Below are 57,671 nucleotides of genomic sequence, written 5' to 3' on the forward strand. Positions count from 1 at the left end.
TACTACTGGCTCGACGACGCCCGCGCGCCCGACTTCGCACAGCTGGTGGAGATCCACCGCAAACCCGGATACGACCCGGCCGAGCTGTTCATGGACCCGCTCGACCCGTATGTGAAGGTCAAGGCTGCCGGTGCGCTGGCCCGCAAGAAGCTCGGCCTGCGCTACCGCATGGCGGTGGTGCCGCTGGACCCCTCCCCGGTGCGCGGCAGTCACGGCAGGCTTCCGCAGCGTGCCGAGGACGGGCCCGTCCTGCTGTGCTCACGCCCCGGTGAGGTCGCCGGCCCTGTCGCCGCCACGGAGGTCAAGGCGTTGCTGCTGCGGCTGGCGGGCATCGCCTGACAGCGCGAACCCGGGGCCGCTCACGCCGAGCGGACCGTGACGAGACGGGTGAGGCCGGACACCGTCAGGACCCGTTCGAGCAGCGGGCCGGTGATGAGTTCGATGCGGTCGGCACGGGCGAACAGGACGTTGAGACCCGCGCTGTCGAGGTAATCCACCTCCGTCAGGTCGACGACGACCGGCCCCTGCACGTGGTCGATGGCGTCGGCGAGCGTGCCGCTGTTGCTCATGTCGATCTCGCCTGCGACGGTCAGCAGGGCGCCGCTGTCGGAGGCTCTGCCGTGCGTGAGAGTCAACTGGGTGTGCGTCACAGGATCCTCGTGTGCATCTCGACGGTGGTGCCCAGGGGGCCGGGAGTGATGGTCACATGGCTCGACAGAGCCTTCATGATGCTGATCCCCCGGCCGCGGTGGGGCGTGCCGGCCGGATCGCCGGGGATCCAGACCCCGCTGTCCGCCACGATCACCCGAACGGTGTCGGAGGACGCCTCGGCGTGCAGGCGGATGATGCCGTCGGGGGAGGCACGGTGGCCGTGTTCCACGGCGTTGGCACAGGCCTCACCGGCGGCGATCAGCACGTCCTGCGCGGTGCGCCGGGGCAGGTCGCAGCGGGCGAGCCACTCGCGCAGGGCGTGACGCGCGACGGCGAGCCGGCCGGACTCCGCGGGAAAGGCGAATCGCAGCGGGCCCGGATGCCGGTAGACAAGGAGGGCGACGTCGTCGTCGTAGCCGCCGGTGGGGACCAGCTCGGACATGAGGAGGTCGGCCAGCTCACGGGCTGCGAGGTCGCGGCCGTCCCGCAACACCTCGCCGGCCCGGGCGATACCCACGTCCAGTGACTGCCGTCGGCGTTCGACGAGGCCGTCGGTGTAGACCAGGAGCGAGGAGCGGGCGGGGAGCGGGCAGACGTGCTCGGGGCGATCGTGGGAGGGGCGAACGCCCAGCGGGAGCGCGTGTCCGCTTTCGAGCAGGCGGGTGCCGCCGTCCGGGAGAGCGAGCACGCCCGGCGGGTGGCCGGCGCTCGAGTAGGTCAGGCTTCCCGTTCGCGGATCTAGGACGCCGCAGAAGACGGTCGTGCACAGGGCGCCGGGGATGCCTTTGGCGAAGTGGTCGAGAGCCATGAGCGTGCTGGCGGGTCCGAGGTCCTGGAGGAACAGGGCACGGCAGGCACTGCGCAGCTGGCCCATCACGGTGGCTGCCTGCAGCCCGCGTCCGACGCAGTCGCCGACCACGATGCCGATCCGGTCGTCCGGCAGGGCGATGACGTCGTACCAGTCGCCGCCGATCTCCAGCGGCGGGGTGGCGGGCTCGTAGCGCGCGGCGAAGCCCTCGGGCAGTCGGGAGGGGCCGAGGATGGCGCGTTGGAGGGCGAGAGCGGTCTCGCGCTGCTGATCGATCTGGTGGGCACGGGTGAGTGCCTGGGCCAGGTGGCCGCCGAGCAGCGCCAGCAGCAGTTCGTCCTCGCGGCTGAAGCGGCGGGCGGGCTCCAGGGCGATCCACAACGCCATGGGGCCCTCGGGGTGTTCGAGGAGGATCCCCGCCCCGGTCTCGTCGACGACCGGGGTGAGCAGGGGGTGGTGCTGCAGCTCGCTGATGGCCCGCTGGCGCTCGGCCGGGATGTCCTGCCAGGTCAGCGGGCGGGTGGCGGTGAGGTCCGGGCGGCCGTCCGCGGCGAAGACCGCCGATAGCACGTGGTCGGCGTGCCACAGTTCCCGGAGCCGGTCCAGAGCCGCGGTGAGCGCCTGGTGGAGGCCCGCGGTCTCGGCGAGGCGGGTGCTGAGCGAGGCGAGGGCGCTCTCGCGTTGGATGGCATGGCGTTCGGCCGTGACGTCGCGGAACGTTCCCACGATCATCCGACGCCCGCTGTCGGGATCGCGGGCGTCGTTGAAGGCGGCTCTGACGTACAACCGGTGCCCGTCCCGATGGGTGAGGGGAAGCGTGTGGTTGCCGTGTCCCCGGGTGAGCAGGCGGCCGAAGGCGTCGGCCACCGTCCGGTGGGCCGCGGGGTCGCTCGTGGCATCCGGCCACCAGGGGTGGGCCGGCGCGTACGGCAACCCGTCGGGGCCGTGGCCGAGCATGGTGGCGAACGCGGCGTTGATCTCGAGGACGGTGCCGGTGTCGTCCATCACGAGCAGGGCTTCCTGGAGCGAGTCCACGAGCGCGGCGCGCCACCGCACGTGGTGGGTGCGCAGGCGTGCCAGTTCCACGTTGGCCCGTACCCGGGCCAGCAGTTCGGCGGCGGCGAAGGGTTTGACGAGGTAGTCGTCCGCGCCCGCCGACAGTCCCTCGATGGATGCCTCCTGGCCCGCGCGGGCGGAGAGCAGCAGTACGGGGACCGAAGCGGTCCGGGTGTCCGAACGCAGGGCGCCGACCAGGGTGAGGCCGTCCATCAGCGGCATCATCACATCGCTGACCATCAGGTCCGGAGCCTCGGCGCGGGCGGCGGACAGGGCCGCCAGGCCGTCGCTCACGGCATGGGCCCGGTAGCCGGCCTCGGTGAGGATGCGGACCAGGTACTCGCGCATGTCGGCGTTGTCGTCGGCGACCAGGACGCGTGCGCGTACGGCCGATCCGGCCACGGCGGAAGGGGACGAGGTGTCGTGCACGGCCTTGTCCCGCACCGCCGTGCCGCTGTCGGCGGGAAGCCAGCGCAGGGCTTCCTGCACGTAGGGGACGGCGGCGGCCGACGCGGGCCGGGTCCGGGACGACTCGTGGACGGCGTCCGCGGGCAGGTGCGCGGACCCGAACGGCAGCCGCACGGTGAAACGCGTACCCCGGTTCGGGGCGCTGTCCGCCGTGATGGTGCCGCCGTGCAGCAGGACCAGTTCCCGGACGAGGGCCAGGCCGATGCCGCTGCCCTCGTGGGAGCGGGCGCGGACGCCGCTGATGCGGTGGAAGCGTTCGAACAGGTGCGGCATCTCGTCCGCCGCGATGCCGACGCCGGTGTCGGAGACCGTCACCACCGCCCGGTCGTCCTCCTCACGCACCGTGACGCCCAGGGAGCCGTCGAAGGTGAACTTGAGCGCGTTGCTCAGCAGGTTCAGCATCACCTTCTCCCACATGTCCCGGTCGACGTGGACCGGCCGGTCGAGCGTGGGGCAGTCGACGACGAGGTCGAGGCCGGCCCTGTCGACGGCGGACCGGAAGACGCTGGTGAGTTCGGCGGTCAGCGCGGCCAGATCCACCGGCTCGTAGCACGCCTGGACACGGCCCGCTTCGATGCGCGAGAAGTCCAGGAGGGTGTTGACCAGCTTCCCCAGGCGCAGCGCGTTGCGCCGGATCATCTCCAGTTCCTGGCGGACCTGGACGTCGGAGTCCGCGAGGTGCCTGTGCAGCTCCTCGACCGGCCCGGAGATCAGCGCGAGGGGGGTGCGGAACTCGTGGCTGATGTTGGAGAAGAACGTGGTCTTGGCACGGTCGAGTTCGGCCAGTTCCTCCGCTCGCCGCTGCTGGGCGCGGTAGCTGCGGGCGGAGGCGATCCCCGCGGCGAGGTATCCGGCGACGAGCTCGACGAACCCGCGGTGCTCCTCGTCGAGGGCACGGTATCTGTTCAGCGCGGCGACGAGGAAGCCGTAGGGCGCGCCGCCCGGTTGCACCAGCGGTACGACCAGGGCCTGTTCGGGGGGCTGCGCCCAGGCGCCGGCGGGCAGGTCGCCGATGACGTCGGCGTCCAGCCCCACGCACACGGACGCGCCGTCCGCGAGGGCCGCCACCGGCCACGGGCCCGAGTCCTTCGGCGACAGCAGTTCCGGAGCCGCCGGACGGCCCGCCGGCCATCCCGTCGTGCAGGCCAGACGTGCGCCGTCCTCGTGCAGGAGGTAGGTGAGGGTGAACGGCAGGTCCGCGAGGTTGCGTTCGAGCTGACGGCCGAGGAAGGCGAGCGTCTCCGTCTCCGTGCGCACGACACTCGGGTCGGAGCCCAGATCGCGCAGAGTCGCCATCCGGCGCGCGCCCACGACGCGTTGGGTCTCCTCGCTGACGACGCACAGCATGCCCACCACGGCGCCGGCGTCGTCTCGCAGCGGGCTGTAGGAGAACGTGTGGTAGGTCTCCTCCCGATATCCGGACCGTTCCAGGAACAGCAACAGCGCCTCGTCCCACGTCGCTTCGCCCGAGGCGAGGACGTGGTCGATACGAGGGCCGACGTCGGACCAGATCTCCGACCAGACCTCGTGGGCCGGACGCCCCAGGGCCCACGGGTACTTGCGCCCCAGAGTGTTGCGGCGATAGGCGGCATTGCAGAAGAACGTGAGGTCAGGGCCCCAGGCCAGCCACATGGAGAAGCGCGACGACAGCAGGATGCGTACCGCCGTCAGCAGGCTCTGGGACCAGTCGGCCGGCGGCCCGAGCGAGGTGGACGCCCAGTCGACGGTGGCGAGGTCGCCGCCGATGTCGGGATCGGCGGCGAAGGCCTCGGCCCAGTCGGCTCTGCTCGGATCATTCACACCGCTCTCCGCGTACGCCACCGGATACCCGCTTCTCGTCGTGATCGATTCGCCGGCCGCACGTGACCCGTACCGACGTCGTGCCGGCTTCCCCCGCTGATCCTCTTTGCCCGTATCGAGCGTTTGTCCCCCTCGGACGGCGACAAATCTATTCCGCCAGGTCGGCGGATCCGGATGCATCGCGGTTTCCGGTCCGGGTCCGTTCGCTCCGCGGCCGGTGCGCCATGGCCGGGAGCGGCCTACGTGGCGAAGGTACGCCGACGCGCTCGCGTCGCGGCCAGCTCCGCGGCGGCCTGGCGGGCACTTTCGGCGAGATGGGGCGAGTCCCACGCGACGGCGGTGCGTTCGGCCAGGACGTAGTTCTCGGCCGCGGCCTGTTCCTCGTCGAGGAGCCGGTACAGGTCGGCCAGGGCGTGGGCGAGCGGACGGGTCGCGTAGACCGCGCCGGCCGCGCCGGCCAGTTGACGCCGGAGGGGCAGCAGATGCTCGATCAGCACGGAGGCGGTGTCCTGGTCGTGGTGGAGGACGGCGAGCTGGGAACGGAAGTCGAGCTCCACGCCGTAGAGGTGGTCGGTGACGGGTTCCGCGGGGAAGCTCACGGCGCGCGCCTCGTCGAGCCTGCCGAGGCGGGCCAGGACGAGCGAGAGCGCCACTCCGACGGGGGCGCCGACGGCGTCGTACACGCCGCGCATCACCGGCTCGATCTCGGCCGTACGGCCCTGGGCGAGCCGGATGGTGGTCAGTCCCAGCGTGCGCAGGCCCTGGGCATGGTGTGCCCCCACACGCTGCAACAGGACGTCGGCCTCGGCGTACCAGGACTCCGCCTCCTCGAAACGGCCCGCGACACTCGCCAGCATGGCCGAGGTCGCGGCGTTGATGCCCTGCGCCCACACCATCCGGTAGCGGTGCGCGAGCACCAGGCCCTGCGCGTTGTGCCGGCGTACCGCGGCCGGATCGTTGAGGGCGGCGGCCGTCATGGCGTCCAGGTTCTGACAGACCCAGCGGTAGGCGGGCAGGTCGTGCGCGCGGGCGAGCTCGCGCAGCTCGGCGACCAGCGGGGTCCGTGCGTCGTCCCGTGCCTCGTGCGGAAGCAGTTTGGCCGACGTCATCAAAGCGGCGGCCAGCAGCCGCGGTTCGCCGTTCGCGCGGGCCAGCCGTAGCTGCGTGCGCGCCGCCTCCAGGGCCCGGGCCGGGTCCTCGGCCGCCACCGCGTCGACGAGAGCCTGGAGCACCCCCGCACGGGCGGGATCGTCCAGGCCCGGATCGGATGCCAGCTCCTCGAGACGGGCCAGCAGCGCGGGGTCGTAGGAGCCTCCCAGCCTGCTGTGCCACGGGGAGGGTTCGATCCAGGCCCCGAAGACCGCCGCGACCAGATCGCCCCGGTCGGCCTGCTCGGCCAGTTCCACCGCCCGCTGCCGGGTGCGCCGGGCCGCGTCCGTCGATCCTGCCCGGACCTGCGCGCCGAGCAGCCGCACCAACAGGCCGACGGCGCGGTCGGGTTGCGCGTCGAGGCCACCCGAGACGGTGGCCTGCACCTCGATCGCCTGCTGGATCAGCCCTACGGCGATGTCATGGGCGTAGCGCCGCTCGGCGACCTCGGCCGCCCGCAGCGCGTAGCGGACGGCCAGGGGCGCGTCCGCCGGGCTGCCCGCATGCGTGAAATGGTGCGCCAGGGCGGCGAAGTCGTCGGGGCGATGGCGGCGCAGCACCTGGGCGATGCGCGCGTGCAGGCGTGAACGCCGTACGCCGGACAGGTCGGTGTACACGGTGTCGCGGACCAGGGCGTGCACGAAGCGGACGCGGCCGGGTCCGGGCGCGGTCAGCAGATCCGCGGCCAGGGCGGCGTCGAGCCCCTCCAACATCTCGTCCTCGGCCGTGTCGGCCGCGTCGAGCAGGAGGGCCACATCGGCCTCCAGCCCCACGGCGGCGGTCAGTTGCACAGCGGACCGGGCCGCTGCGGGCAGCAGGGCCAGACGTCTTCGCAGGACGTCGCGGACGCCCTGCGGGACTTCGGAGACCGCGACGAGGGCGCCCTCGCTCGCCAGCAGACGTGCGCTCTCCAGGACGTAGAACGGGTTGCCGCCGGTACGTTCGGCGAGCGCCGTCACCGTCGCCGCGTCCACGGATTCGCCGCAGACGGTGTCGACCATGGTGGCGACGTCCCGCGGCGACAGGCCGCGCAGCGCGATCCTGTGCGGGGCACCGGGGGCAAGGTGGGCGAGCGTCTTGACCAGGTGCTCACCCACCTCGGCCGGCCGGTAGCTGGCGACGGTGAGCAGCGGCACGTCGGTGACCGCGGCCGCCGCTTCGAGCAGGGCGAGCGTCTCACTGTCGGCGCGGTGCAGATCCTCCAGGACGACGGCCAGCGGCGACTCGGCGGCTGCGGCGCGCAGCCAGGCGGCGAGCGCGCGGTGCATGCGGAAGCGTCCCGCGGTCGCCTCGTCCGGGCTCGTGGCGGCCACACTCTCCGGCTTGCGCAGCAGAGCCGCCAGTTCCCCGGGCCGCGCCGGCGGCAGATCGCGGGCGAGCATGCCGAGCGCCTCCACCCATGCCCAGGCGGGCGGCGCACCCTCGTACTCCGGGCAGTGCCCGAGCACCACCCGCCAGCCGCAGGACCGCAGTCGGCCCTCGATCCGGCCGAGCAGGGCGGACTTCCCCGCCCCGGCCTCGCCGGTGACCAGCACCACGCCGCCACCTCGCCGAGCGGCCCGCGCGGCGGCGTCCACGGCGCGCAGCTCACCGCTCCTGCCGACGAACAGGTCCGTCCCGGGGCGTGGCGGTTCGGCGACGGCGAGGTCCGGCTCGGTCAAGGCCGGCGGCGCGGGGGCGAGCGCGGGCGCGGGAAGAGCGCGAAGGGGCCCGGACACGGACGCGCGCAGCACGTCGAGCCGCTGGGCGAGCACGGCGTCCTCCAGCTCCACCAGCATCGGACCCAGATCGCAGCCGAGCTCCTCACGCAGCGCCCTCGCGGCCCGGCGCAGCGAGGACAACGCGTCGGCCTGCCGACCACAGGCCCAGTGGGCGAGGGTGAGCAGCCGCCATCCCTCCTCCCGCAACGGGCTCTCCCTGACGAGGAGCTCGGCCGCCAGGGCCGCCTCGGACACCCGCCCGGTACGGAGATCGGCCGCGACGGCGAGTTCGCGGGCCTCGGTACGCAACTCGGTCAGGCGGGCCACCTCCGACACCGCCCACCCCTCGTCCGCGTGCTCCGCGAAGGCCGGCCCCTGCCACCATCCGAGCGCCTCGTCGAGCAGCCCTCGGGCCTCCTCGGCCGGGGCGCGACGGGCACGGTCCACCCGGTCCTCGAACCGCCAGGCGTCCACGGCGTGCCGGGGCAGCCGCAGCGCGTACCCCGGGGGAGCGGTCACCAGCACGGTCGCCGGGGCACGCGCGGGCCGCCCCGGCTCCAGCGATCGGCGCAGGTTCGACACATAGGCGTGCAGAGACACCGTGGCCTTCGCCGGCGGCGCTCCCCGCCACAGCTCCTCAACCATCCGGTCGACCGGCACGACGCTGCCGCGGGCAGCGATCAGCAGCGACAGGACAGCCCGCTGCCGCGGAGCACCCAGTTCGACCGGCCCACCCCCGACATCGGCGTCCAGCGAACCCAGGACTCGAATGCGTAGCACGGCGCGCGAATCTACCCGAGTTGCCGATCCGGCCCGTCAACAGACGATAAACGCGATGCTCACCAGCCCCGGGTGGCGCGCCAAGCAGACGCCAAGAGGGCACCAAGAAGGAGGCGGAACCCTAGGAGGCTGTTGCCGATACCTGATCGCTGGAGCCAGCAAGCGTGTCCCCCGACAGCACCATTGACGCGTCCCTTGACGAACTTCCCACGGCAGGGCGCCCGTACACCCACGAGATGATCGTGGTCCACCGGATCTTCCGCCGCGAGTCCGCGCTTCTTCCCCGGCTCGTGCGCGCCGTGCCCGACGGCGGGACGGCACGCGCGACGAAGGTGGCGCAGCACCTGCGCGAATACCTCGCGGGTCTGCACAGCCACCATTCCCTCGAGGACGAGCTCGTCTGGCCGCTGCTGCGTGACCGCGCCGTGGACGACGAACTCGTCGGCCGCATGGAGGAGCAGCACCGGCGGATCGACGAGAGCCTGGTGGCCGTCACCGAGTGGATACCCGCATGGGAGCAGGCGGCCGACCACATCGCCGGTGAGGAACTGGCGCTGGCCCTGGACGAGCACCGCACCGCGCTGCTCGAACACCTCGACGACGAGGAGCGGCTGGTTCTCCCGCTGATCGCCGAGCACCTGACCGTCGCCGAATGGGACCTGGTCGGACGGCGCGGACTGGAGCGGATTCCCAAGGACAAGCTCCTGCTCGCCCTCGGCGCGATCCTCGAGGAGGCCACACCACCGGAGCGCGCCTACTTCCTCGGCAGGGCCCCGCTGGTCGGTCGCCTGCTGTGGAAGGCCGTCGGGCGGCGCCGGTACGCCACCGCCTGCCGCGCCATGCGCGCCCCCCTGGACGGGGGAGCAGGACGGTGACCGTACTCGACTCCGCCCCTCCCGGCGTCCTCGACGCCTACCGCACCTGCGAGTTCGTCACGCTCGGCCGGGACGGCACACCGCTGGCCTGGCCCACGGCCGTGCGGCGCCGCGAGGACGGGACACTTCTGCTGACCACGTCCCTGGCCTTCGCGCAGAAGGCCCTGAACGTACGCCGGGACGGACGCGTCGCCCTGCTCTTCTCCGATCCCACCGGCAGCGGCCTCGATCACGCGCCGCAGATCTTCGTCGCCGGACGGGCCGACTGTCCCGACGAGATCATGACGGGACCTCAGGGCGCCGAGGACTACTGGCGGATGCTCTTCGAACGGCAGCCGCACAGCCGCTCGTACGTCGCTGCTCCGATGCGGCGACTGATGGACTGGTACTACCTGCGACTGCTGATCACCGTGACCCCCGAGCAGGTGATCGAACGGCCACCGCTGCCGCTGCTTCCCCTGCCCGAGCTCCCCGGCCCGCGCGCGCGGAACCCGCTGCCGGGAGCCGACCGGCTGGCCCGCTTTCCGAGCGCGGTCCTGGCCGCCCGCGACTCCTTCGGTGCGCCCGTCCTCGCCCGGACCCGGCCGGTTCCGACGGACGACGGGTTCGCGCTGGAGGTACCGGCCGACTGCGCCGCCACGCCAGGTCCCGCGTCCCTGCTGGTGCACCGGCACGACGACCGCCTCAACCACATGGACAACGCGCTCGTCCGCGGCGAGCTGCGGACGAACGGCGACGGCTGGCTGCTGACACCCACCAAGGTGGTGGAGCCGATGGGTTCGGGACGCCCGACCGACGCGGTGCGGCTCCTGCGCCGGACGAAGCGCACCACCAGCCGATATCTGGAACAGCGCGGCCTGCAACGGCCACGGGTGCAGTGGGACGAGTTCAGGGCCATCGCGGCATCGGTACGGCAGCGGCGCGGTGCCTGACTGCCGAGTCCGCACGAACACGAACACAGGCGCGCACACGGGCACGAGCACGAGCACGAACACAGGCACGAGTTCGGCATCCCTGCTCCATCCTGCCGGCTCGGCCCGGCCCGGCTCGTCGTCCGTCGGACCGCCTTCGACGCGGTACCCACCGCACCCTCGAATCCCTCGACGACTCCACCCTCGGAAGGACGCCATGACGGCAGACCCCGGCGACCGTACGGCCGACGTCGCCGACGCAGCTCAGGACGAGCACGCCTCATCACACTTCGGGACGGCCACAGAGCCCGGGGCTGCCCCTGAGGCCGACGCTTCCGCCGAGACGCCGGCCGCCGGGTCACACTCGCCCCTGCCCAGGCGGAGCATGTTCGCCGGACGCGCCGGAATACCCCGGCGCAGTGCGATGACCGAGGCGCGGATGGCCTCCGTGCGGATCGTCGAGGTCGATCCGGTGGTGCGGTTTGATGCCGGGTCGGAGCCGCCCCTCCGCGACCTCGTATCCGCGAGCGATCTTCTCGGCGCTCATACCGCGGCCACCGCTTCCGACGCTGCTTCCGACACCGACACCGACACCGACACCGGCACAGGCATGGGCACCGGCACTCGGGCCGCTTGGGGTCGTTCCAAGAAGGGTGTGGTGGCCGGAGCGGCCGTCGTAGGCGCGATCCTGATCGCCGTGCCCTTCCTGGTCGACGCCTTCGGCGACGACAGCGGCGAGCGAGGCTCCGCCTCCGGCGCCACCGCGGACAGCGACCTCGGGGGCCACGGAACCGGTGACGCCCCGGGCGCGTTCGGCTCGGGGTCCCCGTCGACCGACTCCACGTCACACCTGACGAGCGTCGACTCCACCGGGAACACCAGCGACGAGGGTGTCGAAGGAGAGGGAGCGGGGGAGGACGTCGGAGATAAGGGCGGTGACGGGGATTCGTCCTCGACGAAGTCGACGGACACGACGAAGTCGTCGACCACCGGAACGTCCTCGTCCGGCCAGGCCACGACCGGAACCGGCGGATCCACCACCGTCTCGGGGGTGTCGATCCGGAGCCACGCCTCTGGCAAGTGCATCGACGTGAGCGGCGGAGAGTCCAAGGACGGCGTGCCCCTGGACATCCTCGGCTGCGCGGGGGCCGCCCGGATGAGCTGGACCTTCGCGTCGGACGGCACCGTACGGGCGCTGGGCAGGTGCATGGACGTCGCCTGGGGGTCGACGGACAACGGCGCGCAGATCCAGCTCGCGGACTGCAACGGCGAGCCTGCCCAGCAGTTCCGGCTCAACGACGCCCACGACCTCGTCAACCAACAGGCCGACAAGTGCGTGGACGTCACGGACGCCAGGACCGCCAACGGAACCGGGCTCCAGATATGGGACTGCACCGGGGCCGACAACCAGAAGTGGAGCAAGGGCTGAGGGCCGCCGCCGGACACGGAAGTTGGCGGTGAACTCCTTTACCCCCAGGCAGGTACCGCTTCATCGCCCGCCCTGAGCCGCGAAAGCGTCCCGGCACGGCTCAGGGCGCCAGTACAACCCTGCCGAACACCGCGCCCGCGTCCATCGCGCGGTGGGCCAGTACCGCCTGGTCCAGCGGCAACGTCTCGTGCACCACCGTGCGCAGGTCCCCGCGCGCGGCATCGGCGAACTGCGACGACCGCACGGCCTGTCTGTCGGGGCCGGGCACGGTGTCGGAGCTGAAGGTGGCGAACGACAGGGACCTGCGGAAGGCGTCCATCAGCCGCATACCGAAGTCCGCCGGTGGCTGCCCACCGACCACACCGACTGCCACATACCTGCCGTTGGAATTCAACTTGTCGAGGAACACGGGTAGTTGGTGGCCTCCCACGACATCGATCACCACGTCGAAGCCCGCCGGTGCGTCCGAGCCGCCGCCCTCGCCGCGACGGTCGAGGACATGGGTCGCGCCCAGGTCCCGGAGGCGGGCGCCACGCTCCGCCGACGAGGTGGTGACCGCCACCGCGCCCGCGCCGCCCCTGGCTGCCAGCTGGACCGCCGTGATCCCGATGCTGCCCGCCGCACCGCGCACGAGCACCGTCTCGCCCGGCGCGAAACGGGCCCGGTCCAGGGCGAAGTGGGCGACCACGCCGGAGCCGCCGAGGGTCACCGCGTCGGCGCCGGTCAGGCCGTCGGGCAGCGGAAGGACATCGTCGACCGAGGCGACGGCCTGTTCGGCATACCCACCGGACAGGCCGGTGAACGCCCACACCCGCCGCCCGATCCACGAGGCCTCCACCCCCTCTCCCACTGCGGTGACCCTCCCCGCGACCTCGCTGCCCAGGAGATGGCCCTCCCGGAAGCCGTAGGCGGCGAGCGTCCCCCGCCGAATCACGACGTCCACACCGCCCACACCGATCGCCTCCGTGTCGACCCGCACCTGACCCGGGGCAGGAACGGGCACGGGCAGGTCGACGACCTCCAGACCGTCGGGGTTTCCGAACGTCCTGATGACGACGGCTTTCATCTCTGCTCCTCGGGTCAGTGCATGGTCGGGTCACGGTCGCCGCGGCCGTGTGCGTCGAGTCGCTCCCACGGTCGAGGCGTCGCCGGCCGAGTGTCGGGACGAAGGGGCGGCACCGCCATCGGACCGTAACGGACGCCCCCGTCCGTTTGGCTAAAGTGAGACACCATGACCGGCCAATTGCCTCAGACCGTGCGCTGCGACGCCCGCGACAACCGGGCCCGCATCCTGGACGCCGCCCGCACGGTGTTCGGCGACGAGGGCCTGAGTGCGCCCATGCGTGAGGTCGCCCGGCATGCGGACGTCGGCCCCGCCACGCTGTACCGGCACTTCCCGACGAAGCAGGCCCTGATCGCGGAGACCTTCGCCGAGCAGCGTCGAGCCTGCCTGGCCGCCGTCCATGACGCCCTCGCGGACACGGACCCGTGGCGCGGATTCCAACGCCTGATCGAGCGGATCTGCGAACTCCACGCACACAGCCGGGGATTCGCCGACGCGTTCATGACGGCCTTTCCCGAGGCCATGGACTTCGCCGCCGACCAAGAACGGACTCTGCGCGCGGTCGCCGAACTGGCCCGTCGTGCCCAGGAGACCGGCCGACTCCGTCCCGGCTTCGTCGTCGACGACCTGATCCTCATGCTCATGGCCCACCGGGGTCTCCACGACACACCACGTGCCGCCCGGGTCACTGCCTCGCGTCGCTTCGCCGCCTACGTGATCGAGGCGTTCCGCGCCGCGCCGGAGATGGGAGCGCCTACGCCGCTGCCGCCGGCACCACGCCTACCGTTCGCGCACGCGCTCCACACGCGGTAGGCACGTCCGTCACCACGGCGTCTTCCCCGAGTCAGGGCGCCCTCCTTTTCGACCTCGGAGGGGTGCCGCGGGTGGGCAGCACGCGCGGCCTGCCCCTCACCGCTCACCCGCCTCGGCGGGTGTCATGCGCCGGCCGCCGCGGGCTGCTCCTCGACCTGTGCGTCGGACGTGGACGCGTCGGCGGCGGTGTAGAAGACGGATGAGCCTTGCTTGGAGCGCTGAGCCTGGGCTTTGGCGACGAGGCCTTCGAGGGTGGTGCGTACCACGGTGGTCTTGATCGTACGTTCGGAGTGGGCCTGGCCGAGAGCGTTGGCGATCTCGGCTGCCGAACGGGGTTCGCTCTGCTCGGTGAGGTGGCGGCGGACCAGGTCGACGAGTGTCGGCTGCGCCGACTGCGCGGGCTCGGTCTTTTCCGCGGGCTTCGGGCTCGACGCCTTTGCGGCCGGGCGGGTGGGCTTGGAGGCGTTCTTCTTCGGCTGGGCCCGCTTGCTCGTGCCGGACGTGGCGGCCTTCTTGCGCGGCGCGGGCACCGCGACGCTGTCGGACGGCCGGGTCGCCGTGTCGGGCGCCGGCGCAGGCGCCGAGTCGATGGCCTGCTGGATGCTGACGAGCACGGTGTGATTCCGCTGAAGGGCAGCCAACTGCTCCTGCAGGGCGGCGATTTCCGCGCCGACACGTTCCTGCTCCTTGGCGTTGCGTTCCAGGTCGGCGGTCACCTGAGCGGTGTACTGCGAGGTGAGTTCGGTGGCGGAAGTGTTGTCGGACATGAAACGCACGACCTTTCCTCGGTGCGAGGCGGCAGTTGACGGACCTGCCGTGCCCGCCGTATGGGCGGGTTGATGTCTGCCGGGCACGCGGCGACGGTGCCCGTGCAGAACTCTGATGGAGAGATAGTACGGACAAGCGGAGCGGATGGTTCTCCTCGAGTGCGCCACTGAATGTATCCCGGTACCTACTAGGTCCGTGAGAACTGCTCGCTTTCAACGCCACTCCGCAGGGATGTTCCGTAGTTGTTCGAGAAGATCCCGGTCCTTCGGCCGAACCCCACGAGAGAACCACTCAGCACCCTGCCCGGACCGACAGCCGCGGTATTCCCGGGGTGCCCGCAGGTCCGAGCGCCTGCGTGCCGGACCCCCATTCCGCAGCAGTCGCAGATGAGGCGGGTCGGCCAGGCGCCGTCGAAGAAGTTCTGCGCTCAGGTCTTGGCCGCCGGGCGGTCATCACTCGGCGGAGTGCGGGCCCGTCTTACCCGTGAAGGGAAAGAGTGGGTAGCCCTCCACGCACTGGCTTCCGTGCGGATGGTACGGCCAGCCCATCCCGAATCGGTACAGCAAAGTCAGTGCGATGCCCATCGCGAGCGGCGCGAACCACATGACTGCCTGCCCGCCCCCAAGGGGCCACCGCCGCAAGGCGCATTGGAAGAGAAGCAGCAACAGAGTCATGCAGAGCCATACGACAGGCATCAACATCCATAGCCCGATGTTGTTGCCGGCGTCGTTCCCGAGCGGGCAACTCGCCCACGACCGAACGGTCCACATCGTGCCGCCATACACACCGAAGGCGGCGAGAGCGGGAGCCGACAAGTACCAGCCGCCCGCCGGAGCGGAAGCGGGCGAACTGCTTTCAGTCCCCGAGTCGTGCATCCCCGCGCCTCCCCAGAAGACCGTGCTGCAGGGTGGGCGAGCAAGCGGACTTGCCGGCATCCCCGTGGCGACCGAACTGCTTCACTCACACTGACCCAAGAACGATCAAGTCGGTTCCCGCTTGCGCCGCCTTACCTCGATCGGCCGGGCAGTCACTGGTTGACATCGACGCGGAAGGTGGACGTGCTGCCATCGAGGTCGGGCTCGCCGCCGAGCGGTCGAACTCGTTGGAGAACTTCGCCTCGTAGGACCGTCTCGACCGAGAGGATGGGGGTGATACGCGATACAAGGATGGTGACCATGGGCTGGATCGAGAACGAGGCCCCGGCGATCGGTCTCTCCAGGATGCAGGCTCGGGCCCCGGATTTGGTGAGCCTCTACAAGTCGGCTGGGTCCAGCGTGCGCGCGCATGGCCTGGAGGGAGTGCGTGCTGCTGTCTACCTCGTGCTGGACCGCTCCGGTTCGATGCGGCCCTACTACAAGGACGGCACCATGCAGCATCTTGGTGAGCAGGTCCTCTCCTTGTCGGCTCACCTCGATGACGACGGCACGGTGCCGGTGGTGTTCTTCTCCACCGATGTCGACGGTTCCACCGACCTCAGGCTCGGAGGCCATCGTGGCCGTATCAACAAGCTGCACGAGAACCTCGGTCACATGGGGCGGACGAACTACCACTGGGCCATGGACGAGGTCATCGACCACTACACGGATTCCGGCAGCGACGCCCCAGCCCTGGTGGTCTTCCAGACCGATGGTGGCCCCACCAGCAAGTTCGCCGCCGAACGATATCTGTGCAAAGCCGCCCGCCTGCCGCTGTTCTGGCAGTTCATCGGGTTCGGCGACCCGGAGGACAACGAGTTCGCCTTTCTCCGCAGGCTCGACGACCTGGCCGTACCCAGGCATCGCCTCGTCGACAACGCAGGCTTCTTCCACGCCGGCCGTGATCCGCGCGCCGTACCCGACGATCTTCTCTACGACCGGCTTCTGCAGGAGTTCCCCAGCTGGCTGTCGTCGGCTCGCGCCGCTCAGGTCCTGCACCGGGCGCACGAGTCGCTCCCCAGCAGGCGAATTCCCCCGCCCACTGCTCGGGCCCGGACCGGCTGAGCCCCGACAGATGCGGCCTGCCGTGGCCGAAGGATTTGAGCGGTGGGGCGAGACCAGGGATGCTGACCGGCATGAGTGGGGTGCCGGTCTCCGATGATGTGTTCAATGCCGTGTCCGGGGCTACCGGGTGGGCGGTCGTGGATGTGGAGACGTCGGGCCTGAGGCCGTATGAGCACCGGGTGCTGTCGGTGGCGGTGCTGACGCTGGACACGGCGGGGGAGTTGGTGGAGGAGTTCTCCACACTGCTGGATCCAGGGTGTGATCCAGGTCCGGTGCACATTCACGGCCTCACGCCGGAGCGCCTGCGTGGCGCACCGGCGTTCGAGCAGGTCGCCGAGCACCTGGCCGCACTGCTGAACGGCCGGGTCATGGTGGCGCACAACGCTCAGTTCGACTACGAATTCCTCGCGCGGGAGTTCGCCCGGGCCCGTTCCTGGCTCCCGGTCTCGCAGCGGATGTGCACGCTCGCGCTGAACCGGCGGGTCGCGCCGCCCACCGATGATCTGAAGCTGGCCTCGCTGGCCGCCCACTACGGAGTTCCCCAACAGCGGGCGCATGACGCCCTGGACGACGCCCGGGTGCTTGCAGGCATCCTGCGCGGCTCTCTGCGCGCGGCGGGAGAGCTGGGTCTTTCCCTGCCACTGGTGGCGTGCCCGCCCAAGCAGGGCTCGGGGTATCCGCCTCGGGTGCCGAAGACCCCCTGCGCACACCGCAACCCCGGTCGGCTCGCCCCCGGCGCCCCGCTGGTGCAGGGCATGAAGGTCGCCTTCACCGGTGACACCGGCAGTGCACGGGAGGAGCTCATCGCACGCTCTGTCGCGGTGGGACTGAACGTGATGAGCTCGGTCAGCCGTCACACCAGTGTGCTGGTCAGCAACGAAACCGCATCCGACAACGCCAAGTATCTCGCCGCCCGGACTGCGGGCGTGCCCGTGATCACCGAGGAGGCCTTCCTGAGCCTGCTCATCGACGTGCAGCCCGGTACCGCTCACGCGAACCCCGCCCCGCCGACGCCGTCCGTGCCCGCCCAGCGGCGCACCGACCGCCCGGCTTCCACAGCTCCGCTATCGGGGCGCCGGATCCTGGTGCTGGGCGGCCCCCACGACCACGCGTCGGCGCTGCGCACCCGCATCGCGGAGCTGGGCGGAGCAGCCGCAGTCAATCTCTCCGCCGGTGTCACGGACGTGGTCCTCCTGGCCGACGGGACCGGGGACCGCCGCATGCCCCACATCACGGCCCGCGGGCTGCCGGTGCACGACGCCGACTGGCTCACCACGCTCACGTCGCCGCCGACAGCAGCTCCAGCGGCGGAGCCGGCCGACCCGATTGATGTCCAGGTCCAGGTCCTTCCTCGCGGCGGCGTCATCGACCTGCCGACCGCACACGGCCGGCCCGGAACCTGGACGGTGACCGCGACCTGGGGCCATCGAAGCGGCTGTGAGGTCGACGTGGTCGCCTTCGCTCTCGACGAGGACGAGCAAGTCGCCTGCGACGAGGACTTCGTCTTCTACGGGGCACCCGAACGACCCGACGCGACCGTGCGGCTGACCACCGACGGCCCCTGCGAACAAGCCATCACGGCGGACCTTGCCTCCCTTCCGCATGCGGTCCGCAAGGTCGTGATCGCTGCCGCCGTCGACGGAACCGCCACGTTCGCCGACGCGGGAGCCATCGAGATCACCGTCGCTCAGGGAAGCGGCGCGCGAGCCGTGGTCCAGGCCACCTTGGACGCCGCGACCACCGAGCGCACGCTGCTGCTCGCCGAGCTCTACCGGCGCGGCCCGGGATGGCGCGTTCGCGCGGTCGGCCAGGGATACGACCACCGCCTGGCCGACCTGGCCCGCGGCTTCGGAGTCGACCTCACCGGCTGATGCCTCATCCGAGCGGGAACCGCACCTGTGGCAGCGGGGGCCGTACCGCACCATCAGGGCGATGCGGGGGGCTGGGGGCGTCTGGAGAGGGTGACGTCGTCGGCCCGCCAGTGGTGCTGAAGGGCCACGACTCGCGCCGATGTCACGAACGGTCCTGCTCGGCGGTCGGCCGCCTGGCCATACGGCGAACCCCTTCGCGCGGCTCGCGACGCGCGCAAGCGCCGCCCGATGTTCGCGGGCGGCGCTTGTCGGCGTCGGGCTACTCGACCTTGGCCCAGTCGAGCGTGCGCTCCACCGCCTTCTTCCAGCCGGCGTAGCCTTCCGTGCGCTGGTCGTCGGACCACTGGGGCTCCCAGCGCTTGGACTCCTGCCAGTGGGTGCGCAGTTCGTCGGTGTCGCGCCAGAAACCGGTGGCCAGGCCCGCCGCGTAGGCGGCGCCGAGCGCGGTCGTCTCGGCGACGACCGGACGGCTGACCGGTACGCCGAGGACGTCGGCCTGGATCTGCATGCACAGGTCGTTGGCCGTGACGCCGCCGTCGACCTTGAGCACGTCGAGGTGGACTCCGGAGTCCTGCTCCATGGCCTCGACCACGTCGCGGCTCTGGTAGCAGATGGACTCCAGTGTCGCCCGGGCCAGGTGGCCGTTGTCGTTGTAGCGGGCCAGGCCGACGATCGCGCCGCGGGCGTCGGAGCGCCAGTACGGAGCGAACAGGCCCGAGAAGGCGGGCACGAAGTACATCCCGCCGTTGTCCTCCACGGTGCGCGCCAGCGTCTCGCTCTCCGCCGCATCGTTGATGATCTTCATTTGGTCGCGCAGCCACTGCACCGCGGAGCCGGTGACGGCGATGGAGCCCTCCAGGGCGTAGATCGCCGGGCTGTCGCCGAACTGGTACGCCACGGTGGTGAGCAGACCGTGCTGCGAACGGACGAGCTCCGTACCGGTGTTGAGGACCAGGAAGTTGCCCGTGCCGTAGGTGTTCTTGGCCTCGCCCGGCGCGTAGCAGACCTGTCCGACCGTGGCAGCCTGCTGGTCGCCGAGCACCCCGCAGATGGGGATGGCGGCGCGCAACGGCCGGGAGGTGCGGGTCACGCCGAACGCCTCGCGGTGGGAGGACGGATTGATGGTGGGCAGCATCTGCCGGGGGATGTTGAAGAAGCCCAGCAGCTCGTCGTCCCAGTCGAGGGTCTCCAGGTCCATCAGCATGGTGCGGCTGGCGTTGGTCACGTCGGTGGCGTGGACACCGCCGTCGGGGCCGCCGGTCAGGTTCCACAGAACCCAGGCGTCCGTGTTGCCGAAGACGGCGTGACCCTGTTCCGCCGCCTCGCGGACCCCGTCGACGTTCTCCAGAATCCACTGGATCTTGCCGCCGGAGAAGTAGGTCGCCGGTGGCAGGCCCGCCTTGCGGCGGATCACGTCGCCCTGGCCCGAGCGTTCCAGAGCCGCCGCGATGGAGTCGGTACGGGTGTCCTGCCAGACGATGGCGTTGTAGTAAGGCCGTCCGTTGCGCGGGTCCCACACGACGGTGGTCTCCCGCTGGTTGGTGATGCCGATCGCGGCCAGATCCTCGGGGGAGAGGTTGCCGTGCCGGAGCGCGTTCTGCATCACCGAGTTGGTGCGCTCCCAGATCTCCACCGGGTCGTGCTCGACCCACCCCGAGCGCGGAAGGATCTGGGCGTGCTCCAGCTGGTGCTTCGCCACTTCGTTGCCGGAGTGGTCGAAGATCATGAATCGGGTGCTGGTGGTGCCTTGGTCCACCGCGCCCACGAAGTCAGCCATGGGTTGCCGCCTCTGCTGTGGGTGTCATTCCTCGGGGGACGGGACCCGGCCGGGAGGCTCGGGCTCCGCCGTCGGCAGGAACCGACCGACGAAGACCTTGTAGATGCCGGCGCCGAGCAGCCCGCCGATCAGGGGACCGACGATCGGCACCCAGAAGTAGAGGTTCCCGTACTGATCTCGCCATGCTGTGCCGTAGCCCGTGAAGAAGCTGGCCAGTCTGGGCCCGAAGTCACGGGCCGGGTTGATCGCGTAACCCGCGTTGGTGCCCCACGCCATGCCGATGGCCACGACGATCAGACCGACGATGAACGGGGCCAGGTTGGCGCCCGGCGGCGTGTTCAGCAGGTCCGTGACGGCCAGGATCAGCAGGAGCAGGATGGCGGTACCGATGACCTGGTCACGGAACGCGCCCCACTCGTGGACGGGCAGGTTCGGATTGCCGTTTGCGGGGAGTGTGGAGAACACGCCCTGCGTCTTGATGGTGTGTCCGGGGTCGGCCTTCGCCAGTGCTTCGGTGTAGTTCCACCGCACGATGAGGGCCGCCGCGAAGGCGCCGGCGGTCTGGGCCAGCGCGTAGGGCGCCACCTTGCTCCACGGGAAGCCCTTGAACGTGGCCAGGGCGACCGTCACCGCCGGATTGAGATGGGCGCCGCTCAGTCGCGCCGCGACGTAGACACCCAGAGTGACGCCAAGGCCCCAGGCCCAGGCGATGCTGTCGTGGTTTCCGAGCCCTCCGGGCGGCGTCGTGAGCGCTCCACCGGCGACCACCTGGGCCACCACGCCACAGCCGAAGAGGATGAGAATCATGGTGCCGGCGAATTCGGCCGACACCTCGCCGATCAATCCCCGACTTTTGAATCGCTCAGCCATGGAAGCCCGCTTCCCGCCGGCACGGAGCCGGCACGTCGACTGCTCGAGCTCTCCCGTACAACAGCATAGGGCGATCATGGACTATGCGCACAAATGGGATATTCGGCCAGGTGGGGCCGGTGCCGCCGGGGTGTCCGGCGGCCGGGTCCGATCCACGGCGCTCCGTGACGAAGCGCGAAGACGCATTCTCGCCGGGCGGATCGCGCATCATGCGCCTCAGACGCCCCACACACCCCACGCGCACCATCGCCTTGAGCGACCTGGCGGCCACCCCCTGGCCATCCCTGGCGTCGCCCAGGGGCCGCCCCGAGGCCGCCCGAGGGGGGTCGCGGGTTCGACATCAGGGAATCAATATCGATCACCTCTGGACTCGAGATGATCTCTTGGATGATTAACTTCAGCGAGGGGTGACGAAAAGGCTCCGAACGTGACCATCCGACTTGTCGGCGGCGGCTCCTGCCTAGCGTTGACCGGATGGTCAAAACCTTCCTGGTCAACGTCCTTCCGGTGGTCATCGCGGTGATCGCCATCGCCGTGCCCACCTGGCTCGGCGTGCTGCAAACCCGCGTCAGTCGGCATGCGAACAACATTCAACCCATGCTCGGACTGCTCGCCGAGTTCCGGTCGGCCTCGTTCCACGACCAGCACGATTACGTGTGTGGGCGACTCCAGCAGGAGCACGCCCCGAGCGGTGGGGTGCGCGGGCTTCCGCACGACGCCAAAGAGGCCTTCTGCAACGTCGTCTACTACTACCAGTCCCTCGCCACCCTGACCGTCTTCCGGATCGTGGACGAGGAAGTGTTCCTGCCTCTCCTGCGGTACCGGATCGTCAGCGTCTGGCAGGCGGCCCGGCCCTATGTGGAGCGGGAGCGCGAGCTGCGCGGCAGGGACGGCTCGTACCTGTCGGCGTTCGAGGAGCTCGCCGGCCGGACGGCCGAACTGCCGCACACGTACCTCCACGACCGCATGGTGGACAGCAGGAGGTCCGGCCGGTGGTGGTGGACGCGGCGCCGTCTCTGGGGCCGCTCGTGCCGGACCGCCTGAGCGCGGGTGGGCGCGTCCGCCGCCAGCGCGGTCGGCGGAGACGCTGTCAGTGGAGGCGCTGTCGGCGGGCGGGAGGCCAGCCGGTAGCGGTCGCCCCGGTAGACGGAGTGGACGTACTCGACGACGTACCCGACGGGCCGGCCGCCGGTGTCGCTGATGAGGCACTCGAACAGGAGTGCGCACCCTCACCCTCCGGAAGGGCCGGCACGACCGACTGCCGACCCCCGCCGTGCACTCACGTGACCCCGGGACCGTTCGTGCGTGACCGGGAATTGGTGACTTGGGAGTTCGGATCGAGAGGCGGAGGATCTTGTCCTGAAAGTGATCGCGTGCGGCGCTGAATTCGAAAGGCAAAGCGCCTCGGGGTTTCGCGGTCGCCACTCGTTCCGAGTAAAGGACACCATTCCATGGTCACTCGAAATTCCCGGCCCCCGTTGAGGAACACACGCGGAGGCTCCGACTCGTCCACGTTCCGGGAAAGCGCATGACCTCCGCGGAATCCGGCGGGACGGCAGTCCTCCCTGCCGTGGCTGTCGCTGCCGATGTCTTGGACGAATTACGTGCCTGGGCGGTGCTCGGCAGGTCCGCGGATTTCCCCTACGCTCTGGTTCTCGGGCATCTGCGGTCGGTCGGCAAGCATTTCCTGGACGCCGAACTCCTTCGCCTGTTGGACGAGATACGTAGTTCGGTGGCCGAGTCGGAGTCAGGGGCCGTAGGCCGCGACGGGTCGTCTTTCCTGCACAGGTTCCTCGATGTCGTCCTCGACAAGCACGACGACCGCTACGACTACCCCAGTTACACCGCCCTGTCCCTGCTCACGCGGCCCGCGCCGACCGACCGGCACGAGGCGCTCCGCTCACGCGACGAAGTGGTGCTGCTCCTGCTTGCTGATCTCCTGCGGTTCGAGGAGCGGGCGTCGACGGACACCCCGGACGCACCGCACGACATGCCGCCGTCACCCGAACTCATCGCCAAGCGCGCCCGGTTGGCCGTACGGGTGATGGAGCCCGCCGCCCTGCGCGCGCTGCCGTCGGGAGTCGTGGACGCCGCCGCCGTCGCCGCGGTCCCCGGCCGTACCCCCGGCGGTCCGCTGGCCGCGGAGATCCTGCGCTCCGCCGCACCGGAGCAGTCCCTGGCCCTGTCGGCCAGCGTGCAGCCGGTGTACGTCCTCCACGACGAGTACCTCTTCCTGCGGACCCTCCAGTCGTTCGAGACCACGTTCACCTTCATGTCGTCCGCCCTTGCCACAGCGGTGCGGCGGCTCGACGACGACCGGCCGCAGGAGTCCGCCGAGCTCGTCGGCACCGTGGCCGATGTCCTCAAGGAATCCCTGCCCCTGTTCTCCCTGCTGGCGACCATGCGGCCCGAAGCCTTCCAGACCTTCCGGACCTTCACCGAAGGCGCGAGCGCCATCCAGTCCGCCGGGTACAAGACCTTCGAGTCGCTGTGCTCCACGCCGAGCCTCGCCCGGCTCGCCTCCTCCGCCTACACCTCCGTGCCCCTGGTGCGCGAGCGGGTGGTGAACGGGCAGGCCACCGTCCAGGGCACCTGGCACGCCCTGATCGCCGAACACCGGCTGGACCCGGCGGACGACGCCGCGCTCAGGGCGGCGGCGGCCCGGCTGGAATCGGTGCACCAGCGGTGGAAGCAGACCCACTACCGCCTGGCCGTGCGGATGATCGGCGAGCGCTCCGGCACCGGATACACGCAGGGTGTGCCCTACCTCGCGGCGGTCCTGGACAACCGGCTGTTCCCTGCCCCGGACCGGCACAGCGCCCTCGTCGGCTGAGCCGGCTCCCCACGCCCACGACCCCCTCGCCCGGAGGCGTTCCCCACGATGAGCAAGCAAGCGCAGCCCGGCAGGCCGGGAACGGCCCGCCGGACGATGAACCCCGAAGAGCGCAACCGCCTCTTCGTTTACGAGTACGACCGGGGCAGCAACTACGAAGAGGACACGCGGCTCACCGCCGCCCTGTCGGCCCTGCTGCCGGAGGACGGGCTCGTCCACCCGGACCAGCGGCTGTTCCAGACGGTGCACCTGATCACCGAGTACGCGTGGTGCGAGATGCACTACGAGATGCGTCGTGCGGCCGAGGGGCTGCGTGAGCGCGACTACCTTCTCGCCGCCCAACTGCTGGAACGCGCCGCCGCGATGGGCGACGTCTCGGTCCGCGCGCTGCAGGCGCTGCTGGACTTCCTGCCGCAGGAGAGTCTGCTGCTGATGCGGGAGACCTTCCCGGAGAACACCACCGGTCTCGACTCGCCCGGCGCCCGCAACCTGCGCCGCGCGGCCACCGCGTTGTGGCAGGAGACGGAGGCCGCCGTCGCCCGCGAGGGGATCGGCGTGCGGGAGCTCATCACGGCTCAGGGCCGCGCCGCGTCGCCGGCCCGCGAGGACCGGGCCCCCGACCTCGCCCTCGTACGGCAGGCGTTGCTGCGGCTCGACGGCGCGGTCGCGGCCTGGAAGCACCATCACCTGCGGCTGGTGTGGTCCCAGCTCGGCGGCCATCCCGAGACCGCCGCGTCCGCGGGCCCGGACACCCGGGAGGACCTGCCCAAGAGCCTGCGCGGCCAGTCCACGGCGGGCGTCCGCGCCATGGCCGAGCGAAGCCTCTTCCCGCGCCTGTGGGACTCCGTGGACGACACCTACCGGGCATTCGTGCCCGACGAGCAGACGCCCGCCTGACCCGGCACCCGCCTGACCCGATACCCGCCTGACCCGATACCTGCCTGCCCCGGCACCTGCCTGCCCCGGTGCCCGCCTGCCCCGATCCCGCACGCCCCACCCCTGCCTGACCCGACACCCGCCTGTGCAGACACCTGCCTGTGCGGCCCGGACGAAGTACGGAAGGACACGACTGCCGTGACGGCGACCGAATCCGAGACACGCGGAACCGGTGAGCTCACCGCCCTGGTGCGCAAGGCCTGGGCCGACGCACTCGGACACGACGAATTCACCGACGGAGACCACTTCTTCCAGGTCGGCGGCCACTCCCTGGGCGCCCTCCACGTGGTCAGGGACCTGGGCGCGGAGCTGGGCCGGAAGATCTCGGTGCGGGTCCTCTTCCGCAACCCCACGGTGGGCGGGCTGGCGCAGGCGATCGCGGCCGACGCGTCGGAGGTGCGCCCGTGAGCGGCCGCCCGGCGAGGCTGCCGGTCTCGGCCGCCCAGACGGAGATCTGGCTCGCGGACCGCTGCGAGCCGGAGTCGGGCCGCTACAACGTGCCGGTGGCCCTGGAGTTCCTCGGCGACCTCGACGTCCGGGCCCTGCGGCGGGCGCTGTCCGACCTGCTCGCCCGGCGACCCGAACTGGCCGGCCGCTTCGACGCCGAGGACGGGGACCTGTGCTTCCGCCCGGAGCCGACGGCGCCGCTTCCGCTGAGCGTCGTACGGCGGTCCGGCTCATGCCGCTCCGACGCGGCGCGCCAGGAGGCGGTCCGGGCGGCGCAGCGGCCCCTCGACCCGAGCGGCGCGCCCCTGCTGCGCGCCGAGGTGCTGCACCACGACGACGGCGCCCTGATCGTGCTGACGGTGCATCACATCGTCGCCGACGGGCGCACCTTGGACGTCATCGCGGCCGACGTCCTCGCCGCGTACCGCGTCCATGCTTCCGCCGGCGAGTCCGCCACCGCGGACGCTTCCGTCGAACCGACGCGGCCCACCGCGACACACGTCACGGAAGCCACGGACGCGGAGCGCGCACCGGCCCCGTACTGGCGTGACCTGCTCGCCGACGACCCCGTCACCCTCGGCCCGCTGCCCGATCTGGTCCGCGGCGAGCAGCAGCTGCGGGGTACGGCCGGCTGGGTCGAGCGCACCCTGTCCGCGGAACGCCTCACGGCCGTACGCGACCTCGCCGTCGCGCGATCCGTGTCGCCCGCCGTGGTGCTGCTGGCCGCGTGGAGCCTGCTGCTGCACGCCTGGTCCGGCGAGCAGGACGGCGTCCTGGGCATGCCGTTCGCCGGCCGTGACGCGCCGGGCGCCGAGGACGCGGTGGGCCTGTTCACCCGGGTGCTGCCGGTCCGCAGCCGCATGGCCGCCGACGAGCAGTTCGGCGCCCACGCCCAGCGCCTGGGCGAGCAGGTGCTCGACTCCATGGAGGCGCTCGCCGACGGCGGACCGCCGCCGCCCGCGGCCACGCCCGCGTACCGGGCGGTGTTTCTGCACCAGCCCCGTACCGGCGGCGCCCAGGAGGTGCCCGGAGCCGTCGTGCGCGTGGTGCACCTGGACACCGCCTCGGCGAAGTACGACCTCGCCCTGGCCGCCCTGGAGTACGCCGACCGGCTGGTCCTGCGCGTCGACTACGACACCAGCCTGTACACCGAGACCTCCGCCGCGTTGATGGCCCGGCAGCTCGACGCGCTGCTCTCGGCCGCCGGACGCTCGGGCGCCCGCTGCGGGGAGCTGCTCGCCGCTCTGGCCGAAGCACCCGCGGGCGACGGTCCGGCTCCGGACGCCGAGGAGACCGCCGCGCGACCGAGCGTGCCCGACCTGGTCCTGCGGGCGGCCCGCCGCGCCCCCGACGCCGTCGCCGTCGTGCACGGCGAACACGTCCTCACCTACCGCTCCCTGACCGAAGCGGCGGCGCGCGCCGCGCACTGGCTCCGGTCCGAAGCCGGCGTCCGCGAAGGTGACCTGGTCGCCCTGGCGCTGCGGCCCGGTGCGCACACGATCACCGCGATGCTGGCCGTCGCCATGGCCGGGGCCGCCTATCTGCCGCTCGACCCCGACCATCCCGACGCCCGGCTGCGGCTGGTCCTGGACGACGCCCGTCCCCGGCTGCTGATCGCCGAGCCGGCCGGCACCGGCGGGGCGCCGGACGGACTGCCCGTCCACACCACGCAGGACATCGCCCGCGCGTCCGCCGCCCTGCCGGGCACGCCGCCCGTCGTCGGCATCCGCCCGGAGAGCGTGTTCAACGTCCTCTACACCTCCGGCTCCACGGGTCGCCCCAAGGGCGTCCTGCTGCACCACGGCGGTGTGGTGCGCCTGATGCACCGGCCGGACTTCCTGCCGCTCGGACCCGACGACACCGTCTCGCACCTCTCCCCGCTCAACTTCGACGGCGCGACCTACGAGATCTGGGGCGCCCTCACGCACGGCGCACGGCTGGCCGTACTCGACAAGGAACTCGTCCTCGACCCGCCCGCCCTGCGCACGGCCGTCCGCGACCTGGGCGTGACGACTCTGCTGGTCACCACGCCGCTGCTCAACCGCATCATCGAGGACGCGCCCGACCTCCTCCAGACGCTGCGGCGGGTGTACTTCGGCGGTGAGCTGGTCTCCGTCCCGCACCTGCGCAAGGCGCTGCGCTGGGCCCGCCCGGGGACCCTGCTGCACAGCTACGGCCCCACGGAGAACTCCTTCACCTCGACCTGGTGCCCGGTCGAGGAGGTGGCCGAGGCGGCCCGCACCCTGTCCATCGGCGCACCGGTGCCCGGGACCCGCGCCCACGTCGTCTTCGAGGAAACGCTCGTCCCCGCGCCGCCGTACATGCCCGGCGAACTCGTCCTCGGCGGTGACGGCGTGGCCCTCGGCTACCTGGGCGACTCCGCCCGCACCGCCGAGCGGTTCTGGGCCGACCCGTTCGGCGACGAGCCGGGCGGCAGGCTCTACCGCACCGGTGACCGGGTGCGCTGGACCGCCGACGGCCGGCTGGAGTTCATCGGGCGGGCCGACAACCAGATCAAGATCAGGAGCCAGCGGGTCGAGCTCGGCGAGGTCGAGTCCGCCCTGCGCGCCCACCCGGACGTCACCGCGGCCTTCGTCACCAGCCGCCGCAACGACCGGGACGAGAAGGAGATCGTCGGCTACGCGGTGCTCGCCAGGCCCGGAGTCCGGACCGAGGTCATGCGCCATCTGCGCGCGAGCCTGCCGGCGTTCGCCGTCCCCTCCCACCTGCTCGCCCTCGACGAGCTGCCGCTCACCCCCAACGGCAAGATCGACCGGCGGCGACTGCCCCGCCCCGAGGACAGCGCGGCGTCGCCGGTCCCGTCACCGGCGCGAGGGGAGACCCGTGACGCCGCCGCCCCCGCGACCGGCCTCCACGAGGCGGTCCGCGGCGCTTGGCAAGAGGTGCTGGGTGAACGTGCCTTCGGCCCCGACGACAACTTCTTCGACGTGGGCGGGCACTCGCTCCTCCTGGTCCGGCTCCAGGCGGCGCTGCGCCGCGCCACCGGGACCGGGCCGTCCATCGGCGACCTGCTGCGCCACACCACCGTCCGGTCGCAGACCCGCCTGGTCGGCGGCGACGCGGGCGACACCCCGCGTCCGGCCGCCGCGCGCCGCACGGCCCGGCCCGTGTCCCGGCCCGACGACGACGCCGTCGCGGTCGTCGGCATGGGCGCGCGGTTCGCCGGCTCCGCCGACCTGGCCGCCTTCTGGGACAACCTGCGCACCGGACGGGACTGCTTCTCCGAGGGGCCCGGGCCGCTGATCACCGAACTGCCCGGCGGGCAGCGGCGGGTGGCGCGCTGGGGCATGGTCGCCGAGGGCACCCGCTACGACGCCGACTTCCTCGGCTTCAGCGAGGAGGACCTGCGCCACGGTGACCCTCAGCAGGGAGTGCTGCACGAGGTGCTGTGGTCGGCCGTCGAGGACGCCTCCCTGCGGCTGTCCGACATCGCCTCCCGCACCAGCCTCTACGCGGGCTGCGCCAAGGTCCTCGACACCGACCCCGAGGCCCGGGTGGACGACGTCGTCAACGCCGACCCCACCTTCGTCGCCTCCCGCTTCGCCTACCTGCACGACCTGTGGGGCGAGGCGCTGTTGCTGGACACCGCCTGCTCCACCGGCCTGTACGCCGTCCACCTCGCCTGCCGCAGTCTGCTCACCGGCAGCAGCGACTACGCCCTCGCCGGCGCGGTCTCCCTCGACCCGGCCTCCGACGGCAGCTACCGCCACCGTCCGGGGTTCCTCTACGCCGACGACGGCATGTGCCGGCCCTTCGACCGGCGCGCCTCCGGAACCGTGGGCGGCTTCGGCGCCGGAGCGGTGCTGCTCCGGCGCCTCGCCGACGCCGAACGCGACGGTGACCCGGTGTACGCGGTGATCCGGGGGAGCGCGGTCAACAACGACGGCAAGGCGCGCATCGGTTACTCCGCACCCGGCGTCGAAGGCCAGTCGCGGGTCATCCGCGAGGCCCTGGCGGCCGCCGGTGTCGCCGGCGCCGACATCGGCTTCGTCGAGGCCCACGGCACCGGGACCCGGCTCGGCGACGCCATCGAGATGACGGCCCTCGCCGACGCGCTCGGGCGGACGGGCCCGCCGGTCGCCGTCGGATCGGTCAAGGCGTCGATCGGGCACTGCAACACCGCCGCCGGCATCGCCGGACTCATCAAGGCCGTGCTCGCCGTCCACCACGGGCACCTGCCCGCCACGCCCAATGTCGCCGAGCCCATCGACGAACTGGGCGCCGACAGCCGCCTGTCCCTGCTGAGCGAGGGCCGCGCCTGGACCGAGCGGACGGACCGGCCGCGCACGGCCGGTGTCAGCTCCTTCGGCGTGGGCGGCACCAACGCCCACGTGGTGGTGCAGCAGCACCGGGCCGCGTCGGCGGCAGCCGTCCTCCCGCAGCCGGAAAGGGTGTGACCCGCGAAATGAACCGACCCCTGCCCCTGACGGACCTCCCGCGTGTGCTGGCCCTGTCCGCCCGGGACCCCGAGTCCCTGGCCGAGACGCGCGCCCGCCTGGCCGGGTGGCTGGAGAACACGCCGGACGCCGACCTCGACGACGTGGCCCTGACCCTCGGGACGGGCCGTGAACGCTTCCCGTGCCGGTACGCCGTCACCGGTGACTCGGCCGCCGAGGCCGCCGCGCTGCTCGCGGACGTCGGCGCCCCGGCGGACCCGGACCCGGCGCCCGTGCGGGCCCCCGGCGACGGGCCCCTCCTCCTGCTCGACGGCACGACGCTCACCTCGGCATCCGTGGACCTCCCCGAGGTGGCCGACGCCCTGCGGCTCGCTCGGGAACACGCCGACGACGTCGAGGCGGCCCGAACCGTCGCCGTCCTGTACGGCCTGACGGCCTGGCTGAGGGCCCGCGGCGTGACCCCGTGTGCCGTGCGCGGAACGGGAGCCGGCGCTCTCGCCGCCGCGGCGGCACGCGGTGACCTCGCCCTGCCGGACGCCCTGTCGGCCGCCGCCGCGGGCACCCCGGGCCCCGACGAAGCCCTCCCCGACGAAGACCTCCCCGAGGAGGGGCACACCGGAGCACCCGTCGTCGTGATCGGCGCACCCCGGCCGGACGCGCTGGACCAGCTCACCCTCGACCCACTCACCCTCGACCCGGCCGACGGCACCACGTACGCGCGGCTGCTCGCCGAACTGTGGCGGCGCGGCTACGAGGTCGACACCTCGCTGGGCCGCCCCGGCCGCCGGGTCCGGCTGCCCGGACACCCGTTCCGACGCCGCGAACCGGGCGGCCCCGCGCCGGCCGACGCGGCTCCCACCCGCCCGCTCACGCCGTACGAACAGCGCTGGCTGTTCTACGACCTGGTACGGCACGGCTCCTCCGGCGACCACAACGTGGCCGTCGCGACCGTCGTACCGGGACCGCCGCCCGCGCCCGACGCCCTGAGCGCCGCCTTCGCCGAACTCCAGCGCAGGCACCCGGCCCTGCGCACCGTCTTCAGCGAACCGGGCGGGCGCTGGCGGGCCCGCACCCTGCCCACCCCGGACGCCCGTCCCGCCCCCCTCGTCCCCGACCACGACGCCGGGCCGGAGCACCTGCGGGAGGCGGTGCTGGACGCGGCCCGACAGCCGCTCCCCCTGCGCGACACGCCGTTGGTGCGCTGCTGCTCCCGAGGCGGACCCGCCCACTGGGCACTGGCCCTGGCCGTCTACGAACCGCTCACCGCCACGCTCGACCCCCGGCGCCTGCTCGACGAACTCGTCGGCCTGGTGGGCGCCTACGCCCCGCCGACGCAACCCCAACCCGCCTGACACCGAACGGACATCGCCATGACGCTCCTGCACACCCCGCCCGACGCGCTGCCCGCCGACTGGTACGGCGCCGCGCCCGCCCCGATCGGCGTCGACCAGGCCTTCAACGGCTACGTCGCCGCAACCGTCGTACACACCCTCGACCGGCTCGGCGTCTGGGACCGGCTGGCCGTCGAACCCCGCCTGGACATCACGGACTTCGTGCGCTCCGCCGGGCCCGCCGTCCGCGAGCGCGTCCTCCGCGAGGTACTGCGCGCCGCGGCCGTGTGCGGCTGGCTGCGGCTGGAGGACGACGGCGACACCGCGGTCCTCACCGACGCCGGACGCGAGACGCTCCGTATGCGCGGCTACTTCACCTGGGCGGTCGGCGGCTACAGCGACGTCTTCTCCGGCGCCGCCCGACTGGCCACCGGCGAGGCCACGTTCGGCGACACCCTGCTGCGCGACGAGGCGATGGTCGCCCTCGGCTCCGGCCAGAACGACCGCTCCTTCATGTCCACCACCCTCGACGACGTCCTCGACGGCATCGACTTCCGCACCCTCGCCGACCTCGGCAGCGGCATCTCCGCCCGGGTCAGCCGGGTCGTCGGCGCCCGGCCCGGCACCCGCGGCCTCGGCCTGGACATCAGCGGCCCCGCCACCGAACTCGGCCACCGCACCATCGCCGAGGCAGGCCTTCAGGACCGGGTCCGCGCGATCCGCGCCGACGTGCTCGACGTGTGTCACCGCGAGGCGCACCGCGACGCCATCGCCGAGGTGGACACCGTGATGAGCTTCTTCCTGCTGCACGACCTGCTCGCCGACCCCGCCACCCGCCCGCACCTGTTCACCCGGCTGCGCGAGGCGTTCCCGGCCGCCCGGACCTTCGTCCTCGCCGACACCATGCTCCGCCCCGAGGCCGAGGGCTCCGCCACCCTGCCGGTGTTCTCCCTCGGCTACGAACTCGCGCACGCGCTCATGGGCGTACCGCTGCACACCAAGGAGACCTACGAGGACCTGTTCGCGTCCGCCGGCCTCCACCCGGTCCGCACGGTTCCCTTCGGCACCCCGCACTCGTGGCTGTACGTCCTGGAAGCGCGGTGAGCGCCAACCCCCTCGCGGTCCTGCGCGCGTTCTCCCCGCGCACCCGGGCCGTGCTGGCGGTCAACGCGGTCAACTCCTTCGGCGGGGGCCTGGTCCTGCCGTTCCTCTGGATCTACCTGGACCAGGTCCGCGGCCTGGCGTCCTGGATCCCCGCCGCCACCCTCGCCGTCCAGGCCGCCACCGCCGTCGTCGGCGGCCTCGCCTGGGGCGCCGTCCTGGACCGGCTCGCGCCGCGCACCGTCGTCACGCTGGTGATGTGCGTCGCCGGCCTGGGCACCGGCCTGTACGCCTTCGTCACCTCGGCGCCGGCCGCGCTCACCGCCGCCGTCGTGTACGGGCTCGGCATCAGCGGCGTGGGCACGGTCCTGCGCTATCTGTACGCCGGGGCGGCCACGGCCCGCGAGCGCGGGCTCGCCTTCTCGGCCGACTACGCCGTGTTCAACGCGATGACCGGACTCGGCGTCCTCGTCGGCGGCCTGGTCGCCGCCTCGGGACCGGGGTCCCGCGCCGCCCGCTTCACGGCCCTCTACCTCGCCGACGGCGCGACCTTCCTGGCCGCCGGCGCGGCCTTCCTCCTGCTGCTGCCGCGCATCGAACGCGGCGGCGGGAAGACGGCGCCGACGGGACCGGCCGGCTACCGCGAGGTGCTGGGACAGCGGGCCCTCGCGGTGCTGCTGGCCACGGTGACCCTGTGTTCGCTGGTGTCGTACGGGCAGCTCAGGTCCGGGCTGCCCGGCTATCTCACGGCCGACGGCGCGGTGGGCCCGGAGGGACTGTCCGGCACCTTCGCCGTGAACGTCGTCGTCGCCGTCCTCACCCAGGTGGTCCTCGGCGAGCGCGTCCAGCGGGTGCGGCGCAGCACCGTGCTGTCCCTCACCGGCCTCCTGTGGGCGGCGGCCTGGGCCCTCGTGCTGGTCGCGGGCCGTCAGCACGGCACCGCCGCGACCGTCACGGCCATGGCCGGGGTGCTGCTGCTGTCGGTGGGCGAGGCCCTGGTGTTCCCCGTGGTCACCGGGCTCCTCAACGACCTCGCCGGGGAACGCGCCCGGGGCCGGGTCAACGCCATGCTGTCGGTGGCCGTCTCCACCGGCTCGGTGGCCGGTCCCCTCCTCGCCGGGGCCACGCTCCCGCTCGCCGACGGTCTGCCGCTGGTCGTCGCCCTGATCGTCGTCTGCGCCGCCGTCGCCCTCGTGGGACCGGCACTGCGCCGCACCCTGCCGGCCGACGCCGACCTGCCCGAACCGGCACCGGAAGCCGAGGCCGACGAACCCGCGGCCGCCGACACCGGATCCGCACCCGTCACCGCCGCCAGCGGCGCCTAGGAGGTAACCGTCATGCAGCACTGGCCACTGAGCGGCATCACCGTGCGCACCCCGCTCGTCGAACTGCGCTGGCCGTCCCCGCAGGACCTCGACGCGCTCGCCGCACTGGGCGCCGAGGGCGTGCACGCGCCCGGCTTCATGCCCTTCTTCTCGCAGTGGACGGACGGCGATCCGGCCGCCGTCGCCCGCCGGGTCCTCCAGCGCCACTGGAACGCCATGGCCCACTGGAGCCCCGACGACTGGACGCTGTACCTGGTGGTGGCGCACGACGGCGAGGTGGTGGGCTCCCAGTCACTGGGCGCACGCGACTTCGCGGTGACCCGCGAGGTGCTCCTGACCTCCTGGCTGGGCCTGCGCCACCAAGGCCTGGGACTGGGCGGCCAGGCCCGCGCCGCCATCCTGGAACTGGCCTTCGGCGGCCTCGGCGCACAGGACGCCTTCTCCGTCGTCCGGCGGGAGAACACCGCCTCGCAGGCCGTGTGCCGCAAGTTCGGCTTCGCCCACGACGGCACGCAGATCAACGCCGTACGCGGACTGCGCGCCGTCAGCGACCGCTACCGGCTGCGCCGGGCGGACTGGGAGGCGTCACGCGTGATCCCCGCGGAGATCGGAGGCCTGGAGCCGGCGCTCGGCATGTTCGGCGTCGAGGCCACGCCGGGCGCCCCCGCGGCCACCGCGCTGTCCGCCGCCCTCTCCGGGGTGCGCTACGCGCCCGACCCCGACCACGTCGACGCCTGAGGACGGCCGGCCATGCCACGCCCCGTGATCGCCGTCGTCTACGACTTCGGCTCCGTCGCCCCCGCGGACATCGTGGACCGGCTCGAACCGCTCGGTGACATCGTCCTCGCCGTGTGCCGCTCGGCCCACACCGAAGACGTCGCCCCGCTGCTGGCCGACCTGGCGCCGGTCGTCGCCGTGGGCGGTGACAGCGCACCCGCCCTCGACGAAGCCGCCGCGCGGCTCGCGGCCCACCGTCCCGACGCCGTGCTCACCTTCAGCGAGCGCCGGCTCGCCACGACGGCGGGACTCGCCGAGCGGCTCGGGCTGCCGTACCACGACGCCGACACCGTACGGCTGTTGACGGACAAGCACGAGCAGCGGCGCAGGCTCCGTGAGCGGGGCGTGGACCCCGTGCGGACCGGGCTCCTGCGCACCCCGCGGGACTGGGCGCCCGCGCTCGCGGCGGTGGGGCTGCCCGCGGTCCTCAAGCCGGTGCGCGGCGAGGGCAGCCGCAGCACCCATCCGGTGTGGGACGCGGACACCGGCGCCGCGCTCGCGGCAGAACTGCTGACCGGCCCGGACGCCGAGGAGGCCCTCGTCCTGGAGGAGTACCTCGTGGGCGTCGACCGTGCCCCGTTCGGCGACCACGTCTCCGTGGAGAGCGCGGTGGTGGACGGCCGGGTCACGCACTGGGCGGTGACCGGGAAGTTCCCGCTGGCCCCGCCGTTCCGCGAGGTCGGCCACTACTGGCCGGCACCGCTCGCCGACACCGAACGGGCGGCGGTGCTCGATCTGGCCGGCCGCGCGGTCGAGGCGCTCGGACTGCGCACCGGCATCACCCACACCGAGGTCAAACTGACCGCTCGCGGACCCCGGCTGATCGAGGTCAACGGCAGGCTGGGCGGATTCCAGAGCGGCCTCGGCCGGCTGGCGGGCGGACTGGACCCGGTGGCACTGGCGGGACGACTGGCGCTGGGCGGCCCCGCCCCCGAGACCTGGGCGCCGCAGGAGCGGGTGGTGTACGCCCGTGCGGTCCCGGCCCCCACCGAGGGCGGCCTGCTGACCGGTGTGCACGGGGTCGCGGACGCGCTCGCCGCGCCCGGCCTCGACGGCTACGAGACCCGCGTGCGGCCCGGCACCCGGCTCGCACCCGGCGTCGGCACCGCCGAGCTGGCCGTGCTGTGGGGCACGGCCGACGACCACGCCGCCATGCTCACCGCCCTGGACCAAGCCCTCGACGCCCTCACCTACACCTTCACCGACGCCCCCGACGCCCCCGACGCCCCCGACGCAGCGGACTCGCGCACCGTGCGCGCCCGCGACCTGGCCGGCCACGGCCCGCTCACCCACCTCGACCGATGAAAGGCCCCCCGATGACCACCGAGACGCCGACGCCGACGTCCACGTCCACGTCCGCCCCGGCCCCGCGAGCGGCAGGCGCCGAGATCCGCACCGACATCCCCCGGTTCCTGCCGGTGGCCGGCCACCACGCACCGGCGCCCTTCTACCTGACGGCCGACATGTTCGGCGGCGTCCCCGTCGAGCTGGCCGGCGGCCCCATCGACCACCTGGTCGGCAAGCCGGTCGCCGATCCCCACCGGCACGAGGTCGACGAGATCTACTTCCTGGTCTCGCCCCACCCCGGCGGCGCCCGCATCGAGGTCCTCGTCGACGGCGACCGGCACGAGCTGACCTCGCCCGCTCTGCTGCGCGTCCCCGCAGGCGCCGAGCACCGCTTCCTCACCCTGGAGGCCGAGCCCGGCAGTTACTGCTTCGGTCTGCTGCTCGGCGGCGGACGATGACCGCCCCGGCCCTCCCGCGCACCCCGCCCGGCGCGCCCGTGCGCCTCCACCTCAGCGAGAGCCCGTACGGCCCCAGCCCGCACGCCCTGGCCGCCGCCCACCGGGCCGTCGACGACACCGGGACCTATCCCGACCCCGCCCGCGCCGCGCCCGCCCAGGCCGTCGCCGAACTGCTGGGCGTCCGGCCGGACCAGGTCGCCGTCGCCAACGGCAGCGACGAGCTGGTCCTGCTCACCGCGCTGTGCCTGGGCGACCGTCAGCGCCCCGGGATCACCACCGCGGGCACCTTCCCCGGCTACCGGATCTGCCTGGAGAACGTCGGGCGCGGCTGCCGCGAGGTTCCCATGGACGGCGTCGACGCGCTGGCCGACGCCTTCGACGGCGCGGGCGTGGCGTACGTGTGCAACCCGCACAACCCCTCCGGGGGCGCCCTGGACCGGGCCGCGTTCGACCTCCTCGTCGAACGGGCGACCGCCACCGGCACCCCCCTCGTGGTCGACGAGGCCTACCTGGACTTCGCGCCGCCCGGCACGCCCCAGGTCCTCGACTACCTGGGCACCGGCGCTCCCGTGCTGGCGCTGCGCACCTTCTCCAAGGCGCACGGGCTGGCCGGGCTGCGCATCGGCTACGCCGTGGGTCGCGCCGACCTCGTGGGCCGGCTGCGCGAGGTGCAGGGCAGCATGCCGTTCAGCGTCAACCGGGCCGCCCAGGCGGCCGCCGTGGCCGCGCTCGCCGACCACGACCACCTGGAGCGGGTACGGCGGGGCAACGCCCTGGCCCGTGAGCGGTTCCGGGCCGAACTGGCCGTCCGGGGGCGCGGGGCGCTGCCGTCGGTGACCAACTTCCTCGCCGTGCCGGTGCCCGACTCCGCGCGGGCCGAACGGCTGTTGGAGCGCGACCACGGCATCCTCGTCCGCGACGCGGGCCGCTTCGGACTCGACGGGTACCTACGGATCTCCATCGGCGGGGCCACGGACCTCGAACGCCTCCTCGACGCCCTCGACATCGTCGCCCCCGTCACCGACCGCGTCACCGCGCCCGGGGCGACGCCGCCCTCGCGCGCGACCGCACAGGAGCATCCGTGACGCGAGTGATCGCTCTCGACACCGACCGCCTGCGACTGCGGGAGGTGCTGCCGGCCGAGGCCCTGGAAGTGCGGGAGGGCCGGCCCGGCGGACTTGACTGGCTGGGCGGCGCCCCAGGGGAGGGCTCGCGGGAGGCGGCGGGGCTGCTCGCCGACGCACACGCGGCCGGATCGCACCGGCCCGGCTGGGGCATGTACGTGCTCGTCCGCGGCGAGGACGGCCTCGTCGTCGGCGCCATGGGATTCCAGGGTCCGCCGACCGGCGGACACGTCGAGATCGGCTTCGACCTGCACCCGGACGCCCGCGGCCGCGGCTACGCGACCGAGGCCCTGGCCGCGCTCGCCCGCCGGGCGCTGGACGACTCGGGCGTCGACACGGTCATCGCCACGACCACGCACACCAACACCTCCTCCCAACGCGTCATGGAACGGGCCGGCTTCACCCGCCGCCCCGATCGCGACGGACAGCTCGTCTACACCCTCACCACCTGACCGACCCCCACCCGCACTTCATCAGGCGCCGATCTGCACCCGTTCCGGCGCCGATCCGCACCCCGATCCGGCCCCGCCCCGCATCCGATCCGCACCCGACCGAGCGGCAGCCCGCATCCCATCCAGCAGCGCCGGCCGCACCCGACCCAGCGGTCGCCCGCACCCGACCCAGCGGTCGCCCGCATCCGACCCGGCGGTCGCCCGCACCTGATTCGGTGCCGCCCGACGCCGATCCGGCGGCGCTGCCCGAACTCGAAGTGGCGGCGCTGCCCGAACCCGATCCAGCAGCGTCGCCGGCATCCGATCCGGCGGCGGCGCGCGGCCGTGGCCGCGCCTTGCTCCGCTCCGCTCCGCTCCTCTCCGAGAACCCACCCGCCGCCCATGGCCGGGAGAAACCGAGGCACCCCGTGAGAACCGCACCCCTGCCGGCCGCGCCCCCCACCCGGGAGACGCCCGACGCGCCCGCCCAGCCGTACGGCTACCGACGCCACGAGGCCGTCGAGCCCGACTGGCGGCGCTTCGCGGCCTGGCGGGACGTCACCGCCGCCGAGTGGCGTGATCCGCAGTGGCAGCGCGCCCACTGCGTCAAGGGGGTCCGGCAGCTGCGCGAGGTGGCCGGTACCGGGCTCGACGACGCGTTCTACGACGATCTCGCGGCCGACCAGGCGCAGTTCGCGACCATGCCGATCCTGCTCACCCCGCACGTCCTCAACACCATCGCTCCCACGTCCGCCCCCGACACCACCGCCTGGTACGCGGACCCGGTCCGCCGCTACATGCTGCCCGTCGCCAGCGACCGGCATCCCAGGTGGCCCAGTCACCCGCTCGCCTCCCGCGACTCCCTGCACGAAGCCGAGATGTGGGTGGTCGAGGGCCTCACCCACCGCTATCCGACCAAGGTGCTCGCCGAACTCGTCACCACCTGCCCGCAGTACTGCGGCCACTGCACCCGGATGGATCTGGTCGGCACCTCGACCCCGCAGATCGACAAGTACCGTTTCGTGCTGCGTCCGGCGGACCGCCTGGACCGGATGATCGCCTATCTGCGCGCCACCCCCACCGTGCGCGACGTCGTGGTCTCCGGCGGTGATGTCGCCAACGTGCCCTGGCCGCGGCTGCGTTCGTTCGTGGACCGGCTTCTCGACCTGGACAACGTCCGGGACATCCGGCTCGCCAGCAAGGGCCTGGTCGGACTGCCCCAGCACTGGCTCGCCCCCGAGGTGCTCGACGGCATGGCCCAGCTCGCCGCCAAGGCGTCCGCGCGCGGCGTCGGTCTGGCGATGCACACCCACGCCAACAGCGTCCAGCAGGTCACCCCGCTGGTCGCCGAGGCGTCCCGCGCGCTGCTGGCCGCCGGCCTGCGCGACATACGCAACCAGGGTGTGCTCCTGCACGGCGTCAACCACACCCCGGAGGCCCTGCTCGACCTGTGCTTCGCCCTGCTCGACAGCGCCCAGATCATGCCGTACTACTTCTACCTCTGTGACCTCGTGCCCGGTGCCGAGCACTGGCGGCTCCCGCTCTCCGAGGCCCAGCGCCTCCAGCACGCCATCATGGGCTACCTGCCCGGCTTCGCCACCCCGCGCCTGGTGTGCGACGTGCCCTACGTCGGCAAGCGCTGGGTGCACCAGGCCGACGCCTACGACCGTGAACTGGGCATCTCCGACTGGTCGAAGAACTATCTGACCTCGGTCGAGCACGACGACCCCGCGGCGCTGCGCCGCGTCCACCACTACTACGACCCGCTGCACACCCTGCCCGACGCCGGTCAGGCGCACTGGGCGCAGTGGCAGCCGGAGGAGACCCGGTGAACGCCGGTACGCGGACGCAGGGTTCACCGCTCGGACTGCACCGGGTGCTCGCGCCGGCCGGGGTGCTGCCGCAGGCCGCCGAGCGGCTCGACCCCGACTCCCCGCTGCGACAGGACGAACTGCGCATCGACGTGGAGTACCTCAACCTGGACGCGGCGTCCTACCGGCAGCTCCACGAGGAGCACGGCGGGGACGGGGACGCGATCCGGGAGGCGGTGTGCCGGATCGTGCGCGAGCGCGGCAAGATGCACAACCCGGTCACCGGCTCGGGCGGCATGCTGATCGGCACCGTGGCCGAGGCCGGGCCGCGCACCCCGCTCGGTCTCGAGCCCGGCGACCGGGTGGCCAGCCTGGTCTCCCTCACCCTGACCCCGCTGGCGCTGACCGACGGGCTGCGCGACTGGGACGGGCTGGGGGAGCGCGTACCGGCCCGCGGGCACGCCGTCCTCTTCGGGCGGTCGGTCGCCGCGGCCCTGCCCGCCGACCTGCCCGACGAACTCTCCCTCGCGGTACTCGACGTGTGCGGCGCGCCCGCGCTGACGGCCCGTACCGTCGCCGAGTACGCCGCCCGGTCCGGCACCGCGCCGTCCGTGGCGGTCCTGGGCGCGGCCGGCAAGTCGGGCTGTCTGGCGCTGGCCGCCGCCCGCCGGGCGGGCGCCGGACGGCTCGTGGGCGTCGTGCCCGACGGCGCGGAGGAGGCCGCGCTCACCGCGTCGGGCCTGGCCGACACGGTGGTGAGGGTCGACGCGCGCGACGCGGTCGAGCTGAGCGACCGGCTCCACGGGTCCGGCGGTCCCGTCGACATCACCGTGGTCTGCACCGACGTACCCGGCTGTGAGCACGCGGCGGTGCTGGCGACGCGCGACGGCGGCACCGTCGTCTTCTTCTCGATGGCCACCTCGTTCCCCACGGCCGCGCTCGGCGCCGAGGGGCTGCGCGCCGACGTCACCATGCTGATCGGCAACGGCTATCAGCCCGGCCACGCCGAGCAGGCGCTGGACCTGGTGCGCACCGAGCCGGGGGTGCGGCAGCTGTTCGCCCGCAGACTCGCACCGCCCCGCACCGGCACCACCGTCTCCCGGCCTCCGGCTGCCCCGGCCGAAACCAACCCCACCACCAACCCCACCCCCACGGCCGCCCCCGTCGGCAAGCTCGGACTCGACCCCCGTCTGATGCGCCGCGCGCGGGAGCTGGCCGTGCGCGCCGGACGCCCGGTGGTGGACATGGCCCGGTCCCACACCACCGTGGCGGTCGAACGGGCGGCGCTGCGGCTGGCCGGGCTGTCCGGTGCCGACGCCGAGGGCATCCCCTGGGTCAACCGGCTGGTGGACGCGGTGCGTGACCAGGTCGGTCTGGAGCACGGGGTCGCGCTGCCGGTCTGGCACGCGCTGCGCACCGGGACGAGCCGCGACCTCACCGAGCTGGCTGCCCGCGCCACCGCCCGGGACGTGTCCTTCCGGCTGCCCGAGGGCGCCGCCGCCGAGAGCGCCGTACGCGACGCCCGCCGGGCCATGGCCCAGGGCCTGACCGTCATCGACGGCCGCCGCCGGGAACGCGAGCGTCTGATCCGGCAGGGGGGCAGGCCCCGCGGCCCGCTCGTGTACCTGATCGTGGCCACCGGCGACATCCACGAGGACGTCCGCCAGGCCGTGGCGGCGGCCCGTGGCGGTGCCGACGTCATCGCGGTCATCCGCTCCACCGGTCAGTCGCTGCTCGACTACGTGCCGCACGGCGCCACCCGCGAGGGTTACGCCGGCACCTACGCCACCCAGGAGAACTTCCGCCTGATGCGCGCCGCCCTGGACGAGGTGTCGGCCCAGCTCGGCCGTTACGTCCGCCTGACCAACTACGCGTCGGGACTGTGCATGCCGGAGATCGCCGTACTGGCCGGTCTGGAACGGCTCGACATGATGCTCAACGACTCGATGTACGGCATCCTCTTCCGCGACATCAACCCGGTCCGCACCTTCGTCGACCAGCGCTTCTCCCGGCAGTTGCACGCCCGCGCCGGCATCGTCATCAACACGGGCGAGGACAACTACCTGACCACCGCCGATGCGATGCAGGCGGCCCACACGGTGACGGCCAGCCAGCTGCTGAACGAGTACTTCGGCAAGGAGGCGGGACTCACCGACGCCCAACTCGGCCTGGGGCACGCCTTCGAGATCGACCCGGACCTGCCCGACTCGTTCCGGATGGAGCTCGCCCACGCCCTGCTCGCCCGCGAACTGTTCCCGGACGCGCCCCTCAAGTGGATGCCCCCGACCCGCCACATGACGGGCGACGTCTTCCGAGGCTATCTGCTCAACGGGTTCTTCAACCTGGCCGGTGCCCTGACCAGGCAGGACATCCTGCTGGTCGGCATGATGACCGAGGCCGTCGTCACCCCTTTCCTCTCCGACCGCGACCTGGCGCTGCAGAACGTCCGGTACGTGATGGACGCCGCCGGCGCCCTGGAGGAGGACTTCCGGCCCGCACCCGGCGGCGTCATCGCCCGGCGCGCGGACACGGTGCTGCGCGAGGCCGTCGGCCTGCTGGAGCGACTGTGCGACCGCGGACTGCTGGACGCCATCGCCGAGGGCACCTTCGGCGGCATGCGCCGTCCCGTCGACGGCGGCCGTGGCCGGGACGGGGTGGCCGAGCGCGCCCCCGGCTACCGCAACCCCGCCATCGAGCTGCTGGACGCGTCCGCGGACCCCGGCCCCGGCCCCGACTTCGACCCCGACTCCGAAGGAGAGGACCAGAGATGAACACCCCCGCAGGGCCGCCGCCCGCGGTCCGTCCCTACGGGGACACCACGGACGACGGCATGGTGCAGCTGTCGTTCACCCTCCCCCTCCCGCACGGCCCGCTCGCCGAGGCCGCGGCACTCCAACTGGCTCGCCGCATGGGCATCGAGCGCCCCCTGCTGGTGCACGCCCGGCCGGTGGGCACCGAGTTCGGCTTCTTCGTCGTCTACGGCGCGGTCGCACACCGGGTGGAACTGGACACGGTCGACGTCCTGGAGCGGGAGTACCCGCTGCTGTCGGCCCAGGAGGTCGACGAGACCGTGCACCAGGGGCTGGGACGCGAGCTGGTGGTGGTCGGCGCGTGCATAGGAACGGACGCCCACACCGTCGGCATCGACGCCATCCTCAACATCAAGGGCTTCGCCGGGCAGAAGGGCCTCGAGTACTACCACTCGATGCGGGTCGTCAATCTCGGCGCCCAGGTCGCGGTGGCCGACCTGGTGCGCCGGGCGGTGAGCGAGCGCGCCGACGCCGTCCTGGTCTCCCAGGCCGTCACCCAGCGCGACGCGCACCTGACCAACGTGCGTGAACTCGCAGCCGAACTGGACGTGGCGTTCGCCGGGCGCGTCCGGCCCCTGCTCGTGGTGGGCGGACCGCGCTTCGACCCCGGCATGGCCGCCGAACTGGGCGTCGACCGCGTCTTCGGACGCGGCACCACCCCCGACGACGTGGCCAGCTACCTCGCCCACGCCCTGACCTACGGGCGGGCCACCGCGATGGACGACAGGAGCGCCGTATGAGGCCCCCACAACCGGTTCCACAACCGGTCCCGCTGTCGGCTTCGCCGCCGGTCCCGCAGCCGGTCCGGGTGACCGCCGCCGAGGACCGGCTCGACGCCCGGTTCCGCGCGGTCGCCGCCCGCGAGCCCGATCGTACGGCCGTCACCGACGCCCGGGGCTCGGTCACCTACGGCCGGCTCGCCGAGCAGGCCGACGCGGTCACCCGCGCCCTGCGCGGCCGGGTGACCGCGGGGCAGCCCGTGGCGCTGCGGGCCGGGCGGTCCGGGCACGCGCTCGCCGGGCTCCTCGGCATCCTGGGCGCCGGAGCCTCCTATCTGCCGGTCGACCCCGGGTATCCGCAGGAGCGGCAGCGTCATCTGCTCGACGACTCGGGCACCCGGTTGATCCTCACCGAAGGACCGCCGGCGCCCGGCGAGAGGCCGCTCGCCGAGCTGGGACCGCTCGTCCTCGTCTCCCGTCCGCCCGCCCCCGACGCCCCCGACGCCGCCGTCACCCCCGTCCTCCCGGCGGACACCGCCTACATCATCTACACCTCCGGCTCCACCGGCGCGCCCAAGGGCTGCGTCGTCGGCCATGCGCAGGTGCTGGCCCTGCTGGACGCCGCGGTGCCGCTGTTCGACCTCGGAACCGACGAGGTGTGGACGCTGTTCCATTCCTGGAGCTTCGACTTCAGCGTGTGGGAGATCTGGGGGGCCCTGCTGTACGGCGGCCGGGCGCTGATCGTCGACCGGGAGACCGCCGCCGACCCCGAGGCCTTCGCCGGGCTGCTGGCGGCCGAGCGGGTCACCGTGCTCAACCAGGTGCCCTCCGCCTTCGGCAACCTCGTCACCGAGGCGGCGGCCGGCGGGGTGCGACTGCCGGCCCTGCGTCATGTCGTCCTCGGCGGCGAGGCCCTCGTGCCCGACGACGTACGCCGCTGGTGGGACGCGGGCACGGCGCCCGCCGCGACCGTCACCAACATGTACGGCATCACGGAGACCACCGTCCATGTCACGCACTGCACCGTCACGGCCGACGTCCTGCGCGAGGCCGGTGGCGGACGCACCCCGATCGGACGGCCGTTGGGCCACCTGACTGTGGAACTGCGCGACGGGCAGGGGGAGTTGGTGGCGCCGGGCGAACCCGGTGAGCTGTGGGTGGGTGGTGCGGGCGTGAGCCACGGCTACCTCGGCCGCCCCGGACTCACCGCCGAGCGCTTCCCCGCGGCGCCGGACGGCACGGGCCGCCGCTACCGCAGCGGTGACTGGGCCGTCGCCGACGCCGACGGCCTGCTGTACTACGTGGGCCGGATGGACGGCCAGGTCAAACTGCGCGGCTTCCGCATCGAACTCGGCGAGGTCGAGGCCGAGTTGCGCGCGCTCCCCGGCGTCGACGGCGCCGCCTGCCTCGTCGACCACAGCGGCCGTGCACCGGTGCTCAGCGCCTGTCTGGTCGCCGACCGTGACGCACTGCCCCCCAGCCGGGTGCGTGAGCACCTGGCCGAGCGGCTGCCCGCGCACCTGCTGCCGCAGCGGCTGCGCTATCTCGACCGGCTGCCGCTCACCCCGCACGGCAAGCTGGACCGGACGGCCCTGGCGGCCGCGTCCGGCACCGGTCCGCGCGGGGGAGACGCCCCGAACCCTGCGATGCGAGGCGGCGACCACCGTGCCGATTGAATTCATCGGGATGATCGGGACCAGGGACTCCGAGGGCGGCTCCCAGGGGCCCGCCGTCGACCCCGAGTTCACCCGGCGCTTCGCGCGCGTGCACGAGGCGGCCGGGTTCGACCGCGTCCTGATCGGCCACAGTTCCAGCTCGCCCGACGGCGCCCAGGTCGCCGCGTACGTGGCCGCGCACACCGAGCGCCTCGGGCTGCTGCTGGCCCACCGGCCGGGCATCCTGGCCCCCACCGCGGCCGCGCGGTCCTTCGCGACCCTCGATCACTTCAGCGGCGGGCGACTCGCCGTCCACGTCATCTCCGGAGGGAACGACGCCGAACAGCGGCGCGACGGCGACTACCTGGACAAGGACGACCGCTACGCCCGCACCGACGAGTTCCTGGAGGTCGTGAAACGGGCGTGGACCGAACCGGAGGGCTTCGACCACGAGGGCCGCCACTACCGGTTCGAGGACCACCGCTCCGAGGTACAGCCCCTGCAACTCCCGGCGATCCCGCTGTACTTCGGAGGTTCCTCGCCCGCCGCCCACCGGGTGGGCGGCAAGCACGCGGACGTGTTCGCGCTGTGGGGCGAGCCACTGGCCGAGACCGCCGAGCAGATCGAGGCCGTGCGGGCCGCGGCGCGCGCGGCCGGACGCACGGTGCCGCCCAGGATCAGCGTGTCGTTCCGGCCGGTGCTGGGCCGTACCGAGGAGGAGGCGTGGGAGCGGGCGCACGGCGTCCTCGACGCGATCCGCCGGCGCGGTACGGCGGGTTCCTTCTTCGACCGCGGTCGGCCGCCGTTGCCGCTCGGGCCGTCGGCGCGGCCCGAGAACGTCGGCTCGCAGCGGTTGCTGGCCGCCGCGGCGAAGGGCGAGCGCCACGACCGGGCCCTGTGGACCGCGCCCGCGGCGGCGACCGGGGCGGCGGGCAACTCCACGGCGCTGGTGGGGACTCCGGAGACGGTGGCCCAGGCGCTGTTGGACTACCTGGACATCGGAGTGACGACCTTCCTGCTGCGCGGGTACGAACCGCTGCGTGACGCCGAGGAGTTCGGTCGGACGCTGCTGCCGCTGGTGCGCCAGGAGGCGGAGCGGCGCGAACGGTCGGGGGTGGTCGCGCACTGAGCGGCGTGCCGCGCGTGGGCGCACAGCACGACGGCGGAGGGCGCCGGTGGGGATCACCCACCGGCGCCCTCCGCCGTCGAGGGGGAGGAGATCACGCCTGTGCCAGGCCGAGGTCGTGGTGCCGGGAGACCTGAAAGGCCAGCACCATGAGATGCGCTCGGTTGCTGACTCCCGCCTTTCCCCGGATTCTGCGCAGGTAGGTGTCCACGGTGTGCGGGCTCAGATTCATTCTGCGCGCGATGGAGGAATACGTGTGGCCCTCGGCGAGATAGCCGAGCACTTCGAGCTCACGGTCGCTGAGTTGATTCAGTATTTCGACGGTGAACGGACTCACAGGTGTGCCTTTCTTGGTGAACGCAAGGGCCTCACGGCCGGGCCTTCGCCGGCCCGACGGACAGGACTGCCGGACACACTTCGCGCGCCGCCGAGCTGCTTGCGGGTGACGCGGGTTAAGGTGCGCCCGTGGTCGGGGGACGACACTGTGGGGGTGTGCAAACCGAGTGGTGACCGTCTGCCCGATCCGGGGGCGGCGTTCTGACCTGGCGCCTTGGCCGGTCCCGGACCCGCCGTTCCCGTCACGGCTTCAGCCGTCGCGCCGTTCCCCGGACTCGTCGAGCCGCGTGCGGACCGGTTCAGCTGCCCGAGCTGCCCCAGCCGCTGTCGCCGGAGACGGTGATGCCGGAGACGGTGACGCCGGAGACGGTGACGCCGGCCGCGTCGGTCACCACGTCGTTGATGACGCGACCGCCCCACCCGCTGTCCCCGTCCGTCCCGCCACCGCCGCCGGCGAGCACGGAATGCGCGGCCGTTCCGGGCGTGGGAGCCGCCACGGTGTGGGTCGCTCCCATGAACGCGCCGAATGCGATGCAGGCGACGGCGGAGGCTGCGGCGGCGGCACGGAAGGATTTCATGTGGGGCGCTCCTGGTTCTGATTTCTCGAACGGAACCGATAGTTCCGTGTGTTCGATCTCCGGTGCCTCAAGACTTCCGTGCCGACGACGGTCATGACCAGCGGCCGAGGTGCTCACCAAGCTGCCCCGCAGCAAAACGAACAGGGGATGTAATGGTAATACCCGATCAGAATCGGGCAATCGAGCCGCCTGCGAGACCCAGTGACAGCGAAGTCGCCCTGTACCGCTGGGTGGCGGCCAACGAACGCATGGACCCGGACCGCGCGGCCCGGGAACTGGGCCTCGCACGGGAGGAGGTGGAAGCCGCCGTCGTCTCCCTGACCGAACTCGGCCTGCTCAAACCCGATTTGAACGACCCGGCACGGTTACGCCCGGTCGACCCGGACCTGGTGGCCGCCGTGGTGACCATCTCCATCGAGGCGGCGATCCGCACCCAGCAGGCCGAACTGCACCGCATCCGAGACCAGTTCGCCGATCTGCGCGGCCACTACCGGGACAGCCTGAGCCGGGAGTCCGTCGACCTCGAGGTGATTCCCGGGGTGGAGGAGGTGCGGGCCGCCCTCAACCGGGCCGCCGAGGAGTGCACCGCGGAGATGCTCACCAGTCAGCCCGGCGGGAACCGGGTGCCGGAAGTCCTCCAGGAGGCCCTGGCCCGCGACACCGCGATGCTGTCGCGCGGGGTGCGGATGCGCACGCTCTACCACCACACGGCACGCTTCAACGGACCCAGCCAGGCCTATGTCGCCACCGTGTCCGCCCTCGGCGCCGAGTACCGCACCGCGCACGAGCTGTTCGGCCGGCTGATCGTCTTCGACCGCAAGACGGCCTTCGTCCCCGAACGCGGCGGCACATGGGGTGCCGTGGTGATCCGGGAACCCTCGGTCGTCCACTACCTCTGCGAGGTCTTCGAGCAGGCGTGGACGCAGGCGGCCCCGTTCTCCGACGCCGCCGCCGACGGCCTGGAACTGGTCGCGAAGGACATCCACCGGACGATCGTGCGGCTGCTCGCGGCCGGTCTGAAGGACGAGAGCATCGCGCGCCGGATCGGCATGTCCCTGCGTACCGCCAGAAAACACATCGCCGACATCATGGAGACGCTCGGAGCCGAGAGCCGCTTCCAGGCCGGGGTCCTCGCGGCACAGCAGGGACTCCTCGACGAAGCCCCGGAGGCCGCACCCGTCGACTGAACCGAACGCTCGCTGCGGACCGCCCAGGGAGGCCGCCGGGTGGCGACGGGCCGCCACCGGTTCGGTACCGTGATCCCGGGACTGTCGCAACCCCCCTCGTGTGCACCAGAGTTCCTGCAAACCGCGGGCACGGGTCGACGCCACTGGCGCCGCTCGTTCCTGCGGCCATGTGGCGGAAGACCAGGAGACCTGCCCTTCTCGGGGTGTCCCGTGCACCACGGACGGGCCGTCCGCGCGTGAACCACGGCACGCGGGACGTTGCGGGTGCGATGCGGAGCGGAGCGGGACGTGGACTACGAAGGAGACTGGGGGAAGGGCGCATCCGGTCTGGAGCTCTTCGTCAGGGATCTGGCACTGTGCCTGTCGGTTCACCGGGACAGGGGACCGGCCCTGGTGTGGCCGGACGGCGTCGACGCCGTGCTGTCGGGGGACGACGGCGTACGGCGCGGGCGCGCGGACCCGGAACCGGAAGCCGAGCCGGTCGGCGTGGCCGCCGGGACGACGGAGCTCACCTCCGGGCTCGGTGAACTGCTGGGCTGCCGTGTCGGGAGTTCGTATCTCACGCTGCCCACCGGCGCGCAGAGCACCGGCAACACCGCGGCGACCGACCTCGTGCTCCTCCCCGTGCGCGGCAGCTGCGGCGGCCGGGTGGAACCCTCGCCGCCCGGACGGGCCCGCGCCGTACTGGACCGTGCCCTGGAACTGCGGCTCAGGGTGGGTGAGGCGCTCTACGTGCCGAGCGGATTCGGCTACGCCCTCAACGGGGCGCATTCGCCGTGCACGCTGCTCGTCCTCGCGCTGCATCCGCCGGTCTGGTGAGACGCACGAACGTCAGGAGCCGCTCGCGCAGGCCGGCGGTCAGCGTCCGCCGGGCCTCGCGGAGGGGGAAGTGCCCGCCCGGGAAGGACCTCGCCTCGGCCGTCCCCCGGGCGTAGCGTCGCCACTCCCGCACGGCCGCCTCGCCGACGGCCGGGCCCTGGCGTCCGTGATACGCGACGACCGGAGTGCCCAGCGGCTCGACCCCGGCGTCGGGCCGGTAGGTGTCGATCAGCCGGTAGTCCGCCCGCCCGGCGGGCATGACGACCGCGCGCAGCTCGTCGTCGGCCGGGACCTCGGCGTCGGTGCCGCCCTGCGCGAGGGTTCGGCCACCGGCCCGGCGTCCGACAGCAGATGCCGGGAACGCCTTCGGAGCCGGTGCGGCGCCACCATCGTGGAGACGAAGGGGTACGGCCACTCGATCCCGTGACGCGCCCGCGGCGGCTGCCGTGGGGACGTCCATGTCACACCTCCGGCCGGGTCTGCCGACGGGCGAAGTGGATCAACGGCTCGGCGTCCTCGTCCGTCTCCGCGTGAACCACGTGACCGATGACCAGGGTGTGGTCCGCGAGGGGCACGTACCGGGTGACGCGGCACACCACACCGGCCACCGCTCCGCCGAGGAGGGGAGCGCCGTGCGGGGAGACGTGGTCGATCCCGTCGAAGCGCCGGGCCGCCGGCAGCTCGGCGAACCGGGCGGCCAGCGCGTGCAGCCGATAGGGAAGCACGCTCACCCCGAAGCGGCCGGCCGCCCGGATGTGCCGGAGCGTCCCGCTGCCCGAGTCGAGCGAAGCCAGGAGGGTGGGCGGCCGGTCGGTCAGGGAGAGGACCGCGGTGGCGGTGCAGCCGACCGGGTGCTCCCCGTCGAAGGCGGTCACCACCGTGACACTGCGGGCGAAGCGGGTCATCACATCGCGGAACAGCTCCGGCGGGACCGTGTCGGGGCCGCCCGCGGGAGTGACGGCCTCCCCGGTGGTCGCTGTCATGGGTGAGTTTCTGCCTTTCGGGGCGTGGGGTTCTCTCGACCCCCGGCGCGTGCCGCCGTCCCGCCCGGCCGGGGGCCGGGGCCGGGCGGGACGGCGGCCATGGAGGCGGAGGGGGTGCCTTGTGGACCGATCAGGCCGGCACGGAGGCGCGTACCGCCGTGCCGAACTCGGCGGTGGTCGCGCCCGCCGTCTCACCGCCGTCGACGACCAGCTCCTGGCCGGTCAGGAAGGCGGCCTCGGGCGAGGCCAGATAGTGGAAGGCCGCCGCGATCTCCTCGGGCCGGGCGTGCCGGCCGGCCGGGATCCGGGCGTTGACGTCGGCCAGCATGTCGTCGGTGTACTCGGCGAGCTGCATGGGTGTCAGGACCGCTCCGGGACTCACGCAGGCCACCCGGATGCGGGGGCTGAGTTCCAGGGCGAAGGTCTGGGTGAGGGCGATGATGCCGGCCTTGGTGGCGTTGTAGTCGGCGTAGTGCGGGTAGCCGCGGCGGCCGTTGACGGACGCCGTCGCCAGCAGGACCCCGCCGTCGCCGTCGGCCATGAGGCGGGCAGCGCTCCGCCACAGCCCCAGGGTGCCGAGGAGGTTGACGTCGACCACACGGCGTGCGGCCTGCTCGGTGATGTCGAGGACGCCGTGGCGGACACTGATGCCGGCGTTGGCGATGACGACGTCCAGGGAGTGGTCCCGGTGCACCCGGGCCAGGGCGTAGTCGACGGCCTGCCAGTCCGCGACGTCGCAGCGGATCCACGAGACGGGACCGCCGGGCTCGTCCTGGGGTTCGGCGATGTCCAGACTGACCACACGGTCACCCGCTCGCGCGAAACGTTCGACGGTGGCCCGGCCGATGCCGCTGGAGCCACCGGACACGACGATGGTGCGCATGTCTTGCCGTCCCTTTCGGTGAGGGGAACGAGGGAGGTGGTGAAGAGGAGTGTCGAAGTGAGGGGAGGGGAGGGGGTGGTGGGAGGTGAGAGAGGAGATGGGAGGGAGCGGGTGTCGGGGGTGGTCAGAAGAGGACCCGCCTGTCGCCCGGCGAGGCGTGCGGGGTCGTCTTGCGCAGGTCACGGCTGACGATCATGCGCTTGAGCCAGCGGTCCGTCCCGTCGTGCGCGGCCCGGAAGGGCCTGCGGCCGTGCACGGCGACGTGGTTGTCCACCACCGCCAGGCTGCCCTGCTCCACGACCACGTCGAGCTGGACCCGCTCCAGCTCCTCCATCAGCTCGTCCAGGGCCTGCTGGGTGGACCCGTCCTGGCCCGCGCACGTCATGAACGGGTAATCGATCCGCAGGTAGGGGCGCTCCCGATCACCCGACAGGACCGGCACGGGCTCGGGGTCGGACTGCATCCGCAGCATGCCGGCCAGGGCCGGGTGACCGGGGTGGCGCTCCTGGAGCTGGCGTACGTGCTCGTCGTCGGGGCGGATGAGGAAACTGGGCGTGCGGAGCAGGTCCGCGGTCTCGTCACTGATCTTGACGTCGCGCACGGACGCCACGATGGTCGGCACCCGCTCGTGGTTGCGCATCCCGAAGAGGAGCAGGTAGTCGCAGCGGCCCGGGTGGAAACCGTCCTCGGTGTGGAACTCCAGCAGGCACTCGCTGCCGTGGCCGCTCTGCCGCAGTTCGTCGCCGCGGATGGGCAGCAGATTCTGTACGACCCGGCCCAGTTGGAGGGTGGAGAAGGTGAAGGGGTCGCCGAGGGCCGTGCCCACCATGGCCAGGAACAGCTCCTGGTCGAGGGGCGGGCCGTCGGCCGGCACGTCGGCCCAGTGGGCGGGGGTGGGGCCGACGGCCTCGTCGTCGACCGGGAAGCCGTGGATCACCAGCGCCGCGGCGGGTTCGGTGCGGCGGAAGTGCTCCAGGAAGGTGCGCAGTCCGGTCGGGAGGTGTGAGGCCGCGTCCCAGTGACGGTCGTAGAAGGCGGGCTGGGCGGGGGGCGGGGAGGAGTCGCGCAGGCGGCCGAGCGCCTCCTGGATCTGTTCGGTCTCAGCGGCGGACAGGACGTATTCGAGGGGAAGACCGTGATACATGCGGGGACCTGCCGGTTTCTGATGAGGAGGAGGACGACGGGAGGGACGGGGGAGAAGAGGGCGGGCGGGTGGACGAGGCGGGGACGGGGATCAGGGAGGCGGCGGCGCACAGCAGGCACAGGACGCCGCTGAACCGGAAGGCCTCGGCCGCACCGCCCTGGGCGAGCAGCGCGCCGCCCAGCGCCGTGCCCAGGCCGCTGCCGAGGGCGTCCGCCGTGCCGAGGAAGCCGAAGGCCCTCGCCGTGCGGCCGGGGCCGGCGTCGCGCGCCACCTGTGCCGAGACGAGCGGCAGGGCGACGGCCAGGAGGACGCCCTCGGCGAGCGACACGGCGACCGCCGCGGCCACCGAGCCCACCAGCGGGTACAGACAGGCGCAGCAGCCGAGTGCCAGTGCGGCGCAGCGGATGCGTGCCTGGCGGGACACCCGGGGAAGGACGGCGCCGGCCCGGGGCGACAGGACGAGCGCGGGCAGCGCCAGGCAGGCCGCGGACCAGGCGATGAGCGCGTTCCGGGCGCCCAGCTCCCGGAGGTACACGGCCCAGACCACGGAGTAGCCGCCGTAGAGCGCCGTGATGCCGAACAGCAGCACCAGGGGCGGCCACAGTGTGCCCAGCAGGGCGGACGGGGGGCCGGCCGAGGGCTCGGGGAGCGCCGACGCCAGAACCTTCTCCGACGCCGACGCCGACGCCGACGCCGACGCCGACGCCGACGCCGACGCCGATGCCGACGGCCGGGAGCCGGGGTGGCTCGCCGGGGCGCGGTCGCGCCGGTCCGCCGTACCGGCCACCGCGGTCGCGGTGAGGGCGACGGCGGTGGCCGCCCACGCCGCCCATGTGGTGCCGCCGTGCAGGAGGACGGCTCCCGCGCCGAGCGGGCCCACCAGGGCGCCCAGCATCTGTGCGGCCGTCAGCCGGCCGTACGCGCGCTCCAGTCGGTCCGCTCCCGGCGCCCGACCGCCGGGAGCGTGCGCGGCCAGCGTGGCGCGCAGTCCCGTCGCGGTGAGCGCCGCCCCCGCCATCAGCAGGAAGTCGGCGGCGGCCAGGCTCCACCACGGGGTGAGCGTGGCGAACGCCAGACAGCCGGCGCTCTGCACGCCCGTGCCCAGCAGCGTCATCCGGGTGGTGCGCCCATGGTGCCCCCACCGGCTCGCGGCGAGTTGGGCCAGTGCCCCGCCGGCCGCGGCCGCGGCCATCACCAGCCCGATCGCGCTGGTGGCGACCCCTCGGTCGAGGAGGATGAGCGTCTCCGCCGAGAACAGGCCGAGCTGGCTCGCCCGGGCGAGGAAGGCGACGGCCGTGACCGGAAGGGGCGCGCTCACCGCGCCGGCGCGGCGTCGGCGTCCATCGCCCGGACCAGGCTCGCGGGACGGATGTCCGTCCAGTGCTCGCCGATGTGGTCCAGGCAGTCCTGGCGCGAGCCTTCCGGCCGGGCCACCGTCCAGCCGGCCGGCACCTCGGCGAACGAGGGCCACAGGGAGTGCTGGTTCTCGTCGTTGACGAGGACGAGGAAGGTGCCGTCCGGGTTGTCGAAGGGGCTGCTCATGATGGGTTCCTCCTGGTATGCGGACATGGGTGGGTCGACAGGGGTGCGACGGGTGTCGTGAGAGGGGGATGCCGACGGGGGCGGGCGCCCGTGCCGGCGGACGGGACTCCTCGGTCAGCCGAGGCGTCCGGCGAGCGTCCGAGGGGTGGGCCGGTCGAAGACCGCGCGCACCGGGAGCCGCGGATCGAGGCCGAGGGCGCGGACGCGGCCCGCGAGCCGCAGCGCGCGGAGCGAGTCGCCGCCCAGGGCGAAGAAGTCGTCGTCGGGGCCGATGTGTTCGAGACCGAGGACCTCGGCGAACAGTGCGCGTACGGCGTCCACGGGACCCTTGGAGGGAGCCGGCCGGCCGGGGAGCCCGGTGAGCGCCCGCCGGAGCCCGGCCGCGAGACGCTCGGCGGTGTCCCGGTCGAAGAGGTCGGGCCGGTAACGGAGTTGCAGGTGGAGCCGGTCGCCGGGCACGCCCATGACGGTCATCGGGTAGTGGTAGGCGTCCCGGCCCTCCAGACCGGACAGCCGTACGTCCGCGGCGCGTACCTCGTCCTTGCCGGCGGGGTAGTTCTCGAAGACGGTCGAGGTGTCGAAGAGCGGGGCGCCGCCGGCCAGCGCGTGGATGCGGGGCAGCCCGAGGTGGTGGTGCGGCGCGAGGGCGGACTGCTCGTCCTGTACGCGGGCGAGCAGGTCTTCCAGTGGTTCGCCGTCCGCCAGACGCACCCGCACCGGAACCGTGTTGATGAACAGCCCGACCCCGTCCTCCACCCCGGGGAGCTCCGGGGGACGCAGGGACACGGTCGCGCCGAAGACCACGTCACGCCGTCCCGTCGTCTCGGCCAGGACGAGCGCCCAGGCCGTCTGGAGCACGGTGTTGAGCGTGACCCGCAGCGTGCGGGCCAGCTCGGTCAGCGCGGCGGTCTCCGACTCGGTCAGCTCCGTCACGACCCGCTCGGGCAGCAACGGCGTGCCCCCGCGTGCGGCGTGCGGTGCGAGCAGGGTCGGTCCGTCGAGCCCGTCGAGCGCGTCCCGCCAGGCCTTCTCCGCGGCGTCCCGGTCCTGCCCGGCCTGCCAGGCCAGATGGTCGCGCACGGTGGCCCCGGGCAGCGGCCTGGGCAGCTGCTCCGCGCCCCTCTCCCGGGCCTCGTACAGGGCGAACAGATCGCGCAGCAGCACGGGCAGGGACCAGCCGTCGAGCAGGAGGTGATGGACGGTCAGGATCAGCGTGTGGTGCTCCGCCGTCTCCCGTACGAGGGCGAAGCGGGCGAGGGAGGGCCCGGTGAGCGGGAACCGGGTGCCTCGGTCCGCGGCGAGGAGCTCCGTCCGCTCGGCCTCCCGCGCGACGGGGGAGACGGGGGAGAGGTCGTGTTCGGCCCAGGACGGTTCCACGTCCCGCAGGACCACTTGCACCGGTGTGCCGGAGAGGAGGGTGTCGAAGGCGGTGCGCAGCGGGGCGTGCCGGCGGACCAGGTCCCGGCAGGCGGTCCGCAGGGCGTCACGGTCGAGCGGGCCGTCCAGCCCGAGGGCCAGCTGCACGGTGTAGACGTCCGCCGTCTCCTCGTCGTACAGCGCGTGGAACAACAGCCCTTCCTGCAAGGGCGTAAGAGGCAGCACATCGGTCACCGTGTGCCGGGCCCAGCGAGTCTCGAGCGCGTCGAGCTCGTCCTGGCCGATCCGCTCGTCGGCGACGGCCACGACCCCGAGGTCGGACGGGGTGAGACCGCCTCCGCCGGGAACGGCGGTGTGCGCGACGAGGGCGCGCAGCGCCCGAAACCAGGTGTCGGCGAGTTCGCGCACGCGTGCCTCGTCGAGCAGTTCGCCGGGCCAGGACCAGTTGGCGACCAGGCGGGGCCCGTCGGGGCGCTCCTCGGTGACGGCGTTCAGGTCGACGGCGTGCGGCAGCGGCATCCCGGGGTCGGCCGGGGAGAGGACGGCGTCGGTCTCGTCGGCGGCCTCCCAGTCGGCCGTGCCGCCCGCGGCGAAGCGGCCCAGGTAGTTGAAGCCGAGCTGCGGGGTGCGGCCGTCGGCGAGCAGGGGGCCGGTGTCGCGGTTGAGGTGGCGGAGCAGGCCGTAGCCGATGCCCCGGTCCGGTACGGCGCGCAGCTGTTCCTTCACGGTCTTGACGGCACGGCCGAGAGCGGCCCCGCCGGCCCACACGTCGTGCCAGTCCGTGACCCGGGCGTCGAGACGTACGGGATACAGGGCGGTGAACCACCCCACCGTGCGCGAGAGATCGACGCCGGGGGCGATCTCCTCCTGCCTGCCGTGACCCTCCAGGTCGACGAGGACGCCACCGGGCCGGTCCGGTCCGCGCCAGTGGGCGACGGCCAGTGCGAGAGCCGTCAGCAGGATGTCGTCGATCCCGGCGTGGAACGCTTCGGGCACGGCCGTCAGCAGCGCGGCCGTCTCCTCGGCGGGCAGGGTCAGGGTGATGTCCTCGCGGGTGGCGTAGACGTCGCGGGCCGGGTCGAGCGGGCGGGCGGTCAGCGAGGGGTCCTCGGCGGCCGACACCTCCTGCCACAGCGACAGTTCCGCCACGCGCGCCGGGGAGTGGGCGGCCTCGGTGAGCCGGTGCGACCAGGTGCGCAGGGAGGTCGGCACCGCATCCAGCGCGGCGAACGCGTCCTGTCCCGCCACCGCCGCCCGCCAGGCCGCCGCGAGGTCGGGCAGGAGGATCCGCCAGGACACGCCGTCCACGGCGAGGTGGTGCACCAGCAGCAACAGGCGGCCCGGCTCCGTCTCGCCGCGGTCGAGCCATACGGCCCGCAGGACGCGGCCGCCGTGGGGGTCCAGTTCGCGCCGTGCCGCCTCGCCCAGTTCCGCGAGGGTCGCGTCGGGGTCGCGGTGCCGGGTGAGGCAGTCCGCGGCCCGCACGGCGCCCCGCGCGGCGACCTCCGGCGTCCACCGGCCGGCACCGTCGTCCGCACTGTCGGCGCCGAGCCGCAGACGCAGCGCGTCATGCCGGTCGAGGACCGCCTGAAGAGCCGTGAGCAGGTCCTTCTCCCGCAGCCCGGCCGGGACGCGCACCAGCATGGACTGGTGGAACCCGGCCACCGGCCCGCCCTGTTCGCGCAGCCAGTGGACGATGGGCGTGGCCGGGACGGGCCCGGTGCCGGCGTCGTCGGGCTCAAGGGCGGGCGCCGTGCCGACCGGGGTGGCCACCGTGGCGAGCGCGGCCACCGTGCGGTGTCGGAACACGTCGCGCGGGGTGAGGCTCAGTCCGGCGCGGCGGGCTCCGGCGACGAGCTGGATGGACAGGATGGAGTCGCCGCCGAGTTCGAAGAAGCCGTCGTCCGGTCCGACGCCCGGCACACCGAGCACCTCGGCGAAGAGCGCGCACAGCGTTTCCTCCACCGGGCCCTCGGCGGTCCTTCCGCCGACGGCGGTGAACGCGGGGGCGGGCAGCGCCTTGCGGTCGAGCTTTCCGCTGAGCGACAGGGGAAGCCGCGCCAGCGGTACGAACGCCTGCGGGACCATGTGCTCGGGCAGGCCGTCGGCGCAGTGGGCGCGCAGCTCCTCGGCGTCGAACCCGGCAGCGCCTGCCGGGTCCGCCGGGACGACGTAGGCGACCAGGCGTCTGACCCCGGGCCGGTCCTCGCGGACGACGACCGCCGGGGTGCCCACGGACGGGTGACGGGCCAGGACGGACTCGATCTCGCCGAGCTCGATGCGGAAGCCGCGGATCTTCACCTGGTCGTCGGCCCGCCCCAGGTAGAGGAGTTCGCCGTCCTCGGTCCAGCGCACGATGTCCCCGGTGCGGTACATCCGCGAGCCGGGCGGGCCGAACGGGTCGGCGACGAAGCGTTCGGCGGTCAGCGCCTGCCGCCCGTGGTACCCGTGGGCGAGTTGGACGCCCGTCAGGTACAGCTCGCCGGGAACGCCCGCGCGGGCCGGTTGCAGACCGGCGTCCAGGACGTGGACGCCGGTGTTGTCGACCGGACGGCCGATGGGCACGGAGGCGGTGCGCGTGCCGCGGTGGCTGCGCCGGTGGGTGACGTCGACGGAGGCCTCGGTGGGGCCGTACAGATTGTGGAGTTCGGTGCCCGCGGCGTCGAAGAGGTCGTGGAAGCGGTCGGCGAGGGAGGCGGGGAGCGCCTCGCCGCTGCAGATGACCCGCCGCAGACCCGTGCACTCGGCGGCCGCCGGGGTCCGGAGGAAGGACTCCAGCATCGACGGCACGAAGTGCAGCGTCGTCACGCGCTCGCGCCGGATCAGCTCCGCCAGGTACGCGGGATCCTTGTGCCCCTCGGGCCGGGCCACGACCAGTGCGGCGCCGGTGATCAGCGGCCAGAAGAACTCCCACACCGACACGTCGAAGCTCGACGGCGTCTTCTGCAACACCCGGTCGGCGGGCGTCAGTTCGTAGGCGGACTGCATCCACAGCAGCCGGTTGACGATGCCCTGGTGGGGGACGAGCACCCCCTTGGGGCGGCCGGTCGAACCGGATGTGTAGATCATGTAGGCGGGCTGCCGAGGGTCCACGCGCGGCAGCTCCCCGCCGTCGGTCACGGCCTCCTCGGCCAGCCGGCCGTAGACCTCCGGGGTGACCACCAGGGCGGGGGAGGCGTCGTCGAGCATGTACCGCACCCGGTCCGGCGGATAGTCCGGGTCCACCGGCAGATACGCGGCCCCCGCCTTGTGCACGGCGTACAGCGTCACCAGCAGGTCCGAGGACCGGGGCAGGGCGACGGCGACGATCCGGGACGATCCGGCTCCCCGGGCGCGCAGGACGTGCGCCAGCCGGGTGGCCCGCTCGTCGAGTTCGGCGTACGTCAGGGTCGAGCCCTCGAAGACGACGGCAGGGGCCGAGGGCGTGCGCGCGACCTGCGCGGCGAACAGCTCGGGCAGGGTGGT

General features: G+C 72.9%; 42 protein-coding genes and 2 pseudogenes (1 of these 44 running past the window's edge). 27 read left to right on the top strand and 17 right to left on the bottom strand.

Going from position 1 to position 57,671, the window contains the following annotated elements:
• Window positions 1-339, top strand: a pseudogene (locus ACIRPU_RS35450) (alkaline phosphatase family protein); the annotation flags it as partial.
• Window positions 340-359: 20 nt separating this feature from the next.
• Here ACIRPU_RS35450 and ACIRPU_RS35455 read toward each other — a convergent pair.
• The 3 genes from ACIRPU_RS35455 to ACIRPU_RS35465 form a co-directional block, all read right to left on the bottom strand.
• Window positions 360-650 (bottom strand): STAS domain-containing protein, encoded by a 291-nt coding sequence (locus tag ACIRPU_RS35455; RefSeq protein WP_403874765.1) that lies wholly within the window; start codon window positions 648-650, stop codon window positions 360-362.
• Window positions 647-4,615 (bottom strand): SpoIIE family protein phosphatase, encoded by a 3,969-nt coding sequence (locus ACIRPU_RS35460; protein WP_403874943.1) that lies wholly within the window; start codon window positions 4,613-4,615, stop codon window positions 647-649. The genes ACIRPU_RS35455 and ACIRPU_RS35460 overlap by 4 nt, the downstream gene beginning before the upstream one ends.
• A 407-nt stretch (window positions 4,616-5,022) precedes the next feature.
• Window positions 5,023-8,412, bottom strand: a complete 3,390-nt coding sequence (locus ACIRPU_RS35465; RefSeq protein ID WP_403874767.1) for a BTAD domain-containing putative transcriptional regulator — start codon at window positions 8,410-8,412, stop codon at window positions 5,023-5,025.
• A 236-nt stretch (window positions 8,413-8,648) separates the two neighbouring features.
• Here ACIRPU_RS35465 and ACIRPU_RS35470 point away from each other — a divergent pair, with 236 nt between their 5' ends.
• From ACIRPU_RS35470 to ACIRPU_RS35480, 3 genes are all read left to right on the top strand, one after another.
• Window positions 8,649-9,287, top strand: a complete 639-nt coding sequence (locus ACIRPU_RS35470; protein WP_403874769.1) for a hemerythrin domain-containing protein — start codon at window positions 8,649-8,651, stop codon at window positions 9,285-9,287.
• Window positions 9,284-10,219, top strand: coding sequence for a pyridoxamine 5'-phosphate oxidase family protein (locus ACIRPU_RS35475; RefSeq protein ID WP_403874771.1), 936 nt, complete (start codon window positions 9,284-9,286; stop codon window positions 10,217-10,219). The genes ACIRPU_RS35470 and ACIRPU_RS35475 overlap by 4 nt, the downstream gene beginning before the upstream one ends.
• A 403-nt stretch (window positions 10,220-10,622) precedes the next feature.
• The gene (locus ACIRPU_RS35480; RefSeq protein WP_403874773.1) at window positions 10,623-11,627 is read left to right on the top strand and encodes a ricin-type beta-trefoil lectin domain protein; all 1,005 of its coding nucleotides are present in this window, start codon (window positions 10,623-10,625) and stop codon (window positions 11,625-11,627) included.
• A gap of 100 nt (window positions 11,628-11,727) precedes the next feature.
• On the opposite strand, the gene ACIRPU_RS35485 is transcribed toward ACIRPU_RS35480, so the two are convergent.
• Entirely contained in the window at window positions 11,728-12,693 is a 966-nt protein-coding gene (locus ACIRPU_RS35485; protein ID WP_403874774.1) for a zinc-binding dehydrogenase, read from the bottom strand.
• Window positions 12,694-12,858: 165 nt separating this feature from the next.
• Between ACIRPU_RS35485 and ACIRPU_RS35490 the strand changes: the two genes are divergently transcribed.
• Window positions 12,859-13,503 carry a TetR/AcrR family transcriptional regulator gene (locus tag ACIRPU_RS35490; RefSeq protein WP_403874776.1) on the top strand — a complete coding sequence of 215 codons (645 nt, stop codon included), beginning with the start codon at window positions 12,859-12,861 and terminating at the stop codon, window positions 13,501-13,503.
• A 122-nt stretch (window positions 13,504-13,625) separates the two neighbouring features.
• Here the strand turns inward: ACIRPU_RS35490 and ACIRPU_RS35495 are convergent, their stop codons facing one another.
• On the bottom strand, window positions 13,626-14,270 hold the full coding sequence (locus ACIRPU_RS35495) for a hypothetical protein (protein WP_384118014.1): 645 nt from the start codon (window positions 14,268-14,270) through the stop codon (window positions 13,626-13,628).
• A 1,176-nt stretch (window positions 14,271-15,446) separates the two neighbouring features.
• On the opposite strand from ACIRPU_RS35495, the gene ACIRPU_RS35500 reads away from it, so the two are divergent.
• Window positions 15,447-16,250, top strand: coding sequence for a vWA domain-containing protein (locus ACIRPU_RS35500; protein WP_403874779.1), 804 nt, complete (start codon window positions 15,447-15,449; stop codon window positions 16,248-16,250).
• A 71-nt stretch (window positions 16,251-16,321) separates the two neighbouring features.
• Window positions 16,322-18,121 carry a DEDDh family exonuclease gene (locus ACIRPU_RS35505; protein WP_403874781.1) on the top strand — a complete coding sequence of 600 codons (1,800 nt, stop codon included), beginning with the start codon at window positions 16,322-16,324 and terminating at the stop codon, window positions 18,119-18,121.
• Between the two features lie 259 nt (window positions 18,122-18,380).
• Here the strand turns inward: ACIRPU_RS35505 and glpK are convergent, their stop codons facing one another.
• Together glpK and ACIRPU_RS35515 are read right to left on the bottom strand one after the other, a co-directional pair.
• Window positions 18,381-19,898 (bottom strand): glycerol kinase GlpK, encoded by a 1,518-nt coding sequence (gene glpK, locus ACIRPU_RS35510; protein ID WP_385567815.1) that lies wholly within the window; start codon window positions 19,896-19,898, stop codon window positions 18,381-18,383.
• A gap of 24 nt (window positions 19,899-19,922) precedes the next feature.
• Window positions 19,923-20,768: an MIP/aquaporin family protein gene (locus ACIRPU_RS35515; protein ID WP_403874784.1), complete on the bottom strand. Its 846-nt coding sequence runs from the start codon at window positions 20,766-20,768 to the stop codon at window positions 19,923-19,925.
• 474 nt (window positions 20,769-21,242) lie between these two features.
• Between ACIRPU_RS35515 and ACIRPU_RS35520 the strand changes: the two genes are divergently transcribed.
• A complete protein-coding gene (locus ACIRPU_RS35520; RefSeq protein WP_403874786.1) occupies window positions 21,243-21,812 on the top strand; it encodes a hypothetical protein in 570 nt (189 codons plus the stop codon).
• Between the two features lie 35 nt (window positions 21,813-21,847).
• Here the strand turns inward: ACIRPU_RS35520 and ACIRPU_RS35525 are convergent.
• A pseudogene (locus ACIRPU_RS35525) lies at window positions 21,848-21,991 on the bottom strand (GntR family transcriptional regulator); the annotation flags it as partial.
• A gap of 368 nt (window positions 21,992-22,359) precedes the next feature.
• Here ACIRPU_RS35525 and ACIRPU_RS35530 point away from each other — a divergent pair.
• The 17 genes from ACIRPU_RS35530 to ACIRPU_RS35610 all read left to right on the top strand — a co-directional run bounded on the left by ACIRPU_RS35530 (window position 22,360) and on the right by ACIRPU_RS35610 (window position 45,360).
• A complete protein-coding gene (locus tag ACIRPU_RS35530; protein ID WP_403874788.1) occupies window positions 22,360-23,601 on the top strand; it encodes a tryptophan 2,3-dioxygenase in 1,242 nt (413 codons plus the stop codon).
• A gap of 48 nt (window positions 23,602-23,649) precedes the next feature.
• On the top strand, window positions 23,650-24,498 hold the full coding sequence (locus ACIRPU_RS35535; protein WP_403874790.1) for a hypothetical protein: 849 nt from the start codon (window positions 23,650-23,652) through the stop codon (window positions 24,496-24,498).
• Between the two features lie 177 nt (window positions 24,499-24,675).
• A complete protein-coding gene (locus ACIRPU_RS35540; protein ID WP_403874792.1) occupies window positions 24,676-24,945 on the top strand; it encodes an acyl carrier protein in 270 nt (89 codons plus the stop codon).
• A complete protein-coding gene (locus ACIRPU_RS35545; RefSeq protein ID WP_403874794.1) occupies window positions 24,942-29,402 on the top strand; it encodes an amino acid adenylation domain-containing protein in 4,461 nt (1,486 codons plus the stop codon). Before ACIRPU_RS35540 ends, ACIRPU_RS35545 begins: the two co-directional genes overlap by 4 nt.
• An 8-nt stretch (window positions 29,403-29,410) precedes the next feature.
• Window positions 29,411-30,754, top strand: coding sequence for a hypothetical protein (locus ACIRPU_RS35550; protein WP_403874796.1), 1,344 nt, complete (start codon window positions 29,411-29,413; stop codon window positions 30,752-30,754).
• 18 nt (window positions 30,755-30,772) lie between these two features.
• Window positions 30,773-31,837 (top strand): methyltransferase, encoded by a 1,065-nt coding sequence (locus tag ACIRPU_RS35555; RefSeq protein ID WP_403874798.1) that lies wholly within the window; start codon window positions 30,773-30,775, stop codon window positions 31,835-31,837.
• On the top strand, window positions 31,834-33,159 hold the full coding sequence (locus ACIRPU_RS35560; protein WP_403874800.1) for an MFS transporter: 1,326 nt from the start codon (window positions 31,834-31,836) through the stop codon (window positions 33,157-33,159). Before ACIRPU_RS35555 ends, ACIRPU_RS35560 begins: the two co-directional genes overlap by 4 nt.
• 12 nt (window positions 33,160-33,171) lie before the next feature.
• Window positions 33,172-33,897, top strand: a complete 726-nt coding sequence (locus tag ACIRPU_RS35565) for a GNAT family N-acetyltransferase (RefSeq protein WP_403874802.1) — start codon at window positions 33,172-33,174, stop codon at window positions 33,895-33,897.
• A 12-nt stretch (window positions 33,898-33,909) separates the two neighbouring features.
• Window positions 33,910-35,241 (top strand): acetyl-CoA carboxylase biotin carboxylase subunit family protein, encoded by a 1,332-nt coding sequence (locus ACIRPU_RS35570; RefSeq protein ID WP_403874804.1) that lies wholly within the window; start codon window positions 33,910-33,912, stop codon window positions 35,239-35,241.
• A gap of 11 nt (window positions 35,242-35,252) precedes the next feature.
• Window positions 35,253-35,681, top strand: coding sequence for a cupin domain-containing protein (locus tag ACIRPU_RS35575; protein WP_403874806.1), 429 nt, complete (start codon window positions 35,253-35,255; stop codon window positions 35,679-35,681).
• Window positions 35,678-36,766, top strand: a complete 1,089-nt coding sequence (locus ACIRPU_RS35580) for a pyridoxal phosphate-dependent aminotransferase (RefSeq protein ID WP_403874808.1) — start codon at window positions 35,678-35,680, stop codon at window positions 36,764-36,766. The genes ACIRPU_RS35575 and ACIRPU_RS35580 overlap by 4 nt, the downstream gene beginning before the upstream one ends.
• Window positions 36,763-37,257, top strand: a complete 495-nt coding sequence (locus ACIRPU_RS35585; protein WP_403874810.1) for a GNAT family N-acetyltransferase — start codon at window positions 36,763-36,765, stop codon at window positions 37,255-37,257. The genes ACIRPU_RS35580 and ACIRPU_RS35585 overlap by 4 nt, the downstream gene beginning before the upstream one ends.
• A gap of 407 nt (window positions 37,258-37,664) precedes the next feature.
• A complete protein-coding gene (locus ACIRPU_RS35590) occupies window positions 37,665-39,068 on the top strand; it encodes a KamA family radical SAM protein (RefSeq protein ID WP_403874812.1) in 1,404 nt (467 codons plus the stop codon).
• Window positions 39,065-41,818: a lysine 5,6-aminomutase subunit alpha TIM-barrel domain-containing protein gene (locus ACIRPU_RS35595; protein ID WP_403874814.1), complete on the top strand. Its 2,754-nt coding sequence runs from the start codon at window positions 39,065-39,067 to the stop codon at window positions 41,816-41,818. The genes ACIRPU_RS35590 and ACIRPU_RS35595 overlap by 4 nt, the downstream gene beginning before the upstream one ends.
• Window positions 41,815-42,597 (top strand): OAM dimerization domain-containing protein, encoded by a 783-nt coding sequence (locus tag ACIRPU_RS35600; RefSeq protein ID WP_403874815.1) that lies wholly within the window; start codon window positions 41,815-41,817, stop codon window positions 42,595-42,597. The genes ACIRPU_RS35595 and ACIRPU_RS35600 overlap by 4 nt, the downstream gene beginning before the upstream one ends.
• Entirely contained in the window at window positions 42,594-44,252 is a 1,659-nt protein-coding gene (locus ACIRPU_RS35605; protein WP_403874817.1) for an amino acid adenylation domain-containing protein, read from the top strand. Before ACIRPU_RS35600 ends, ACIRPU_RS35605 begins: the two co-directional genes overlap by 4 nt.
• On the top strand, window positions 44,242-45,360 hold the full coding sequence (locus ACIRPU_RS35610; RefSeq protein WP_403874819.1) for an LLM class flavin-dependent oxidoreductase: 1,119 nt from the start codon (window positions 44,242-44,244) through the stop codon (window positions 45,358-45,360). Before ACIRPU_RS35605 ends, ACIRPU_RS35610 begins: the two co-directional genes overlap by 11 nt.
• 91 nt (window positions 45,361-45,451) lie before the next feature.
• Here ACIRPU_RS35610 and ACIRPU_RS35615 read toward each other — a convergent pair whose 3' ends face one another.
• Together ACIRPU_RS35615 and ACIRPU_RS35620 are read right to left on the bottom strand one after the other, a co-directional pair.
• Window positions 45,452-45,694, bottom strand: a complete 243-nt coding sequence (locus tag ACIRPU_RS35615) for a helix-turn-helix transcriptional regulator (protein WP_351764672.1) — start codon at window positions 45,692-45,694, stop codon at window positions 45,452-45,454.
• Window positions 45,695-45,992: 298 nt separating this feature from the next.
• Window positions 45,993-46,271 carry a hypothetical protein gene (locus ACIRPU_RS35620; protein WP_403874821.1) on the bottom strand — a complete coding sequence of 93 codons (279 nt, stop codon included), beginning with the start codon at window positions 46,269-46,271 and terminating at the stop codon, window positions 45,993-45,995.
• 230 nt (window positions 46,272-46,501) lie between these two features.
• Here ACIRPU_RS35620 and ACIRPU_RS35625 point away from each other — a divergent pair, with 230 nt between their 5' ends.
• Both ACIRPU_RS35625 and ACIRPU_RS35630 read left to right on the top strand, forming a co-directional pair.
• Window positions 46,502-47,458, top strand: a complete 957-nt coding sequence (locus ACIRPU_RS35625) for a LuxR C-terminal-related transcriptional regulator (protein WP_403874823.1) — start codon at window positions 46,502-46,504, stop codon at window positions 47,456-47,458.
• A gap of 288 nt (window positions 47,459-47,746) precedes the next feature.
• A complete protein-coding gene (locus ACIRPU_RS35630; protein WP_403874825.1) occupies window positions 47,747-48,277 on the top strand; it encodes a hypothetical protein in 531 nt (176 codons plus the stop codon).
• Here the strand turns inward: ACIRPU_RS35630 and ACIRPU_RS35635 are convergent.
• The 7 genes from ACIRPU_RS35635 to ACIRPU_RS35665 all read right to left on the bottom strand — a co-directional run.
• The gene (locus ACIRPU_RS35635; RefSeq protein ID WP_403874828.1) at window positions 48,216-48,737 is read right to left on the bottom strand and encodes a thioesterase II family protein; all 522 of its coding nucleotides are present in this window, start codon (window positions 48,735-48,737) and stop codon (window positions 48,216-48,218) included. The two genes, ACIRPU_RS35630 and ACIRPU_RS35635, sit on opposite strands and share 62 nt — an antisense overlap.
• A gap of 1 nt (window position 48,738) precedes the next feature.
• Window positions 48,739-49,260, bottom strand: coding sequence for a flavin reductase family protein (locus ACIRPU_RS35640; RefSeq protein ID WP_403874830.1), 522 nt, complete (start codon window positions 49,258-49,260; stop codon window positions 48,739-48,741).
• Between the two features lie 130 nt (window positions 49,261-49,390).
• Window positions 49,391-50,143 (bottom strand): SDR family NAD(P)-dependent oxidoreductase, encoded by a 753-nt coding sequence (locus tag ACIRPU_RS35645; protein WP_403874832.1) that lies wholly within the window; start codon window positions 50,141-50,143, stop codon window positions 49,391-49,393.
• A 124-nt stretch (window positions 50,144-50,267) separates the two neighbouring features.
• Window positions 50,268-51,287 (bottom strand): guanitoxin biosynthesis L-enduracididine beta-hydroxylase GntD, encoded by a 1,020-nt coding sequence (gene gntD, locus ACIRPU_RS35650; protein ID WP_385561448.1) that lies wholly within the window; start codon window positions 51,285-51,287, stop codon window positions 50,268-50,270.
• On the bottom strand, window positions 51,244-52,605 hold the full coding sequence (locus tag ACIRPU_RS35655; RefSeq protein WP_403874835.1) for an MFS transporter: 1,362 nt from the start codon (window positions 52,603-52,605) through the stop codon (window positions 51,244-51,246). Before ACIRPU_RS35655 ends, gntD begins: the two co-directional genes overlap by 44 nt.
• Window positions 52,602-52,829, bottom strand: a complete 228-nt coding sequence (locus ACIRPU_RS35660; protein WP_351764681.1) for an MbtH family protein — start codon at window positions 52,827-52,829, stop codon at window positions 52,602-52,604. The genes ACIRPU_RS35655 and ACIRPU_RS35660 overlap by 4 nt, the downstream gene beginning before the upstream one ends.
• A gap of 114 nt (window positions 52,830-52,943) precedes the next feature.
• Window positions 52,944-57,671, bottom strand: partial view of an amino acid adenylation domain-containing protein gene (locus ACIRPU_RS35665; RefSeq protein WP_403874837.1) — the 3' portion only. Its footprint extends 1,419 nt past the window's final position; the window shows 4,728 of its 6,147 coding nt (coding positions 1,420-6,147); its start codon lies beyond the right edge, outside the window; the stop codon is at window positions 52,944-52,946.

Source organism: Streptomyces sp. NPDC102259 (genome assembly GCF_044766465.1).
GTDB lineage: Bacteria > Actinomycetota > Actinomycetes > Streptomycetales > Streptomycetaceae > Streptomyces.

Coding starts and splice junctions, on each gene's coding strand:
- ACIRPU_RS35460 (WP_403874943.1), bottom strand. CDS start 4,615: ATGTGGCTGGCCTGGGGCCCTGACCTCACGTTCTTCTGCAATGCCGCC.
- ACIRPU_RS35470 (WP_403874769.1), top strand. CDS start 8,649: ATGATCGTGGTCCACCGGATCTTCCGCCGCGAGTCCGCGCTTCTTCCC.
- ACIRPU_RS35480 (WP_403874773.1), top strand. CDS start 10,623: ATGACCGAGGCGCGGATGGCCTCCGTGCGGATCGTCGAGGTCGATCCG.
- ACIRPU_RS35485 (WP_403874774.1), bottom strand. CDS start 12,693: ATGAAAGCCGTCGTCATCAGGACGTTCGGAAACCCCGACGGTCTGGAG.
- ACIRPU_RS35490 (WP_403874776.1), top strand. CDS start 12,859: ATGACCGGCCAATTGCCTCAGACCGTGCGCTGCGACGCCCGCGACAAC.
- ACIRPU_RS35495 (WP_384118014.1), bottom strand. CDS start 14,270: ATGTCCGACAACACTTCCGCCACCGAACTCACCTCGCAGTACACCGCT.
- ACIRPU_RS35500 (WP_403874779.1), top strand. CDS start 15,447: ATGGGCTGGATCGAGAACGAGGCCCCGGCGATCGGTCTCTCCAGGATG.
- ACIRPU_RS35505 (WP_403874781.1), top strand. CDS start 16,322: ATGAGTGGGGTGCCGGTCTCCGATGATGTGTTCAATGCCGTGTCCGGG.
- glpK (WP_385567815.1), bottom strand. CDS start 19,898: ATGGCTGACTTCGTGGGCGCGGTGGACCAAGGCACCACCAGCACCCGA.
- ACIRPU_RS35515 (WP_403874784.1), bottom strand. CDS start 20,768: ATGGCTGAGCGATTCAAAAGTCGGGGATTGATCGGCGAGGTGTCGGCC.
- ACIRPU_RS35520 (WP_403874786.1), top strand. CDS start 21,243: ATGGTCAAAACCTTCCTGGTCAACGTCCTTCCGGTGGTCATCGCGGTG.
- ACIRPU_RS35535 (WP_403874790.1), top strand. CDS start 23,650: ATGAGCAAGCAAGCGCAGCCCGGCAGGCCGGGAACGGCCCGCCGGACG.
- ACIRPU_RS35550 (WP_403874796.1), top strand. CDS start 29,411: ATGAACCGACCCCTGCCCCTGACGGACCTCCCGCGTGTGCTGGCCCTG.
- ACIRPU_RS35555 (WP_403874798.1), top strand. CDS start 30,773: ATGACGCTCCTGCACACCCCGCCCGACGCGCTGCCCGCCGACTGGTAC.
- ACIRPU_RS35565 (WP_403874802.1), top strand. CDS start 33,172: ATGCAGCACTGGCCACTGAGCGGCATCACCGTGCGCACCCCGCTCGTC.
- ACIRPU_RS35570 (WP_403874804.1), top strand. CDS start 33,910: ATGCCACGCCCCGTGATCGCCGTCGTCTACGACTTCGGCTCCGTCGCC.
- ACIRPU_RS35575 (WP_403874806.1), top strand. CDS start 35,253: ATGACCACCGAGACGCCGACGCCGACGTCCACGTCCACGTCCGCCCCG.
- ACIRPU_RS35580 (WP_403874808.1), top strand. CDS start 35,678: ATGACCGCCCCGGCCCTCCCGCGCACCCCGCCCGGCGCGCCCGTGCGC.
- ACIRPU_RS35600 (WP_403874815.1), top strand. CDS start 41,815: ATGAACACCCCCGCAGGGCCGCCGCCCGCGGTCCGTCCCTACGGGGAC.
- ACIRPU_RS35605 (WP_403874817.1), top strand. CDS start 42,594: ATGAGGCCCCCACAACCGGTTCCACAACCGGTCCCGCTGTCGGCTTCG.
- ACIRPU_RS35620 (WP_403874821.1), bottom strand. CDS start 46,271: ATGAAATCCTTCCGTGCCGCCGCCGCAGCCTCCGCCGTCGCCTGCATC.
- ACIRPU_RS35635 (WP_403874828.1), bottom strand. CDS start 48,737: ATGGACGTCCCCACGGCAGCCGCCGCGGGCGCGTCACGGGATCGAGTG.
- ACIRPU_RS35640 (WP_403874830.1), bottom strand. CDS start 49,260: ATGACAGCGACCACCGGGGAGGCCGTCACTCCCGCGGGCGGCCCCGAC.
- ACIRPU_RS35645 (WP_403874832.1), bottom strand. CDS start 50,143: ATGCGCACCATCGTCGTGTCCGGTGGCTCCAGCGGCATCGGCCGGGCC.
- gntD (WP_385561448.1), bottom strand. CDS start 51,287: ATGTATCACGGTCTTCCCCTCGAATACGTCCTGTCCGCCGCTGAGACC.
- ACIRPU_RS35660 (WP_351764681.1), bottom strand. CDS start 52,829: ATGAGCAGCCCCTTCGACAACCCGGACGGCACCTTCCTCGTCCTCGTC.